47 protein-coding genes and 2 pseudogenes (1 of these 49 only partly in view) are annotated in these 57105 nt (G+C 72.5%); 16 read left to right on the forward strand and 33 right to left on the reverse strand.

Annotated features, from left to right (window positions below):
* Positions 1-1495 (reverse strand): PAS domain S-box protein (locus tag V3T34_RS13490; RefSeq protein WP_305076965.1); only part of this gene is annotated, 1495 nt, incomplete at its 3' end.
* 209 nt (positions 1496-1704) lie between these two features.
* Here V3T34_RS13490 and V3T34_RS13495 point away from each other — a divergent pair.
* Positions 1705-2184, forward strand: coding sequence for a MarR family winged helix-turn-helix transcriptional regulator (locus V3T34_RS13495; protein WP_244533516.1), 480 nt, complete (start codon positions 1705-1707; stop codon positions 2182-2184).
* Between the two features lie 57 nt (positions 2185-2241).
* Here the strand turns inward: V3T34_RS13495 and V3T34_RS13500 are convergent, their stop codons facing one another.
* Positions 2242-3978, reverse strand: coding sequence for a methyl-accepting chemotaxis protein (locus V3T34_RS13500; RefSeq protein ID WP_305076964.1), 1737 nt, complete (start codon positions 3976-3978; stop codon positions 2242-2244).
* 206 nt (positions 3979-4184) lie between these two features.
* Positions 4185-5126, reverse strand: coding sequence for a LysR family transcriptional regulator (locus V3T34_RS13505; RefSeq protein WP_091881719.1), 942 nt, complete (start codon positions 5124-5126; stop codon positions 4185-4187).
* Positions 5127-5189: 63 nt separating this feature from the next.
* On the opposite strand from V3T34_RS13505, the gene V3T34_RS13510 reads away from it, so the two are divergent.
* The 3 genes from V3T34_RS13510 (at position 5190) to V3T34_RS13520 (ending at position 9120) form a co-directional block, all read left to right on the forward strand.
* Positions 5190-6146, forward strand: a complete 957-nt coding sequence (locus V3T34_RS13510; RefSeq protein WP_331369192.1) for an NAD(P)-dependent oxidoreductase — start codon at positions 5190-5192, stop codon at positions 6144-6146.
* 15 nt (positions 6147-6161) lie between these two features.
* Positions 6162-7691: an aldehyde dehydrogenase family protein gene (locus V3T34_RS13515; protein WP_091881713.1), complete on the forward strand. Its 1530-nt coding sequence runs from the start codon at positions 6162-6164 to the stop codon at positions 7689-7691.
* Positions 7692-7752: 61 nt separating this feature from the next.
* Positions 7753-9120 carry a DUF3100 domain-containing protein gene (locus tag V3T34_RS13520; RefSeq protein ID WP_305076962.1) on the forward strand — a complete coding sequence of 456 codons (1368 nt, stop codon included), beginning with the start codon at positions 7753-7755 and terminating at the stop codon, positions 9118-9120.
* A gap of 341 nt (positions 9121-9461) precedes the next feature.
* Here the strand turns inward: V3T34_RS13520 and V3T34_RS13525 are convergent, their stop codons facing one another.
* The 4 genes and pseudogenes from V3T34_RS13525 to V3T34_RS13540 all read right to left on the reverse strand — a co-directional run bounded on the left by V3T34_RS13525 (position 9462) and on the right by V3T34_RS13540 (position 15449).
* On the reverse strand, positions 9462-10106 hold the full coding sequence (locus tag V3T34_RS13525; protein WP_288586873.1) for a L,D-transpeptidase: 645 nt from the start codon (positions 10104-10106) through the stop codon (positions 9462-9464).
* Between the two features lie 126 nt (positions 10107-10232).
* Positions 10233-12671, reverse strand: coding sequence for a putative bifunctional diguanylate cyclase/phosphodiesterase (locus V3T34_RS13530; protein WP_305076961.1), 2439 nt, complete (start codon positions 12669-12671; stop codon positions 10233-10235).
* 124 nt (positions 12672-12795) lie between these two features.
* Positions 12796-14346: an acetolactate synthase large subunit gene (locus V3T34_RS13535; RefSeq protein WP_305076960.1), complete on the reverse strand. Its 1551-nt coding sequence runs from the start codon at positions 14344-14346 to the stop codon at positions 12796-12798.
* A 168-nt stretch (positions 14347-14514) separates the two neighbouring features.
* A pseudogene (locus V3T34_RS13540) lies at positions 14515-15449 on the reverse strand (glycine reductase).
* A 126-nt stretch (positions 15450-15575) separates the two neighbouring features.
* On the opposite strand from V3T34_RS13540, the gene V3T34_RS13545 reads away from it, so the two are divergent.
* The 3 genes from V3T34_RS13545 (at position 15576) to V3T34_RS13555 (ending at position 19261) form a co-directional block, all read left to right on the forward strand.
* Positions 15576-16637: a zinc-binding metallopeptidase family protein gene (locus V3T34_RS13545; RefSeq protein ID WP_060847028.1), complete on the forward strand. Its 1062-nt coding sequence runs from the start codon at positions 15576-15578 to the stop codon at positions 16635-16637.
* Between the two features lie 144 nt (positions 16638-16781).
* A complete protein-coding gene (locus V3T34_RS13550; protein WP_091881702.1) occupies positions 16782-17780 on the forward strand; it encodes a fumarylacetoacetate hydrolase family protein in 999 nt (332 codons plus the stop codon).
* A 224-nt stretch (positions 17781-18004) separates the two neighbouring features.
* Entirely contained in the window at positions 18005-19261 is a 1257-nt protein-coding gene (locus V3T34_RS13555; protein ID WP_060847026.1) for a pilus assembly protein TadG-related protein, read from the forward strand.
* Between the two features lie 21 nt (positions 19262-19282).
* Here V3T34_RS13555 and V3T34_RS13560 read toward each other — a convergent pair whose 3' ends face one another.
* Positions 19283-20617, reverse strand: a complete 1335-nt coding sequence (locus V3T34_RS13560) for an aminotransferase-like domain-containing protein (RefSeq protein ID WP_305076959.1) — start codon at positions 20615-20617, stop codon at positions 19283-19285.
* A 105-nt stretch (positions 20618-20722) separates the two neighbouring features.
* Between V3T34_RS13560 and V3T34_RS13565 the strand changes: the two genes are divergently transcribed.
* From V3T34_RS13565 to V3T34_RS13575, 3 genes are all read left to right on the forward strand, one after another.
* Positions 20723-20920, forward strand: coding sequence for a DUF1127 domain-containing protein (locus V3T34_RS13565; protein WP_060847025.1), 198 nt, complete (start codon positions 20723-20725; stop codon positions 20918-20920).
* A gap of 117 nt (positions 20921-21037) precedes the next feature.
* Complete coding sequence (locus V3T34_RS13570) at positions 21038-21481, forward strand: VOC family protein (RefSeq protein ID WP_305076958.1); 444 nt, start codon at positions 21038-21040, stop codon at positions 21479-21481.
* A gap of 163 nt (positions 21482-21644) precedes the next feature.
* On the forward strand, positions 21645-22967 hold the full coding sequence (locus V3T34_RS13575; protein ID WP_060847023.1) for a pilus assembly protein: 1323 nt from the start codon (positions 21645-21647) through the stop codon (positions 22965-22967).
* A gap of 10 nt (positions 22968-22977) precedes the next feature.
* On the opposite strand, the gene V3T34_RS13580 is transcribed toward V3T34_RS13575, so the two are convergent.
* The 4 genes from V3T34_RS13580 to V3T34_RS13595 form a co-directional block, all read right to left on the reverse strand.
* Entirely contained in the window at positions 22978-23739 is a 762-nt protein-coding gene (locus tag V3T34_RS13580; RefSeq protein WP_305076957.1) for an SDR family NAD(P)-dependent oxidoreductase, read from the reverse strand.
* A gap of 193 nt (positions 23740-23932) precedes the next feature.
* On the reverse strand, positions 23933-24379 hold the full coding sequence (locus V3T34_RS13585) for a Crp/Fnr family transcriptional regulator (protein WP_091746525.1): 447 nt from the start codon (positions 24377-24379) through the stop codon (positions 23933-23935).
* On the reverse strand, positions 24376-27561 hold the full coding sequence (locus V3T34_RS13590; protein WP_305076956.1) for an ABC transporter transmembrane domain-containing protein: 3186 nt from the start codon (positions 27559-27561) through the stop codon (positions 24376-24378). The genes V3T34_RS13585 and V3T34_RS13590 overlap by 4 nt, the downstream gene beginning before the upstream one ends.
* 132 nt (positions 27562-27693) lie before the next feature.
* Complete coding sequence (locus V3T34_RS13595; protein WP_060847020.1) at positions 27694-27912, reverse strand: hypothetical protein; 219 nt, start codon at positions 27910-27912, stop codon at positions 27694-27696.
* Between the two features lie 302 nt (positions 27913-28214).
* Between V3T34_RS13595 and V3T34_RS13600 the strand changes: the two genes are divergently transcribed.
* The gene (locus tag V3T34_RS13600) at positions 28215-28409 is read left to right on the forward strand and encodes a con-10 family general stress protein (RefSeq protein WP_048429096.1); all 195 of its coding nucleotides are present in this window, start codon (positions 28215-28217) and stop codon (positions 28407-28409) included.
* A gap of 214 nt (positions 28410-28623) precedes the next feature.
* Here V3T34_RS13600 and V3T34_RS13605 read toward each other — a convergent pair whose 3' ends face one another.
* The 3 genes from V3T34_RS13605 to V3T34_RS13615 all read right to left on the reverse strand — a co-directional run bounded on the left by V3T34_RS13605 (position 28624) and on the right by V3T34_RS13615 (position 30939).
* On the reverse strand, positions 28624-28830 hold the full coding sequence (locus tag V3T34_RS13605; RefSeq protein ID WP_060847019.1) for a hypothetical protein: 207 nt from the start codon (positions 28828-28830) through the stop codon (positions 28624-28626).
* Between the two features lie 30 nt (positions 28831-28860).
* A complete protein-coding gene (locus tag V3T34_RS13610) occupies positions 28861-29364 on the reverse strand; it encodes a hypothetical protein (RefSeq protein ID WP_288587576.1) in 504 nt (167 codons plus the stop codon).
* A 771-nt stretch (positions 29365-30135) separates the two neighbouring features.
* The gene (locus tag V3T34_RS13615; protein WP_060847017.1) at positions 30136-30939 is read right to left on the reverse strand and encodes a response regulator; all 804 of its coding nucleotides are present in this window, start codon (positions 30937-30939) and stop codon (positions 30136-30138) included.
* A 210-nt stretch (positions 30940-31149) separates the two neighbouring features.
* On the opposite strand from V3T34_RS13615, the gene V3T34_RS13620 reads away from it, so the two are divergent.
* The gene (locus V3T34_RS13620; protein ID WP_060847016.1) at positions 31150-31413 is read left to right on the forward strand and encodes a NepR family anti-sigma factor; all 264 of its coding nucleotides are present in this window, start codon (positions 31150-31152) and stop codon (positions 31411-31413) included.
* A gap of 149 nt (positions 31414-31562) precedes the next feature.
* Here V3T34_RS13620 and V3T34_RS13625 read toward each other — a convergent pair whose 3' ends face one another.
* Entirely contained in the window at positions 31563-31739 is a 177-nt protein-coding gene (locus V3T34_RS13625; protein WP_048429091.1) for a DUF1328 domain-containing protein, read from the reverse strand.
* A 199-nt stretch (positions 31740-31938) separates the two neighbouring features.
* On the opposite strand from V3T34_RS13625, the gene V3T34_RS13630 reads away from it, so the two are divergent.
* On the forward strand, positions 31939-32136 hold the full coding sequence (locus V3T34_RS13630; protein ID WP_060847015.1) for a hypothetical protein: 198 nt from the start codon (positions 31939-31941) through the stop codon (positions 32134-32136).
* 137 nt (positions 32137-32273) lie between these two features.
* Here the strand turns inward: V3T34_RS13630 and V3T34_RS13635 are convergent, their stop codons facing one another.
* The 15 genes and pseudogenes from V3T34_RS13635 to V3T34_RS13700 all read right to left on the reverse strand — a co-directional run bounded on the left by V3T34_RS13635 (position 32274) and on the right by V3T34_RS13700 (position 48553).
* Entirely contained in the window at positions 32274-32477 is a 204-nt protein-coding gene (locus V3T34_RS13635; protein ID WP_060847014.1) for a hypothetical protein, read from the reverse strand.
* Positions 32478-32682: 205 nt separating this feature from the next.
* A complete protein-coding gene (gene recN / locus V3T34_RS13640) occupies positions 32683-34356 on the reverse strand; it encodes a DNA repair protein RecN (RefSeq protein WP_060847013.1) in 1674 nt (557 codons plus the stop codon).
* 123 nt (positions 34357-34479) lie between these two features.
* Positions 34480-35382, reverse strand: coding sequence for an outer membrane protein assembly factor BamD (locus tag V3T34_RS13645; RefSeq protein WP_060847012.1), 903 nt, complete (start codon positions 35380-35382; stop codon positions 34480-34482).
* Positions 35383-35628: 246 nt separating this feature from the next.
* Positions 35629-36576 carry a UDP-3-O-acyl-N-acetylglucosamine deacetylase gene (gene lpxC / locus V3T34_RS13650; RefSeq protein ID WP_060847011.1) on the reverse strand — a complete coding sequence of 316 codons (948 nt, stop codon included), beginning with the start codon at positions 36574-36576 and terminating at the stop codon, positions 35629-35631.
* A 418-nt stretch (positions 36577-36994) separates the two neighbouring features.
* Positions 36995-38827, reverse strand: a complete 1833-nt coding sequence (ftsZ, locus tag V3T34_RS13655; RefSeq protein ID WP_060847010.1) for a cell division protein FtsZ — start codon at positions 38825-38827, stop codon at positions 36995-36997.
* 115 nt (positions 38828-38942) lie between these two features.
* Positions 38943-40268: a cell division protein FtsA gene (ftsA, locus tag V3T34_RS13660; RefSeq protein WP_060847009.1), complete on the reverse strand. Its 1326-nt coding sequence runs from the start codon at positions 40266-40268 to the stop codon at positions 38943-38945.
* An 85-nt stretch (positions 40269-40353) separates the two neighbouring features.
* Positions 40354-41346, reverse strand: a complete 993-nt coding sequence (locus V3T34_RS13665) for a cell division protein FtsQ/DivIB (protein ID WP_060847008.1) — start codon at positions 41344-41346, stop codon at positions 40354-40356.
* Positions 41316-41603, reverse strand: a pseudogene (locus V3T34_RS28570) (D-alanine--D-alanine ligase); the annotation flags it as partial. The pseudogene V3T34_RS28570 and the gene V3T34_RS13665, both read right to left, overlap by 31 nt.
* Positions 41604-41911: 308 nt before the next feature.
* Positions 41912-42832: a UDP-N-acetylmuramate dehydrogenase gene (murB, locus tag V3T34_RS13670; RefSeq protein ID WP_091881686.1), complete on the reverse strand. Its 921-nt coding sequence runs from the start codon at positions 42830-42832 to the stop codon at positions 41912-41914.
* Positions 42829-43512: an endonuclease domain-containing protein gene (locus V3T34_RS13675; protein WP_331369193.1), complete on the reverse strand. Its 684-nt coding sequence runs from the start codon at positions 43510-43512 to the stop codon at positions 42829-42831. The genes murB and V3T34_RS13675 overlap by 4 nt, the downstream gene beginning before the upstream one ends.
* Before the next feature lie 15 nt (positions 43513-43527).
* The gene (gene murC / locus V3T34_RS13680) at positions 43528-44943 is read right to left on the reverse strand and encodes a UDP-N-acetylmuramate--L-alanine ligase (RefSeq protein WP_060847006.1); all 1416 of its coding nucleotides are present in this window, start codon (positions 44941-44943) and stop codon (positions 43528-43530) included.
* Positions 44944-44985: 42 nt separating this feature from the next.
* A complete protein-coding gene (locus V3T34_RS13685; protein WP_060847005.1) occupies positions 44986-46101 on the reverse strand; it encodes a UDP-N-acetylglucosamine--N-acetylmuramyl-(pentapeptide) pyrophosphoryl-undecaprenol N-acetylglucosamine transferase in 1116 nt (371 codons plus the stop codon).
* Between the two features lie 139 nt (positions 46102-46240).
* On the reverse strand, positions 46241-47380 hold the full coding sequence (locus V3T34_RS13690) for an FtsW/RodA/SpoVE family cell cycle protein (RefSeq protein WP_048429079.1): 1140 nt from the start codon (positions 47378-47380) through the stop codon (positions 46241-46243).
* Positions 47381-47501: 121 nt separating this feature from the next.
* Positions 47502-47744, reverse strand: a complete 243-nt coding sequence (locus V3T34_RS13695; protein ID WP_060847004.1) for a hypothetical protein — start codon at positions 47742-47744, stop codon at positions 47502-47504.
* Positions 47745-47935: 191 nt separating this feature from the next.
* Positions 47936-48553: a ParB-like protein gene (locus V3T34_RS13700; protein ID WP_060849342.1), complete on the reverse strand. Its 618-nt coding sequence runs from the start codon at positions 48551-48553 to the stop codon at positions 47936-47938.
* Between the two features lie 522 nt (positions 48554-49075).
* Here V3T34_RS13700 and V3T34_RS13705 point away from each other — a divergent pair.
* From V3T34_RS13705 to V3T34_RS13715, 3 genes are read left to right on the forward strand one after another with little or no spacing between them, the layout of a single operon-like run.
* Positions 49076-50368 (forward strand): efflux RND transporter periplasmic adaptor subunit, encoded by a 1293-nt coding sequence (locus tag V3T34_RS13705; RefSeq protein ID WP_060847003.1) that lies wholly within the window; start codon positions 49076-49078, stop codon positions 50366-50368.
* Between the two features lie 13 nt (positions 50369-50381).
* Positions 50382-53519, forward strand: coding sequence for an efflux RND transporter permease subunit (locus V3T34_RS13710; RefSeq protein WP_060847002.1), 3138 nt, complete (start codon positions 50382-50384; stop codon positions 53517-53519).
* A 5-nt stretch (positions 53520-53524) separates the two neighbouring features.
* A complete protein-coding gene (locus tag V3T34_RS13715; protein ID WP_244537477.1) occupies positions 53525-55252 on the forward strand; it encodes an efflux transporter outer membrane subunit in 1728 nt (575 codons plus the stop codon).
* A 122-nt stretch (positions 55253-55374) separates the two neighbouring features.
* On the opposite strand, the gene V3T34_RS13720 is transcribed toward V3T34_RS13715, so the two are convergent.
* Complete coding sequence (locus tag V3T34_RS13720) at positions 55375-55689, reverse strand: hypothetical protein (protein WP_305076954.1); 315 nt, start codon at positions 55687-55689, stop codon at positions 55375-55377.
* 65 nt (positions 55690-55754) lie between these two features.
* Positions 55755-57105: the 3' portion of a methyl-accepting chemotaxis protein gene (locus tag V3T34_RS13725; protein ID WP_060847000.1), read on the reverse strand. It continues 131 nt past the right edge of the window; only the last 1351 of its 1482 coding nucleotides appear in the window; its start codon lies off the right edge, out of view; it ends in the stop codon at positions 55755-55757.

Consider the following 57105-nt stretch of genomic DNA (forward strand, 5'->3'; position numbering starts at 1 on the left):
CCCGGTCCACCGTGTCGGACACCGCGTCGAGGTAGCGGCGTTTCCGCGCCTCCGGCAGCTCGGGCCGGCGCAGGAAATCCACCGACGAGCGGATGATCGTGAGCAGGTTGTTGAAGTCGTGGGCGACGCCCCCGGTGAGCTGGCCCACCGCCTCCATCTTCTGCGACTGGCGCAGGGCCTCCTCGGCCTGGACGAGGCGCTGGGCCCGCTCGCGCTGGTCGGTGACGTCGCGGGCGACGCAGTACAGGCTGCCCTCGAACGGCACCGCCCGCCACGACAGGGTGCGGTAGCTCCCGTCCCGGGTGCGGAACCGGTTCTCGAACGACAGGGTCGGCTCGCCGGCGGCCAGGCGCCTGATCTCGTCGCGGGTCCGGTCCTGGTCGTCCGGGTGCTCGAGCCAGGCGGAGCTGCGGCCCACCACCTCCTCGGGCTGCCAGCCCAGGGTCGCGGTCCAGGCCGGGTTGACGCTGAGCCAGACACCCGCGGCGTCGGCGACGCCGAGCATGTCGCGGCTGACCTGCCAGATCCGGTCGCGCTCGGCGGTGCGCACGGCGACCTGGCGCTCCAGGGTCTCGTTGAGGCTGCGAAGCGCCTCCTCGAGCCGGCGCTGGGCGGTGACATCGTTGAACAGGATCGCGACGTGGTGGGCCTCCGGCGGATCGACCCGGAAGGCGTGGACCTCGTACCAGCGGTCGCCGAGCGCCTGGGCCGGCTGCATGAAGCGCACCGACTCGCCGGTCCGCGCCACCCGGCCGTACAGGTCGAACCAGTGCTGCTCGTGGTTGGGGGCGAGCTCGCGCATCCGCCGCCCGGCCGCCCCGTCGAGGCCGGTATGGCGAGCGAAGGCGGGGTTGACCTCGAGGAAGCGGTAATCCTCGGCCCTGCCGTCGGCCCCGAACTGCAGCGCGATGACGCAGAAGCCGGCGTCGATCGCCTCGAACAGCGTGCGGTAGCGCGCCTCGCTGCGCCGCAGCGCCTCCTCGGTCCGACGCCGGTCGGTGATGTCGATGATGAACTCGAAGCCGTTGCCGTCGTCGAGCCGGGTCGCCGCGCACAGGCCCCAGAACCGCGAGCCGTCCCGGCGCAGGTACTCGCGCTCGGTCGAGTCCGAGCGGCCCCGCGCCTGGAGTTCGGCGATGACCCGCCGGGACACCGCCTGCCATTCCGGCGGCACCAGGGTGGCGCCGGTGAGACGGCCTTGGGCGAGATCGTCGCGGTCGTAGCCGCTCATCGCCAGGAAGGTGTCGTTGGCCTCCAGCACCCGGCCCGCCATGTCGAACACGATCACCCCGACGGTGGCGATGCCGAGCGCCGCCCGCAGGCGCGGGTCGCCGAGGAACCCACCCGGGCGGGCGGTCCCGGCCGGAACGCCGCGTGCCGGAGAGGTCACGGCCGACCGCGCCTCCGCCCGGGCCGCGTCCCGCTCGCGCTCGGCCGTCGCCAGCGCGGCGCGCAGGCGCTCGTTCTCCGCTTCGAGGTCCGGGCCCTGCGTCATCCGTCTCCCATCCGTCCGGGCGCCTCCGCGGTCATGCCCCGGGCGGGGCCCGACCGCGTCGGCCGCTGCATATAGCGGAGCCCGTCACCCCGTCTTCCCCCGAACTCCCGCGACGTTCGGCGCGGGTGCATTGCGGCGGCGTGCGCCAGGCTGCATACCCGAGGATGCTCCCGAGCGGCAGCAGGGCACCGGGATGCGGAGGCCCGCCCGTGACGATCAAGCCGACCCGCTGCAGCAACGCGGCCCTGCGCCGGGCGACGCGCAGCGTCGGGCAGCTCTACGACGAGGCGCTGGCGCCCTGCGGGCTGCGCGCGACGCAGTTCGGCCTCCTGGCGACGATCCGCGGACTCGGCACCCCGACCATGGGGACGCTCGCCGAGGCGATGGTGATGGACCTCTCCGGGCTCGCCCACACCCTCAAGCCGCTGACCCGGGACGGCTATGTCAGCGTCGTGCCGGACCCGCACGACCGCCGGGCCCGCCGCGTGGCGCTGACCGAGGCCGGCACCGCCAAGCTCGCCGAGGCGACCCCGCTGTGGCACGAGGTCCAGGGCCGCTTCGACGCCGCCTTCGGCCCCGAGCGGGCGGGCCTGCTGCGCGACCTCCTGCACGTCCTCGCCCTGCCGGACTTCCGCGCGGCCCTCGGACGGGCGGCCGAGGAACCGGGCCCGACCTGCCCGCCCGCCTGAGAACTCACCGGGCGGCACGCGGGGCCCCCGTCGGGCGTTCGGATCCTCGCAGAACCGTCAGGCCGCCCGCACGGTGGCGAGGAAGCGCGTCACCTCGGCGGAGAGATGCTCCGACTGGTGCGACAGCGCGGAGGCCGAGGTCAGGACCCGGCCGGCGGCCGCGCCCGTCTCCTCCGCCGCGCCCGCGACCCCGGCGATGGTGCCGGTGACCTCGCCGGTGCCGGTCGCAGCCTGGGAGACGTTGCGGACGATCTCGCGGGTCGCCGCGCCCTGCTCCTCCACGGCGGCCGCGATCGCCGCCGACACGCCGCTGATCTCGTCGATCCGCCCGCCGATGCCCGCCATCGCGGTGGTCGCCCGGCCGGTCGCGGCCTGGATGGCGGCGATCTGGCCGGTGATCTCGTCCGTGGCCTTGGCGGTCTGGCCGGCGAGCTCCTTCACCTCCGCCGCCACCACGGCAAAGCCGCGACCGGCCGCCCCCGCGCGCGCCGCCTCGATGGTGGCGTTGAGCGCCAGGAGGTTGGTCTGGGCGGCGATCGACGAGATCAGCCCGACCACGTCGCCGATGCGGTTCACCGCCAGGCTGAGGTCGCGCACCACCCCGGCGGTCGCGCCGGCCTCCGCGGCGGCGGTGCGGGCGAGGCCGGCCGAGCCGTCGACCTGGCGGCCGATCTCGGCCACCGAGGCGCCGAGCTCCTCGGCCGCCACCGCCACCGTGCCGACATTGGACGAGGCCTCCTCGGCGGCGGCGGCCACAGCGGTCGATTGCGCGGCGGTCCGGGTCGCGGTCGCGGACATCGCCCGGGCGGTGACCTGCAGCTCGGTCGCCGAGGCCGCGACCTGGCCGACGATGCCGCCGACCGCGTGCTCGAAGGCGTCCGCCATCTGGCGCATGCCGGCGCGGCGCTGCTCCTCGGCGGAAGCGCGGGCGAGCCTCGTCTCCTCCTCCAGCGCCCGGGCCCGGATCAGGCCGTCCTTGAACACCTGGACGGCATCGGCCATGCCGCCGATCTCGTCGCGCCGGCCGGCGCCGGGGATCTCCACGGCGAGGTCGTGGCCGGCGAGCCGGCCCATCGCCGCGGTCATGCCGCGGATCGGCCGGATCACGCCGCGATGCAGGAGCAGCAGCGACAGCGCCGCCGCCGCGACCATCACGGCGAAGCCGACGAGGCTGGCGAGGCGCGATTGCCGCACGGCGTCCGCGGAGGCCGCCCGGCGCTCGTCCAGGAGCGCCTGCTCGACCGCCGCGAGCGCGGCGGCCTTGGCGCGGATCGCGTCCATCACCGCCTTGCCGGCGCCCGAGGCCTCGATCCGCCGCGCCGCCTCCCGCGTCGCCGGATCCTCCATCAGACGGATCGCCCGCGCGGCCACCTCGTCGGTCCATTGCTGCTCGAGCCGCCCGAGGGCGTCGAGATGGGCACGCTGCTCCGGGTTGTCGGCCACCAGGGTCCGGGCCCGCCCGAGGGCGGCGGCGAAGTCCGCCTCGCCGGCGCGGTAGGGCGCCAGGAACGACGCCTCGCCCGACAGGAGGAAGCCGCGCAGCCCCGATTCGCGGTTGACCATGGCGAGGACCGTGCGGTCGACGTTCTGCATCACCTCGCGGGTATGCGCGGACCAGGCGGTCGTCTCCTCGACGGTCTCGAGGTTGCGCCACGACACGACCGCGACGGCGAGGCTGAGGCACAGGAGCAGGACGGGGGCCGCCGCGATCTTGGCGGCGAGCGGCAGGTTCACCAGGCGAAGCGACGAGGCGCGAGACGGCGCGGCCCGGGATGATATTGGGCGGGACGACATGGATGGACACTCCCGGAGGTCCCGGGACGGGCCGTTCCGGCCACCATCGGGACAGCATATGGTTGGCCGACGCTGCGGTAGAGATCCTAATGCAGCGTGAATATCGCCACCCCTACACTGCCGGGAACCGCCGAAAATCCGCTTTCGACGACAAGCGGGAAGGTTCCACTGATCCCGTGATTTTTTCCTGCTGCGCCGGCTCCGCATCACCTTGAGGAAGACGGCCTGCGGATCCCGCTCCTCGCCTCCCCGGCCATGCCGCGGGCGAGGTGCTGGAGCAGCGTGCCGGCGGCCGGCGAGAGCTGGCGGCCGAGGCGGGTGACGATCTGGGCCTCGACGCCGTCGAGGCCGGGATCGGCGAGAGGGAGCGCCACCAGGCTGCCCGCCGAGATCTCCTGGGCGGCGCAGAAGGCCGGCAGCAGGGTCACGCCGATGCCGGAGGCGACGAACTGCTTGAGCACGCCGATCGAGCCGGTGATCAGGACGGGATCGAGCCGCACGCCCTCGGCCCGCTCGGCCGCCGCGATGATCTGCCGGATGCCGTAGGCCGGATGCATCGTGCCGAGGCGGTGGCCGGCGAGGTCGGCCAGCCGCACCGGGCCCGGATGGGCGGCGAGCGGATGGTCGGCCCGCACCAGGAGCCGGATCGGGTGGGGCATCGCCAGGTGGGTGCGCAGCCGCGGCTCGGGCGGCGGGTTGTAGACGAGGCCGAGATGCGCCTCGTCCTCGACGACCCGGCGCACCACGTCGTTGGTCGCGGCAAGGTCGAGGGTCATGGTCAGGTCGGGGTGGCGGGCCCAGAACCCCTGGAGCAGGCCCGACATCAGGTCGCCGACGAAGCCCTCGCCGAGCACCACGTCGATATGGCCGCGGCGCAGGCCCTTGAGTTCGGTGAGCTTGGCCAGGATGTCCTCCCGGTCGGAGGCCTGGCGGCGGTAATAGTCGAGGAGGAGCGAGCCGGCCGGCGTCGCCCGCACGCCGCGGCGGTGACGCTCGATCAGCGGCGTGGCGAGCTGCCCCTCCATCTGGACGATCTGGCGGCTCACCGCCGAGGCGTTGACGTTGAGCTTGTCGGCCGCGGCGCGGACCGAGCCGCAGCCGACCGCCTCCGCAAGGTAGCGCAGGCAGCGTTCGTCGAGGCTCTGCATCGGACGTCTTCCCTCCCCACCCACCGGGTGCGTTGCCGGCAAGTCAACGCAAAATACCTGCCAGTGCCGTTCTGCTCAACGCCGGCCTGCCTCACTCTCCGGTTCCCAGGAGGCGCCGCGGCCAACGATCCCGGCGCCCACGGGAGACATCAGGACATGCGCACGATCGGCGTCGTCGGGCTCGGCAACATGGGCCGGGGCATGGCCCTCTCGCTGCGGCGGGGCGGTTTCGAGGTCATCGGCTACGACCCCGCCCCCGCCGCCCGCGCGGCCCTGGAGGCGGACGGGATCACGGTCGCCGGCACACCCGCGGCCCTTTGGCGGGAGTGCGACGCGGTCGTGCTGTCGCTGCCGACCCCCGAGGTGGTGGAGGCGGTGCTGCTCGGTGCCGACGGGCCGCTCCACGGAGCGAAGACCGACCTCCAGATCGTCGACACCTCGACCTCGCACCCGGACGTCACCCGGCGGATCGCGGCGGCGCTCGAGCCCGCCGGCCTCGACCTGATCGACGCCCCGGTGAGCGGCGGCCCGAAGGGCGCGCACGCCGCGACGCTGACGATGGTGCTCGGCGGCAGCGACGCGGCGGTGGCCCGGGCCGAGCCGGTGCTCGCCGCGATGAGCGCGACGCGGGTGCATGTCGGCGGCGTCGGCGCCGGCCACGTCACCAAGCTCGCCAACAACCTGCTCTGCGCCGCCCACCTGATCACCGCCGCGGAAGCCGTGCGGATGGCGCGGGATGCCGGCGTCGAGCCGGCGCGCCTGCTGGCCGGCATCAATGCCGGGTCGGGCCGCAGCGGCGTCACGCAGGTCAACTTCCCGACCTGGGTGCTCAACGGCGCCTTCGATTCCGGCTTCACCATGAAGCTGATGCGCAAGGACGTGCGGCTCGCCGGCGAGCTGATCGCCGCCCTCGACCTCGACCTGCCGCTGTCGGCGCAGGCCGCCCGGCTGTGGCGCGACAGCGCCGAGATCGCGGACGACGCCGACTTCAACGCCATCGTCAAGCTCCAGCTCGCCTGACCGGAAGGACCCGTCATGACCGAGACCCGCCCCCAGACCCTGGCCGCCCTGATGCGGCCGTTCTTCCCCGAGACCTCCGTCATCGGCTCCTGGGTGAACGGCCGCATGGTGCCGGGCACCGGCGAGACCGTCCGCCTCGTCGATCCCTCCACCGGCCTGACGCTGGCCGAATACCCGGATGCCGGCGCCCCGGTCGCCGCCGAGGCCGCGCGGGCGGCGGTCGCCGGCCAGGCCCGCTGGGCCGCGCTCACCGGCGCCGCCCGCGGCCGGGTGATGCAGGAGATCGCCCGGACGATCCGGGGCGAGATCGAGCCCCTCGCCCGCCTCGAGGCCCTGAACGCCGGCAAGCCGATCCGCGACTGCCGCGTCGAGGCGACCAAGGTCGCCGAGATGTTCGAGTATTATGCCGGCTGGGCCGACAAGCTGCACGGCGAGGTGATCCCGGTCCCGACCAGCCACCTCAACTACACCCGCCGCGAGCCCCTCGGCGTGGTGCTGCAGATCACGCCCTGGAACGCCCCGGTCTTCACCTGCGGCTGGCAGCTCGCCCCGGCGCTCGCCGCCGGCAACGCGGTGGTGCTCAAGCCCTCCGAGCTGACCCCCCTCACCTCGCTCGCCGTGGCGGCGCTCGCCGAGCGGGCCGGGCTGCCGGCGGGGGTCGTCAACGTGCTGTCGGGCTACGGCCACACCACCGGGCAGGCGGCGCTCGCCGAGCCGGCGGTGGTCAAGGTGGTCTTCGTTGGCTCGCCGGCCACCGGCGCGAAGATCGCGGAAGCCGCGGCGCGCCACCTCAAGCCCTGCGTGCTCGAGCTCGGCGGCAAGTCGGCCAACATCGTGTTCGCCGATGCCGACCTCGAGCGGGCCTGCCTGGGCGCGCAAGCGGCGATCTTCGCGGGCGCCGGCCAGTCCTGCGTCGCCGGCTCGCGGCTCCTCGTCGAGCGCCCGGTCCACGACCGCTTCGTCGCGATGCTGGCGGAGGGCGCCAACCGCATCCGCGTCGGCGATCCGCTCGATCCGCAGACCGAGGTCGGGCCGATCAGCAACGCCGCCCAGTACCGCCACGTGCTGGCGATGATCCGCGGCGGCCTCGACCAGGGCGCCCGGCTCGCCGCCGGCAGCGACGGCCACCCGGCGGAGGGCGGCTTCTACGTCCGCCCGACGGTCCTGTCGGGCGCCGACAACGCCATGGATTGCGCCCGCACCGAGATCTTCGGGCCGGTGGTGACGGTGATCCCGTTCGACACGGAAGAGGAGGCGGTCGCCATCGCCAACGATTCCGCGTTCGGGCTCGCCGGCGCGGTCTGGACCCGCGACGTCGGCCGCGCCCACCGGGTGGCGGCCCTGGTCCGGGCCGGGACCTTCTGGATCAACGCCTACAAGACGATCCACGTCTCCTCGCCCTTCGGAGGCTCGGGGATGAGCGGCTACGGCCGCTCCAGCGGCCTCGAGGCCCTGCACGAATACACCCAGGTCAAGAGCGTCTGGGTCGAGACCGCCGCCGCTCCCGCCGCCTCCTTCGGCTACGCCCCTGGCGTCGGCGCCTGACACCCCACCCGGTCCGGGGGGCGGCCCCCGGACCGCCCCCTCGCACCGGAGACGTCACCCCATGACAAGCGGTACCCTCGCGAGCGGCGGCCCGGCCGTCGCGCCCACGACCCATGCCGGGCGCACCGGCATCCTGACGCTCTTCCTCCTCGCCCTCGTGGTGGTGACGCTGGCCGAGCTGATCGGCAACGTCTCGATCCCGCTCGGCCACGGCAAGATCATCCTGCTGCCGCTGCTCTGGGCGCTGCTGATGGGCGGGGGCCTCGGCCTCGCCGCGCCGCGCCTGCCGCCGGCCCTGCGGCTGCCGGTGTCGCTCCAGCACGCGGCGGGCGCGATCCTGCAGCCGGCCCTGCTGCTCTTCGTCGCCAAGCTCGGACTCCTCGTCGGCGGGTCGCTGCCGAAAATCCTCGGCGCCGGCTGGGCCCTGGTGTTCCAGGAATTCGGCCACTTCTTCGGCACGATGGTGTTCGGCCTGCCGGTGGCGCTCCTGCTCGGCCTCAAGCGCGAGGCGATCGGGGCCACCTTCTCGGTCGGGCGCGAGCCGAGCCTCGCGATCATCGGCGAGCGCTACGGCATGGATTCGCCGGAAGGCCGCGGCGTGCTCGCCGAGTACCTCACCGGCACGGTGTTCGGGGCGGTGTTCATCGCGGTGCTGGCCGGGCTGATCGCGAGCCTCGGGATCTTCAACCCGCTGGCGCTCGCCATGGGCGCGGGCGTCGGCTCGGGCAGCATGATGGCGGCCGCCGCCGGCGCCATCGCGGCGCAGCAGGCCCCCGAGATGGCGAAGGAAGTCGCCACCTTCGCGGCGGCGAGCAACCTCATCACCACCACCATCGGCACCTACTTCACCCTGTTCCTGTCCCTGCCCTTCACGATCTGGGCCTACGGCGTGCTGGAGCCGATCCTCGGCCGGGGTCGCGGCCGGATCGAGGCCGCACCCGCGCCCGCGCCGTCCGGGACGGTCGTGGCCCATGCCTCCCCGGCCTTCGGCCTGCCGGCCCTGGTGCTGATCTGGATCGCCACGGCGGCGCTCGGCCTCATCGGCAACTGGCTCACCTACGGCACGAAACCCGACGGGCAGGTGCTCGCCGGCGGCGCCATCATCGTCGCCGTGGTGATCGTCGGCGAGGTGCTCTATCGCCTCGCCGGGCGCCGGCTGCCGGCGGTGGTGTGGGCGTCGCTGATCGGCATGACGCTGACCTATCCGGGCACGCCGTTCTCGGCGGAGATCGCCGCGGCCACGGGCCGGATCAACTTCCTGGCGCTCGCCACCCCGATCCTCGCCTTCGCGGGCCTGTCGCTCGCCAAGGACTTTCCGGCCTTCCGGCGCCTCGGCTGGCGCATCGTGGTGGTGTCGTTCATGGCGAATGCCGGCACCTTCCTCGGCGCGGCGCTGATCGCCCAGTTCTGGATGCACCCGCCGGTGTGAGGGGGCGCAACCGCCAAAACCCTCCCCCTCTGCACAGGGCTGTCCGAGGAAAAGGATGGCGCAGGACTTCACCTCTCCCCGCGGGCGGGGAGAGGGACGTGTCACCGTCCAGGTGACGCGGCAAGCGGAGGCGAAAGCCGGAGCGAGGGTGAGGGGGTGTCGACGCGTGAGGCTCCTCCGGCAACACCCCCTCACCCCCGGCTGACGCCTTGCTGTATTCCCTGGACGAGAACACAGCCCTCTCCCCGCCCGCGGGGAGAGGGGAAACCCGCGCCTCCTCTTTTCCCGAACAGCATTGCGAAGAGGGGGGAGGGTTCACGAGCCCCCGACGACGCTTTTCCTTAAACCCGATACTTCCCGTTCCGCTTCACCATCACGGTCGTGCCGACCGGCACGCGCTCGTAGAGATCGACCACGTCCTCGTTGAGCATGCGCACGCAGCCCGAGGACATCTGCTCGCCGATGCTCCAGGGCTCGTTGGTGCCGTGGATACGGAACAGGATGTCGCGGCCGCCCTGGTAGAGGTAGAGGGCGCGGGCGCCAAGGGGATTGTCGACGCCGCCTTTGCGGTTACGCGGCAGGTCGGGGTTGAGGCTGACCATCTTGGCGGTCGGGCCCCAATCGGGCCAGACGCCCTTGCGGCCGACCGTGGCGGTGCCCTTCCAGGAGAAGCCGAGCTTGCCGACGCCGACGCCGTAGCGGCGCGCCTGGCCGCCATCCTGGACGAGGTAAAGGAAGCGCTCGTCGATATCGACCACGACGGTGCCGGGCTTCTCCAGCCCGGTATAGGCGACGGTCTGGGGCCGGTATTTCGGATCCATCCGGCTGCGATCGACCAGCGGCACGTCGTAGGGCTGGTCGGGCATGGTGCCGATGTACCAGGCCGCATCCGGATCGACCGCCGCGACCTGGGCGGGCCCGCGGGCGTTGCAGGCCGCGAGCGGCAGCCCGGCGAGGAGGGCGAGGACGAGGCGGCGCGGGGGCATCGGGCGGCGACCTTTCGGCGGGACGGGCCGGTCGGCAGCCCGTCGGGAAGGTCCATGCCTAGCCGCTCCCGCCGCCACAGGTTGTGTCCCGCCGGACTCAGGGTCGGGGAAAGTCGGTCTGAGAGGTCAGGCTGCCGCCAGCCAGGGCACCGCGGGGGCGGCGACGAGGGCGCGCAGGTCGGCCGCCGGGACCGGACGGCTGAACAGGAAGCCCTGCACCTCGTCGCAGCCGCTGCGCCGCAGGACGGCGAGTTGCGCCTCGGTCTCCACCCCCTCCGCCACCGTGGTGGTGCCGAGGCTGGCGCCGAGCCCGATCACCGCCTGCACCACCGCCAGGGCGGCGGCCTCCTGGCCGAGCGCCGCGGTGAACGAGCGGTCGATCTTGATCTTGTCGAACGGGAAGGCGCGCAGGTAGCTCAGCGAGGCGTAGCCGGTGCCGAAATCGTCGATCGCGATGCGCACCCCGAGGCCGCGCAGCCGGTGCAGCACCGCGATGTTGGCGGCGCTCTCCTCCAGCATCACCTGCTCGGTGATCTCGAGCTCGAGGCGTGCCGGGTCGAGGCCCGATTCCGTCAGCGCCCGGGCCACGGTGCCGACGAGGTCGGGGGCGCGGAACTGGACCGGCGACAGGTTGACGGCGACCCGCACCGGGCGCGGCCAGCCGGCCGCCTCGCGGCAGGCCCGGGCCAGCACCCACTCGCCCAGGGATGCGATCAGCCCGGTCTCCTCGGCGACCGGGATGAAGTCGGCCGGCGAGACGAAGCCGCGCTCGGGGTGGCGCCAGCGCAGCAGCGCCTCGCAGCCGGTCACCGCGAGGGTCCTGGCGTCGACGAGGGGCTGGTAGTGGACCTCGAGCGCCTCGGCGGCGATCGCCGCCCGCAGGTCGCGCTCGAGGGCGCGGCGGGCCTGGAGCGCCGCGTCCATGGCGGGCTCGAACAGGCGCCGGGTGCGCCGCCCGTCGGCCTTGGCGGCGTAGAGGGCGGTGTCGGCCTTGCGCAGGAGCCCGTCCGGGTCGTCGCCGTGCTCGGGCGCGAGGGCGATGCCGATGCTGACCCCGACGGTGACGTCCTGGCCGTCGAGCGCGAAGGGCCGGCAGAGCGCGGCGATGATCCGGTCGGCGAGCGCGACGAGCGCCGGCCGCTCGGCGCGGTGGAGGACCGCGAACTCGTCGCCGCCGAGGCGCGCCACCAGCCCGTGCCCGCCCAGGCAGGCGCGCAGGCGCTCGGCGACCTGGCGCAGCAGCGCGTCGCCCGCCGGATGGCCGAGCGTGTCGTTGACGAGCTTGAAGTGGTCGAGGTCGAGGCAGAGCAGACCCGCCGGCGCCCGCTCCGCCACCAGGGCGGCCAAGCGCTCGTGGAACAGCACGCGGTTCGGCAGGCCCGTGAGGGCGTCGTGATGGGCCATGTGGGCGATGCGCCGCTCGGCCCGGCGCTGCTCCGTCACGTCGACGCACGCCGTCAGGGTGGCGCTCAGGCCCTCGAACGGGATCGGACCGGAGAACACCTCGACGTCGATGACGCCGCCGTCCCGCCGGCGGTGGCGCTGGGCCGGCCCCGCGGCGCCCGGCATCACGAGGTCGCCGGCGGACAGGCGCAGGAAATCCTCGCGCGGGAAGCCGTAATGGCCGGTGGCGGCGTCGTTGACCGCCAGCACGGCCCCGCCCTCGCCCGAGAGCCACATCGGCACCGGGTTGTGCTCGAACAGGAGGCGCGCCGAGGCCTCGCGGGCCTTCAGGTCGCCGATATCCGTGAGGGTCACGCCGAGGAGGTCGCCGATCGCGGCGATCTCGACGCGGACGTGCAGCGGGCTCCCGTCGGGCCGGGTGTAGGAGGTCTCGTAGTGGCGCCGGTCGCCGGACAAGGCGGCGTTCAGGCGCGCCAGCATCGGCCCGACGGTGGCGGCGGGGAGAAGCGTCGACAGGCGCCGCCACTGGGCCCGCTCGATGGTGGTGCGCATCATCGCCGCGGCGGCGTCGTTGAGGGACAGGATGCGGAAATCCGTCACCGTCCCGGCGCCGTCGCGCAGCGCCGTGACCGCCGCCATGCCCTGCCGGGTGGAGCGAAACAGGGTCTTGAGCAGATCCGTCCGCACGGTCCGGCCGGCCAGGCACAGCAGCACCAGGCGCCCGGACCGGCCCGCGAGCGGCAGGCCGGCCACCTCGGTGGTGTAGGCGACGCCGCCCGCAACCCGGGCGCAAGGCGAGCTGACCGGCGCGCCGCCGGCGAGCGCGTCGGCGACGATCTCCTGCAGCGGGTGGGAGAGCCCGCCCGGCACGGCCTCGAGGAGGCGGCCGGCCCAAGAACCGGAGAATGCATCGGAGAATGCCTCGGCCGCCGCCGCGCGCGGCGCCCGGCCCGGGCCGAGCCAGTCCTCGAACGCCTCGCCGACCCAGAGCAGGCGGGGACGGCCCGGCGAGGCGTCCACCAGGGCGGCCCGGCTCGCCATGCGGCCGAGATTGCCCAGGACCATGTCCTCGTAGGCCGGCAGCCCGCGGGCGGCGGCGCGCGCGGCGTGCCAGCGGTGCAGCAGCCCCTCGGAGCCGTCTCGCGTCGCGTTCCCGCTCATCCCGTCCGATCCGCAGCCGCAGCGCCCGAGCCGTATCGGGCGCGCGACTTCCAGACCGTTAAATCGAGCCGGCTCGCTATCGCGATTCGCGCCGGCCGGAACGGAGGATCCGCGCGGCCCGGCCTCAGGCCAGCGCCACCTCGATCAGGAACGGGCCGCGGCGGGCGAGCGCGCCCTTCAGGGCGTCGACGAACGCCGCCAGGGTCTCGACCCGACGCGCCTCGACGCCGTAGCCCTTCGACAGGCTGACCCAGTCGATCGGCGGATCGTCGAGGGTCAGCATGTCGATCGCCTTGCGGCCCGGATTGGCGCCGACATTGGTCAGCTCGTGGCGCAGGATCGCGTAGGAGCGGTTCGACCAGATCAGCGTCACCACGTCGAGGCGCTCGCGCGCCTGGGTCCACAGCGCCTGGGCGGTGTAGAGGCCGCTGCCGTCGGCCTGGAGCGAGATCACCTTGCGGTCCGGGCAGGCCACCGCCGCGCCGGTCGCCATCGGGATGCCGAGGCCGATCGAGCCGCCGGTGAGCTGGAGCCAGGTATGGGGCGCCGCCGCATGCGTGGCGGGGAAGAAGTTGCGCCCGGTCGTGACCGACTCGTCGCAGACGATCGCGCCCTCGGGCATCAGCGCGCCGAGCACCCGGGCGATCGAATCCTGGTCGAGGCGCCCCTCCCCCGGCAGCTCCGGGCGGGGGCCGGTGGGCACCGGCACCTCGGCCGGCGCGCCGACCGCTTCGGCGAGGCGCGCGAGGGCGTCGATCTGGTCCTGCTCCGGGGTGGCCAGCGCGAAGACGTCGCAGGTCGGCGGGGCGAGCGCGCTCGGCTTGCCCGGATAGGCGAAGAACGCCACCGGCAGGGTCGCGCCGACGAGGATGACGTGCTTGTAGGGCGCCAGCACCTCGCGGGCCGGATCGACCGGATAGGGCAGGCGCTCGATCGGCACCGTGCCCGCACCCCGGTCGATGCGGGCGTTCGACGTCATGGCGAGCAGCTTCGCCCCGGTCTCCCTCGCGATCCGGTCGGCGATCCGCCGTCCCTCGTCGCGCACCGCCCGGTCGCCGAGATGGAGCAGCACCGGCTCGCCGCTGCGGAGCGCCGCGACCGCGTGCGCGATCGCCTCGTCGCTCGCCCGCGGGCGCTCGGGAATCGCCGGCAGGGGGGCGATGCCGCTCCCCTCCTCCCAGGCGGTGTCGGCGGGCAGGATCAGGGTGGCGACGCCGCCGGGTGCCGTACGGGCGGCGACGATGGCGTCGGCCCCGTCCGCCGCCACCGCCTTGGCGCTCATCCCCGTGCGGAGCCAGGCCGAGACGGGGCCGGCCAGCCCCTCGATGTCGGAGGTCAGCGGCGCGTCGAAGGCGCGGTGGTAGGTGGCGTGCTCGCCCACGATGTTGACCAGCGGCGAGCGGGCGCGGCGCGCGTTGTGCAGGTTCGCGATGCCGTTGCCGAGGCCGGGCCCGAGATGGAGCAGCGTCGAGGCCGGCTTGTCGGCCATGCGGGCATAGCCGTCGGCCGCGCCCGTGGCGCCGCCCTCGAACAGGCACAGGACCGCCCTCATCCCCTCGACCCGGTCGAGGGCGGCGACGAAGTGCATCTCCGAGGTGCCCGGATTGGTGAAGCACACCTCGACGCCCCCCGCCACCAGGGTGCGCACCAGGCTCTCGGCCCCGTTCATCGCCATCGGCATCTCCTCGTCGCGCGGGCGTCTGACGGCCCGGTTCGTGTTCGCGGTACGGTGATAGGGGATTTCGCGAAGGGGTGTGAGGGCCTCGAAGGCATGGGGGGTGGGCGCTGCCGCACCGGACCGGACCGGACAGGGACGACGGTCCCGTCGGGATGGAGCCGATCGTCAGGAGGCTGCCGGTCCGGACGCGCCGCGCCCGGGCCGCGCCCGGTGCTTCTCGCCCTCGAACTCCGTGCGGCGGCGCGCGATCTCCTCGGGCGAGAGCCGAGCGAGGCTCGCGTAATCCGCCTTCCAGGACGGATCGGGGCGCCAGAGCTGGGCGACTGCACCGTCGTGCGCGCCGCCACGGCCGATTCGAGGAGCGCGAGGGCGAGGTGCAGCGTCGCCTCCTGCGAGGCGGGGTCGTGCGGCCGGCCGGCGGCGTTGCCGAGGGGAAAGTCGCTGAACAGGAAGCGCGGCACGCCGCAATGCTCGACGACGTCCTTGGCGCAGCCCATCAGCACCGTGGCGATGCCGGCGGCTTCGAGCGCCCGGGCGGCGAGCGCGAGCGACTGGTGGCAGACCGGGCAGTTCGCCACCAGAATCGCCGCATCCGCCCCGTCGGCGCGGATCCGGGCGAGGAGCTCCGGCGCGTCGACCGCGATCGTCGTGCGCTGGCTGCGGTTCGTCGGCAGGCCGTGGAAGCGGGCCGCGACGCGCCCGATCCGTCCCGCCGCGGCGGCCGCCTTCAGGGCCGCGAGCGGGAAGTAGCTGCCGGGATCGTCCGCGCGGGTGTGGTCGCGGTCGTAGGCGATGTGGGCGATGCGCAGGTCCGGGCTCCCGTCCGCCGAGGCCGAGTACACCGAGAAGAACTTGGCCGCGCCGTTGTAGGGCGCGCCCGGCCCCTGGTCTCCCTTGTCCGGCCGGTAGGGCGCCGCCGTCGTGACGAGGGCGATGCAGCTCTCGCCGAGGGCTTTGCCGAGAGAGGCGAAGGGCACGTCGCCGGAATGCGCCCAACGGTAGGGCGGGTAGCCCAGCGCCCCGTAATAGGCCCGCGTGCGCGCCATGTAGGGGATCGGCTCGTCCAGCTCGGCGCTCGCATCCATCACGGTCGTCCTCATGGCACCGGTCTCACGACCGAAGGCAGCCCCCCGGCCCGCGCAAGGCAGCGGGCCCGCCGCAACCCCCGCCCCCCTAGCACGTTCGTTGCACCGTGCGGCGGGCGGTCGCGCCCGGTGGAGAGCCCGATGAAACTGTTCCAGTGCCAGTCCTGCGGCAACATCCTGTATTTCGAGAACCGGACCTGCCAGCGCTGCGGCCACACCCTGGCCTACCTGCCCGAGACCCGCACGCTCTCGGCCCTCGCGCCGGCCGGCGGCGAGGACTGGAGCCCGCTCGCGGTGCCGGAGCGGCCGAGCCGGTTCTGCGCCAACGCGGTGCACGATGCCTGCAACTGGCTGGTGCCGCCGGGATCCGGGGACGCCTTCTGCCTCGCCTGCCGGCACAACGGCACGATTCCCGACGTCTCGAACCCGGAATACCTCGCCAAGTGGCGCGAGCTGGAATTCGCCAAGCACCGGCTGTTCTACACCCTGCTGCGCTGGAACCTGCCGCTGAAGACCCGGGCCGAGGACCCGGAGCACGGGCTGATCTTCCACTTCCTCGCCGATCCGCCGGAGAACCAGGGCCCGAAGGTGATGACCGGGCACGACAACGGCGTCATCACGATCGCGCTGGCCGAGGCTGACGACGCCGAGCGCGAGAAGCGGCGGCGCGAGATGGGCGAGCCCTACCGCACGCTGCTCGGGCATTTCCGCCACGAGGTCGGGCACCATTACTGGGACATCCTGGTGCGCGACGCCGGGCGGCTCGACGCCTGCCGGGCGGTGTTCGGCGACGATACGCAGGACTACAACGCGGCGCTCCAGCGCCATTACGAGCAGGGCACCCCGGCCAACTGGCAGGAGACCCACGTCTCGGCCTACGCCACCACCCATCCGTGGGAGGACTTCGCCGAGACCTGGGCGCATTACCTGCACATCGTCGACACGCTGGAGATGGCGAGCGCCTTCGGCATGCAGGTCCACCCGCTGCTCGACGCCAACGGCGAGCTCGCGGCGCGGATCGACTTCGATCCCTACGAGGCGCAGAGCATCGAGCAGATCGTGGCGGCCTGGCTGCCCTTCGTGTTCGCGCTGAACAGCGTCAACCGGGCGATGGGACAGGGCGACCTCTACCCCTTCGTGCTGGCGCCGCCGGTCATCGCCAAGCTCGGCTTCATCCACGGCCTCGTCCACGGCACGATCTGACATAAGGGAAGCTTGAACCCCGGCCGTAGCCTCCGCGGCCGGGGCGGTCCATGATGGACCGACGTGCCCGACGAACCGGGCCGCAGGCCTGCCGTCTCGGCAGGCTCGAACGCCCGCAACAGCGGGCGACAGGAGGGACGCCGAATGAAGCTCGCCAGCCTCAAGCACGGCCGCGACGGCCGCCTCGTCGTGGTTTCGCGCGACCTGACCCGCGCCACCGACGCCTTCATCGTGGTGCCGACGCTCCAGCAGGCCCTCGACGACTGGGAGCGCTACGCCCCGGCCCTCGCCGCCCTCGCCGAGCAGCTCGAGCACGGCTCGGTGCCGTCGTTCCGCTTCCACGAGCACGATTGCGTCGCCCCCCTGCCCCGCGCCTATGCCCGCCGGCACGCCGCCGCCTGGCCGGGCTACCCGGCCCTGCTGCGCCAGGCCGCCGGCGCCGAGGCGACGGGGAGCGAGGCGGGCCGCCTGCGCCACGCCCCCTCGGACGGATTCCTCGCCCCCCGCGAGACCCTGGTCGCCGACGATCCGGCGGCCTCCCTCGACCTCTCGGCGGGCCTCGCGGTGATCACCGGCGACCTGCTCCGGGGCGCCGGGGCGGCGGAGGCCGAAGCCGCGATCCGGCTGGTGACGCTGGTTGCGGAGGTGATCCGCCACGACCGGCTGAGGCCCGACGGGCTCGACCTCGACGGCGCCGAGGCGCCGGCGCTCGCCGCGAGCCTCGCCCCGGTGGCGGTGACGCCCGACGAGCTCGGGACCGTCTGGCGCGACGGCGCGCTCCACCGACCGCTCCTGGTGAGCCGCAACGGCAAGGCGCTCGGCTGCCCGGAGGCGGGCGCCGACCTGGCGCAGGGCCTCGTCGCCCTGGTGGCGGAGGCGGCGCGCGACCGGCCGATCGGCGCCGGGACCCTGGTCAGCGCCGGCCCGGTCTCGAACCGCGGCATCGACGGCGGGCCGGGTCGGGCCGCCGCCGAGGGTGGGGCCGGCTATGCCTGCCTCGCCGAGGCGCGGGCCGCGGAGGCTCTCACCGGCGGCTGGGCGCGCACGCCCTACCTCGCGGCGGGCGACCGCCTGCGGGTCGAGATGAAGGACGCCGGCGGGCACTCGATCTTCGGGGCGATCGAGCACGACGTCGCCGGCTGACCCAGAGATAACCCGGCGCGGCGAACCTGTGCCGCGCCGGACCCGGGAACCCGGACACAAGTCCGAGCTGCAACTAACCCCGTAATCTTACAACCGAACAACGGCATTAGGCTTTTGTTCGGATTCCGGCGGCAGAGATGGGGCGTGCCGACGTTGTGAGACCCGAAAACAACTGTCGATAGCAGTTTTTTGGGCTACAACCTGAATGGCAGCCCGCCGCGCCGATGAAAGCCTGCCCGAACCTCGCCCCGCTCCTCCTCGACCGCTTCCGGCGCTGCCGGCGCGGCTCGGTGATCGTCGTGCTGAGCCTGCTGCTGCCGCTGCTGGCGACGGCGGCGGTGGGCGTCGCCGAGGTCTCCGAGGTGATGCTGGCGAAGTCGAAGCTCCAGAGCTACGTCGACGCCGCGGCGATCCAGGGCGCGGGCGAGTTCGGCGTCGACCAGTCCGCCGCCACGACGGAGCGCGCCCGCCTCGCCGCCGACGGGATGGCCGCCGCCCTGCGCCGGCGCTGGACGATCACGTCGAGCGCCACGATCGACGCCGCGGCGCGCACGGTCACGGTGCGCCAGACCGGGCACCGGGCCTCGTTCTTCCGCAACATGCTGCCGCCGGGCGGCTGGACCATCGAGGCCAGCGCGACGGCGATCCGCACCGCGCGGAAGCCGCTCTGCGTGCTGGGCTCCCAAGACTCCATCGGCCTCGGCGCGCCGGTCGCCGTCGGCCTGAACGGCAACTCGGCGATCACCGCCAACGACTGCCTCGTGCAGAGCAACGCCAACCTGTCGGCGGGGATGGGCACGGCCCTGTGGGCGGGCGAGGTGCGGGCGGCGGGCAGCGCGACCGGCCCGGTCCGCCCGGTCCCGGTCACCGACGCCCCGACGATGGCGGACCCGTTCGCCAAGATGCGCATCGACGTGCCGCTCCTGTGCGACGACCTGCTCACGATCAACATCGGCAGCGGCACCACCTACCTCAATCCCGGCGTCCATTGCGGCGAGCTGACCCTGCTGGGGATGACGAACATCGTGCTCCAGCCCGGCGAGCATTATTTCGTCGGCCCGATCCTCAACCTGCTCGGGCAATCCACCATCACCGGCACCGACGTGGTGCTGATCTTCAAGGGCCTGCTGTCGGCCCAGGTGATCGGCATGGCCAAGCTCGAGATCGAGGGCCGCAAGAGCGGGCCCTATGCGGGCTTCGCCCTGATCACCGACCGCAGCTATTACGGCGATTTCGGCATCTCGACCAACAACGCCCGCAAGATCGTCGGCACGATCTACCTGCCGAATGCAAGCCTCACGGTGAGCGGATACGGCAACAAGATCGCCGACCAGTCGCCCTGGACGGTCGTGGTCGCCAAGTCGATCCGCACGTCCGGCAGCGCCAACCTGATGATCAACGCCAACTACAATTCCTCGGCCGTGCCGGTGCCCTCGGGCGTCGGCCCGGCGAAGGACCAGCCGGTGCGTCTGGCGCAGTGAGAGGCCGCCGGGAGGCGCCGCCTACTCGACCACCTGATCGTCCCCCGCGAGGGCGAGGCGGCGCAGCGCGTCGAGCGCCCGCGCCAGGTCGTCCCGCGCCGGCGCCGCGAGGGCGAGCCGGACGGCGTTCGGGGCGTGGCCCGGGCTGACCGCGAAGGAGGAGGCCGGGATGAGGGCGATGCCCCGCCGCAGGGCCGCCGCGGCGTAGGCCTCGGCCCGCCACGTCTCTGGCAGGGTGAGCCAGAGGTGATAGGCCGCCGCGTCGCCCGTCACTGGCAGGCCGGCGAGGCGGTCCCGGGCGATCGCCTGCCGCTCGGCCGCGTCGGCCCGCTTGGCGCGGGCGAGCCGGGCGGCGGAGCCGTCCTCCATCCAGCGCGTGCCGGCGGCGAGCGCGACCCCCGGGGCGCTCCACCCGCCCTGGCGCACCGAGGCCGCGAGGCGGTCCGTCATCTCGGGCGGGCTCACGATCATCCCGACGGTCAGGCCCGGCATCACGCGCTTCGACAGGCTGTCGACCAGGATCGTGCGCTCGGGCGCCAGGGCGGCGATGGCCGTGGTGTCGCGCAGGAAGCCGTAGACCGCATCCTCCACGAGCGTGAGCCCCGTCCGCGCCAGGACCGCGGCGATCTCCGCCCGGCGCCCCGGCCCCATCGTCGCCCCAAGCGGGTTCTGCAGCGTCGGCTGGAGGTAGAGCCCGCTCAGCGGCGCGGCGCGGTGGGCCTGGAGGATGGCGTCTGGCCGCACGCCCTCCCCGTCGAGCGGCAGCGGCACGAGGGCGATGCCGAGCCGCGCCGCGATGCCCTTGACCACCGGATAGGTCAGCGGCTCGCAGCCGATGCGCTCCCCCGGCGGGGCCAGCATCGCCAGGGCGGCGGCGAGCCCCTGGCGCCCGTTGCCGGTGAACAGGATCCCGTGCGGATCGGGGGCGAAGCCGTCCTGCGCCAGGAAGCGCGCGGCGACGCCGCGCGCCTGCGGCGTGCCGGCCGGGCCGTACTGGGTCAGCGCCGCCTCGACCGCCCCGCGTCCCAGCCCCGCCAGGGTCTCGACGAGCAGGGCCTCCTGCTCGGGCAGGCGGGACATCGTGCGCTGGAGATCGAGGGCGGCCGGCGGCGGCTCCGGGCGGATCGGCTCGGAGGCGCCGAGATCGGAGCGGATGTAGGTGCCGCGCCCGACCTCGCCGAGGACGAGGCCGCGCCGCGCCAGCTCGGCATAGACCCGGCTCGCCGTGGAGACCGCGATGCCGCGGGCATAGGCGAAGTCGCGCTGGGGCGGCAGCCTCTCGCCCGGACGCAGCCGCCCGTCGGCGATCTCCGCCGCCACCGTGTCGGCGAGCCCGCGATAGTCGAGTGCGGCCATCATTGCTCCGAGAACAATGTTTCGATTGCACCGACATTCGTATCGATACAATCCTGGCGGCGCAATCCCGGCCGGACTGCCCTCTCCCCGTTCGGATCGACCCCCATGCCCGCCTTCTCCCTGCCGCTCGCCGATTCCGTCTCCGCCCCTCGGCCGCCCCGCCCGACCCTCCTCGGCCTCTGGTGGCGGCGCGCCCGGGACCGCCGGGTCCTCGCCGCGCTGACGCCCGCGCAGATGCGCGATACCGGCCTCGACCCCGACACGGTGCGGCAGGAGAGCCTCAAGCCGTTCTGGCGCGCCTGACCGGCGCGTCGCGATGGCGCGACATTTCCCGCCGGCCCGCTGTTCACCGGCGCCGGCGCCGCGTTACCTTCAGCCGCGTGCAAGACCTTGAGCCGCGTGCAAGCCCGGAGGCCCGCGATGCCGGATACCGAGATCCTTTCCGACCTCGCGCCCGCCGCGTCGGTGACCGGCGTCGCCCCGGCGATCCACCTCGACCATTGCGTCATCCACGTCTCGGACTGGGAGCGCTCGACCGCCTTCTACCGCGACGTGGTCGGGGCCGAGGTGATCCCGGTCGGGCGGGGCTACGCCTACCGCTTCGGCGGCGTGCAGCTGAACTGCCACGGACCGGGCCAGATCGGCGAGCCCCGGGCCCGGCTGCCGGTGGCGCCCGGCAACAGCGACCTGTGCTTCCGCTGGCCCGGCCCGATCGAGGAGGCGGCGGCCCATCTCGAACGCCACGGCGTGCCGGTCGAGCTCGGCCCGGTGCCGCGCCGCGGGGCCGTCGGCGAGGGAATCAGCGTCTATTTCCGCGACCCCGATGGGTCGCTTTTGGAGTTCATCACCTATCCGACGGCGTGACCCCGGCCGACGGCCGACGCGAAGGATAGCGGCCCACTATACTGACCCAGGGTCAATATGATTCTGTCGCCGGGACCGTACGGCCGTGGGTTTCGACGATCGCGTTCACGGCGGGGAAACGCCCGCCGGGGCAGGATGGCGGACGCCTCCCGGTCGGTTCATCATGCCCCTGCCTCCCCTCCTGCTCACCCTGACGGCGCGGCTCCGGGCCTTCCGGCACGACCGACGCGGCAGCGTCGCGATGCTGGTCGGCCTGACCTTCCTGGTGCTGCTGATCCTGGCCGGCGCCGGATTCGACTTCGCCCGCTCGCGCCAGGACCGCTCGCGCCTCGACGCCGCCCTCGACGCCGCGGTGCTGGCCGGCGCTCAGGCGGTGCGGGCGGCGGATGCCAAGGGCCAGTCGGACGCCGCGATCCGCCAGGCCGGCATGGACACCGCCACGCAGGTCTTCGCCACGGTGGCCCCGAAGGTGGTCGCCGCCACGGCGGCGCAGGCACGCTTCACCGTCGCGCTGGCGGGCCGCAGCGTCACCGTCTCGGGGACCTACACCGCCTCGACCAAGACGACCCTGATGGGGGTCATCGGCACCGCGGCGATGCCCTATGACGGCGCGTCGCAGGCCAGCGCCGACCTGTCGCCCCTGATCGACGTCTACCTGCTGATCGACGTGTCGGGCTCGATGGCGCTGGGGGCGACGAACGCCGATATCGCGGCGCTCCAGGCCAACCTGAACGGGTGCGCCTTCGCCTGCCACGACGGCCAGCCGGTGAAGAATACCAGCCTGGACAGCTATCAGTGGGCGAAGGCCAACGGCATCACCCTGCGCCTCGACGAGATGAACCAGGGCATCCTGGATTTCGTCGCCTCGCTGCGCCGGCAGGAGGCGGCGAGCAAGCGGGTGCGGGTCGCGATCTACGCGTTCAGCACCCAGCTCACCAAGGTGCTCGACCCGACGAGCGACCTGTCCAAGGTGGCCCGCAACCTGCCCAAGACGCCGAGCGCCTCGGGCGAGAGCGACGGGGCGACGCTGTTTTCGGGCATCATGCCGGCCTTCACCCAGGCGGTGGGCCCGAGCGGCGACGGCATCACCACCCCGAAGAAGCTCGTGATCCTGGCGACCGACGGCGTCGCCGATCCGGGCCGGTCCTGGACCTGGGACGTGCCGAAGCGCGCCCTCGTCGCGCCGTTCGATCCGGCGCAATGCGCCGCCCTCAAGGCGCCCGGCGGCAGCGCCAAGCTGCCGGTCTGGGTCGGGGTGATCTACACGCCCTACCTGCCGATGACCTGGGACTGGGGCTACAACGCCACCCTCGGCCAGCCGAGCCAGATCCGCGGCCGGGGCACGCGCCTCGACGACATCCCGTCCCAGCTCGCCGCCTGCGCGACCAGCGGCGACTTCTACATGGAGGCGGGCAAGACCGGCGCGATCGGCGATGCGATGACGAAGCTGTTCAACACCTTCGCGCAGGTCCGGCTGACGAACTGAGGCGAGCGGATCAAAGCCCCGAGACGAGGTGGCCGCCGTCGACCGGCAGGGTCGCGCCGGTCATCCAGCCCGAGGCGTCGCCGGCGAGCAGCAGGAAGGCGCCGTCGAGGTCCTCCGGGCGGCCCAGCCGCCGCATCGGGATGCGCTTGAGCATCGCCTGACCGGGGGGCGCCTCGAAGAACTCGCGGTTGATGTCGGTGCCGATGTAGCCCGGCGCCAGCGCGTTGACCCGGATGCCGTAGCGCGCCCATTCGAGGCCGAGGGCCTGGGTCATCTGCACCACGCCGGCCTTCGACACGGTGTAGGGCCCGACCCCGCCGGCGACCCTGAGGCCGAGGATCGACGCGACGTTGACGATCACGCCGCCGCGGCCGGCGTCGCGCCAAGCCCGGGCCGCGGTGACGGACATCGCCCAGACGCCGCGCAGGTTGGTGTCGATCACCCGGTCGAAGGTCGCGATGTCGACGTCGATCGCCGCCCCGCCCTCGGCGATGCCGGCATTGTTGACCACCACGTCCGGCAGGGCGTGCAGCGCCGCGAAGGCGGCCGTCACCGAATCCGGATCGGCGACGTCGAGGGCGACCGCCCGGGCCTCCGGCGCACCGGCGGCGAGGAGATCGCGCACCAGGGCGTCGAGCTTCTCCTTGCGCCGCGCCGCCACCGTGACGGCGGCGCCGCACGACGCGCAGAGCCGGGCGAAATGGTCGCCGAGGCCGCCCGAGGCCCCGGTCACGAGGACGTGGCGGCCCTTCAGGCCGGCTGCGAGATCCATGGTCTCCCCCGAATCGCTGTCCGGGCCGGCCTCGTTCGCGGGCCGGCCTCGTCGGTCGTGTCATACGGCTCCCCACTGATCGCTCGGCGATTGCGGCGCAATCGCTTCGCGACGCGGAAACCGGCTTCGCTCGAGCGCGTGGACCTTGCGGCTCCACCCGCGCGGGCTGGTGATACGCTTTCCGGAAGGCGCGTCAGCCGGTCCGCGTCTGAGCGAGCTGCTGGTTGGTCATCTCGAGGCGGTGGGCGAGCTCGCGCATCACCGCGATGGCGATCTGCGGGAACTGGCTCAGGAGCTCGAGGAAGACCCGGCGGTCGATGCGAAGCGCCGTCGTCGCTACCACCGCGGTCACGGTGGCGGAGCGCGGCTGGTCGGCCAGGATGCCCATCTCGCCGACGAGGGCATTGGCGCCGAGCAGCGCCAGGCGGATCGGACCCTGCGGCCCGTCCAGGGTGACGGCCGCCTCGCCCTCCAGGATCAGGTAGGCCGCGTCCGCCGCGTCGCCCCGGTCGAAGAAACGCTGGCCGTCGGCGAAATGCACCCGCTCGCTGGTGAAGGCGAGGAGCTTCAGGCGGGCCGGGTCCACCTCGCGGAACATCGGCACTTGGCGCAGCGACTGCACCTCGGTCTCAAGCGTCATGCCTTCACATCCTGCTCGACGCGCGCCGGTTCCGGCCCCGTCTCGTTGTCGGCGCGCCGGGAGACTGCCGCAGCCGGCGCTGCAACGCCAGCCCCCGCCGGCACCACTCCGCCGGAAGCGCTGCTTCCGGTGCCGGAAGCGCTGCTTCCGGTGCCGGAAATGCCGCCTCCCGCGCCGGGCGCATCGGCCGCGGCGAAGGCGTCCCGTTCGGCCCGGCGCGCCTCCTCCGGGTCGGGATCGGTGCCGGGCTCCGGGCCGTCCGCCAGGGCTCCGCCGGCGGCGGGCGCCTCCTCCCGCACCGCCGCGTCTTGCCGCGCCGCAGCGTCTTGCCCCGCCGCCGCGTCTTGCCGCGGCACGTCGTCCTGCCGCGCCGGCGGCGCCTCCGGCCCGTGGATCTGCGTGCCGACGGCCCGCAGCACCAGGGCGAAGCGGTCGGCCACCCGGTCGTTGGGGAGCACCGCCACGAGGCTGTTCTCGCGGCCGAACCGTTCCAGCAGGAGCTCGAGGACCGTGCGGGCCCGGTTCTCGCCCATCGGCGAGAGGGCGCCGTCGAGGACGAGGAGGTCGGGCCGGCGCACGAGGGCGCGGACCAGGCTCACCACCGCGCGCTGGCTGCCCGACAGGAAGCGCCCCTCGGGACCGACCTGATGGTCGAGGCCGACCCGGGTGATGTCGGGAGCGAGCCGCATCTCCTGGACGAGGGCGGTACCGGTCGCCGTCACGGTCTCGACCGCGTCGGCGACCGACTGGTTGATGCGCCCGAACAGCAGATTGTCGCGCAAGGGGGCCGCCGCGCAGACCCGGTCGGGGTCGTAGAAGTCGACGCCGCCGAGGCCGGCCTCGTCGAGGGTGGTGCGCAGCTCCCCCCGCGCCTCGACCAGCCGCTCGCGGAACGCGTCGTCGATGAGGCCGAGGCGGTGGCGCGGCTCGATATAGGCGAGCGGCAGGGCGATGAGCCGGGTCGCGTCGGCCGAGCCGTAGCGGCCCAGCCCGATCCAGCGCCGACGGAGCCGCTCGAAGGCCGAGGTGCCGTGGCGCTCGGCCGACGCCTCGGTGGCGGTGCGGCGGGCGAGGATCGCCTCGTATTCCGGCAGCTCGTCGGCGGAGAGGAACGAGAACTGCTCGAACAGCGGATGCCCGCTCGGCAGGCCGCGGAAGATCTCCAGCATGGTGGCGGCGATCCGCTCGCCCATGGTGACGAGGTCGTCGGCGAGCCCGGTCCGGTCGAGGACGAGGCGGACCACCGGGTGCTCGGCCAGCGCCCGGCCGGTGAGCGCCGTGGTGGTGGGGACACCGAACAGCAGGTTCTCCGCCACCGTCGCCTGCCGGTTGTAGCGGGCGGGATCGAACGGCTCGACGAGGTGGGCGTGCCCCTCCGCCGCCAGGCGCTCGCGGAAGGCGATCCGCGCCTCGATCAGCCGGGCGGCGAGGTCGGGATGGCGCTCGGGATCGACCTGGCCGAGGAGGCCGAAGCGATAAACCTCCTCGCCCATGCCGATGCGGGTAAGCCAGTCGAGGATCAGGGCGTCGAGCTCGCCCGCATCGGCGACGCCGGCCTGGGCGTAGTCGATCCAGTCGGCCGGGAACGGTGCGACCGGGTTTCCGGTGCGGTGCGCCTCGGCGAGCGCCTTGGCGTCGGTCACGGCGGAATCCGGCGGGCGGCGGTTGAGGCCGTACACGATGTTCTCGCGCAAGGACCCCGGGAACAGGATCGGGTCGACGCCCGCGAAGGCGATGCGCCGGGTGAGCGCGGCGCCCGCCCATTCGGAAAGGTCGTGGCCCTCGAGGGTGACCCGGCCGGAGGTCGGCACCGTCCGGCGCGCCAGCACCCGCGCGAAGGTCGAGGCGGCGGGACCGCCGTCGCTGACGATGCCGACGATCGCCGGCAGCGGCAGGGCGAGGGAGACGTTGGCGAGCACCGGCCCGTGCGGTTCCTGCACGCCGACGCCCTCGGCGGCCAGCCGCCCGCACAGGGACTCGTCGCGGCCCGGCGCATCGAGCCCGAGCAGGCGCTCGGGCAGGAATTGCTGCAGCACCTGCTCGTACTTCACCTGCACGTCGAGGCGCTGCTGGTCCCAGTCGATCAGCTCCTTGAGGGGCGGCGGCAGGTCGCGATAGGCCGCGATCACCGCGACGAGCTGGCCGATGCTGAGCTGGCCCTTCAGGGCGAAGTAGCCGCCGATGCAGTAGAACAGGAACGGCGTCATCTGCGCGAGCAGGTTGTTCAGGAACTTGACCATGAACTTGCGCCGGTAGATGCGCAGGCGCAGGTCGAACAGCCCGCCGAGGCGGTGGCCGATCTCGGCCCGCTCCCAGGCCTCGGCCCCGTTGGAATGCACCGCCGCGATGCCGTCCACCACCTCGCCGACCCGGCCGGCGAGGCGGCGCGAGGCGAGCTGACGCTGGCGTCCGAGGCGCAGGAGCTCGCGCCGCAGGCGCGGGATGACCACGAACTGCACCCCCACCACCCCGGCGGCGAGCAGCCCGAGCCAGACGTTCTGGAGCAGGATGAACGTCATCGCGGTGGCGGCCTGGGTGCCGAGGAAGGCCGGCAGGATGTAGGCGTCGCCGATGAAGCCGCCGATCGGCTCGACCTCGTCGCGGATGATGGTGGCGACCTCGGAGGCCTTGGTGTGGCGCAGCGCGTCCGGCGAGAAGCGCATGATCAGCGAGAACAGCTGGAAGCGCAGGCGCCGCAGCATGCGCTCGCCGAGCGCCCCCTTGGCCACGTTGATCCAGTACTTGAAGGCGCCGTTGATCAGCACCAGCAGCAGGAACATCGACGAGAGGCCGAACAGGAGCTCGAACCGATCGACGTCGAAGCCGTCGAACAGCGAGAGATCGTGGCCGAACCAGTCCGGCATCTGCAGGCGCAGCACCAGGAACTTGGCGGTCTCGTTGCCCTTCTCGAAGGCGTGGCCCTGGATCGCCTCGTTGACGATGCGGCGCGGCAGGTCGAGGGAGGCGAAGTAGAGCGGCAGCGAGGCGAGCACGACGGCGCAGATCAGGATCTGGTCGCGCTTCGAGTGCCGCCAGATGTAGCGGAATAGGCTGCGGTCGAGGCCGCCGGAGGCGTCGCCCGCCTCCGGGTCGTTCCCGGCCCTGGCGGGGATCGCCTCGCGGCGCGCCGCCCGATCCCCGTCCCGGCCGCCGGCCGAGCGGTCGTCCGCATCCCGGGCCATCCCGTCGGCCGTGCCCTCCGCTGCTCGCGCCCCGCCGCTCATCGTCCGCCGCCCCATCCCGCCTGCCTGTGTAGAGGGACGGAGCGGGGCTGGGAACCGCTGCCGTGCCGGCCCCACCGGCCGGATCACGCTCTAATCCTTGCGCGGCCGCTCTTTTCGCGTGGTCAGGCCGCCGACCGGCTCGTCGCCGAACTGGCGGTTGGGCTGGGGCGAGTCGCCCGGCTCCTCGGTCGTGGTCGGGTGCGGGCTGCCCTCCTCGGCCGGCATCGCCGGTGCGGCGTCCCGATTGGGGGCCGGGGCGGTCTCGGGGTGCGCGGCGGCCTCTCGGGTCACCATGGTCCTGTTGGTCATCGGGATCTCCGGACTGGACGGGCCTTCGACGGCGAAGGGCGGCGGTGGAGCCGCCTGCCGCGGGGTCCCGGGCGAACGCCGGCCCGCCGGACGGGTTCCCGGCCCGGGCCGTCGCTACGGCCAAGCTTTCCACGCAGCTGCGGCGCGTTGACTCAAGTGGCCGGAGGACGCCGGCCTCTCGTGGCGATGCCTGTACTGGCCCGTTTCGGGACCATCACGACGGCTTGCCTCGCATGCGTGGCAGGAACCATCATTTCCGCTGAAGGTTGTTCGGTCTGAGAACACCGGCCAAGGAGGCACTCATGGCTACCGGAAATTCGACTTCGAAGCGCGGCTTCGCATCCATGGATCTGGAGCGGCAGCGCGAGATTGCCAGCAAGGGCGGTCGCAGCGTGCCGGCCGAGAAGCGCTCCTTCTCGCAGGACCGCGAACTGGCCTCGTCGGCCGGCCGCAAGGGCGGGCAGGCCTCGGGCAGCGGGCGCGCCACCGACGAGTGAGGCGCCGGTCCGATCCGGGCGTCCGCGACCGCCTTCATCTGGACAGGGCCCTATCAGTACGATTGACGGTTCGAGACCTATCCTCATGCGCCGGAGAGAGATTTCCCCTCTCCGGCGCATCAGCGTGGGCCGCTTTCGACATCCGCACGCACAACGACGGACCCCGGGGCGTACGCCCCGGGGTCCGTCGTTGTGCGATGATCGGGAACCCGGCTCAGGCGGCGAGGGGCCGAGCCGTGACCACGAGGTTGCGTCTTGCCAGGGCGGCGCAGATCACGTCGTCGACGGGCCGGACTGCCGTGAGGCCGGCCAGCAGGCTGGCGAGTCGGTCGATGTCCGGCTCGACCTGCCCGTCGCGATGGACGCGCTCCAGGGGCAGCGGCTCGGGCGAAGGGCACTCGTATTCGCGCGGATCGGTCATGGTGAACGGCCCCGTTGTCGAGGGATGGCGTCAGAGGGCCGCGACGCGGAAGGGCAGCGCGTCGCCGGCATCGGCGAGGCAGCGGCTCGGCAGCAGGCGACGGGCCTCGTGGCCGGCCAGGCCGCTGATCGCCCCCTCGCAGCCCTCCGGCATCCGGCGCACCGCCTGGCCGGCCTGGCCGACGTCGCGCTGCGCCACCGAGGCGCCGGCGCGTTCGCGCACGGTGACCTGCGGGATGCTGGTGTCGCGGGCGACCAGCGTCGTGTTGCGATGCGCGTCGGCCTGGTAGACCACGTCGCCCGCCTCGTTGCGCAGGGTGACCTTGGCGGCGCCGAGCCCGGTGATCTCGACCGCCACCGGCACCTGCACCTTCGCGGCCGGGCGGACCGGCCCGAGGCGGTCGCCCTTGATCGCCGCCTGCTCGACGGCCGGGCGGGCGAAGGCCTCGACGGAGTGCTGGACCAGCGGCTGACCGACCAGCGCGACGAACGCGGCGGGAACCGTAATTCCGAAGAAGAAGTGGGGGCGGAGCATACGCGTGGCCCTCGCGGCGAAGCTTGATAATGCTTTCTTAACGCGCGCCCGGCGCCAGTAGTTCCCGCCGACGTGCCTGTCCGGGACAGTTCATGCCGACAAGGCGATGGAGCGCGGCAATTTCTCGTTAACCGGCCGATGGCGGCTGCCGCCCGCTCCAAGTCGCGTCATTTTCGCCACATGCAACGACAAACGAACGATCTTGCATCGCGCCGGAACCTTTCCGGTGGGATTCCCGTTGATATGGCAACCCGGCCACCTGGTCCTCCCCGCATTCCCCTTGTGCATTGGCCGGAAACTCTTCCAACGGGCCGGATCCTGATCCGGCCCGTTCTTTTGTATTGGGACGGCCTCATCGGACACCCTCAAGTCTAGCCGAAACGCGACATCGTGATGAGGGCTCGGCCCGGCGCCGTGTCCGCGCGCCCGCGCAGGTGTTAGCTGGCCGTTACGTGGCATGGGGCGACCGCCGACGGCCGGGTCTCGGCCAGGATCGCCGACCTTCCGCTACCAGCAGACTTCTCTTGGCCTTGCGGGCAATGTCGACGCGGGCGAATGCGCGAGAATCAGCCTGGAAGCGAGGGAAGCCGAAGCGGGCAAATCGGAGCGGCTGGGAGGCGACTCCGTCAGCGATCGACCCGATCGTTCCGTCGCCCGCACGAGCAATCCTTGCGCGCCCCCCCAAGAACGACGAAGTCCCGGCACCCGCCTCGCGGCGGGCCCGGGACTGCAACTCGGAAGGCCGCGCCGCCCGGGGGCGGCGCTATGGCATCATGCGCTCGCGCGGGCCTCGCGGCGGCGGGCGCTCTGCTGGAAGAACAGCGCCTGGCTGATCACCGCCGAGACGTTCGCGGGTTGGAACGGCTTGGCGATGAGGAAGGCCGGCTCCGGCCGCTCGCCGGTGAGGAAACGCTCGGGATACGCGGTGATGAAGATCACCGGCACCTCGAACGACTTCAGGAGATCGTTCACCGCGTCGAGGCCCGAGGAGCCGTCGGCGAGCTGGATGTCGGCGAGGATCAGGCCGGGGCGCTTGGTCGAGGCGAGCTTGACCGCCTCGGTGCGGGTGCGGGCGACGCCGGTGACGTTGTGGCCGAGACCCTCCACCAGGGCCTCGAGGTCCATGGCGATCAGCGGCTCGTCCTCGATGATGAGGATCTCGGTCGCCATGTCGGCGGCGAGCTCGCGGCCGGCCTCGTCCACGAGGTCGCGGACCTCCGACACGTCGACGCCCAGGATGGTCGCGGCATCCTCCTCGGAGAAGCCTTCGAGGCAGGAGAGCAGGAAGGCCTGGCGCGGCAGCGGGGTGATCTGGCCCAGCCGCACCTCGGCCGGGAGGTCGTGCTGCGTCTGGTCGGTCTGGCCGTTGACCGAAAGCGAGTTCCAGATCCGGGTGAAGACGCGGAACAGGTCGGCCTTGACGTTGGTGCTGCGCCCGAGGGTCTCGGGCTCGTTCACGAGCGTCTCGAGCGTCGCCGCCACGTAGGCATCGCCGGCCACCTGGCTGCCCGTGAGGGCGCGCGCGTAGCGACGCAGGTAAGGCAGGTGCTGCACCACGAGTTGTGCTGTCGACATTCAGATCCCCTTGGTCTTATCGTTCCGCTCGGGTCTTATCGTTTCGCTCGTCGGACCTCGTGCCTTCAACGCCGCGTCGCCGCATTCGTTCCGAACCGGCGCGGAACTGATTCCCCCGACCCGCGTTGTCGCCGCAAGCGCGCGACCCGGCATACCGGGCGCCATGGCATCGCCCTGTCCGCATGTCCAGGACGGGCGAAGGGGAATGGTATGAACGATGGCAAGGGGATGCAGGACCCGGGCGCGCCCGGTCCGCAGTCGTCCCATCAGTCCCCGGAAGACGGGGACGGCCCCGCCGCCGGGTCCGGCGAGCCCACGCTCGACCGCGGCGTTCAGGGACGCATCGGGTCGCACCTGCGCGCCATGTACGACGAGATGATGCAGCAACCGATCCCCGACCGGTTCCTCGATCTCCTCGCCAGCCTCGAACGCAGCGACGCCAAGGCACCGGACGGATCGCCGACCGAGGAGTGATCCGCGAATCGGCGCCCCGCTCCGAAGCGCCCCTTCGAAGCGACTCGTGGTCTTCGGCCGGCATGCCCGACAGTGAAACGCCGCCCCTCGCGGGGAGGGACGGCGCTCGGCGTTGGCTAAAGGCTTATGGCGTGTTCAGGGCCTGGCCGTCACAGCGTCGGCGAACGGCCCCGCATCAGGCCGACCACGGCCGAGATGGCGAACAGCACCACGGCAACGAAGAAGATGAGCTTGGCGGCCTCGACGGCCGTCCCGGCGATGCCGCCGAAGCCGAACAGCGCGGCGACCAGCGCCACGACGAGGAAAGTGACAGCCCAACCCAGCATGGCGTAACCCCTCTTGTCAGATCTCTCGGCCCGCGGCCGATCATGGCAAGATAACGGCAAGCCTGACCGTAGGTTCCAACGTGTCGCAGGTAGCGCGAACGCCTCGGACACCCCACGTTCGGATGGCACGGCCGGCGAGGCCGGCGCGGAACTCGGGTTTCGCGCCACACGTTCTCACCGGCGTCTGGATGGAGGCTTGATGATGATCCGTTCCAATGCCCTGCGTGCCGGCCTCGTGCTGCTCGCCCTGCTGGCGGGTCTTCTGACGGCCTCGCCGATGGTGATCACCGGCATCCTCACGGCTCTCGGCCTCGCCGGCGCCCTCGCGGTAGCCGGCGCCCGGGCCCAGGCCCCGGCTCTCGTCCCGGTACGGGTGCGCGATCGTCGGCGCCGCTGAGGCGCCCTCCCCTCTTCATCGGGTGATCGTCCCCTCCTCGTCGAGGGGATCTCGATGACGGCGAGCATCTGCATCGCCGTCGCTCCGCCACCCGGCGGAGCACCCATTTATCTGGCGCCCCTCCTCGACCGGACCGCTCAGCGGTGGCGCAGCAACTCGCGCTCGCGATGGCGCAACCGCAGCAGCAGGTCGACTTGGTCGAGAGGGATCGGCTGCCGGTCCACCGTGCGCTCGTAGAGCGACCGCAGCGTCCGTCCGAGACGCCGTTGCGCCTCCGCGCCGAGCGCAGGCAGGCCCGTCTCCTCGACGCGATCCCGGGACGCACTCACTTCCTGTTTCATCGGACCACAGGCCCCGTGCCGGTTGCGCGGATCCGAGGGAAGGCTGATCCGCGCCGAGACGAAGCACTCTCGGTCGACATGGTAAAGATTTCGTTAAAATTTTTCTTTCGTTCACCATGTCGACGACGGCAGCGCTGCCGGGGCGAATCGCGCCGCGAGCTTGACCATACAGCAGGATATGCTGGCCGGCCACGCTCGTGTGCGGTCAAGCCTCGGCGGCCTGCAGCAGGCGGGCGGCGGCGGCTCGCGCCTCCTCGGTCACCGTCGCGCCGGCGAGCATCCGGGCGATCTCTTCCTGGCGCGGCATCGCGGCGAGCGGCTTCACCCGGGTGGCGACCCGGTCCGAGCCCTTCACCGCCTCCTTGGCGATCAGGAAATGCGTCGAGGCGCGGGCGGCGACCTGCGGCGCATGGGTGACCGCCACGGTCTGGACCCGGGCCGAGAGCCGGGCGAGGCGGGCACCGATCGCGTCCGCGACTGCGCCGCCGACGCCGGTGTCGATCTCGTCGAAGATCAGGGTCGGGGCCGAGCCCTTGTCGGCCAGCACCACCTTGAGGGCGAGCATGAACCGCGACAGCTCGCCGCCCGACGCCACCTTCATCATCGGGCCGGGGCGGGTGCCCGGATTGGTCTGGGCCCAGAACTCGACCCGGTCGAGGCCGGCGGGATCGCGGGCCTCGGGATCGGTGGCGATCTCGGTGATGAAGCGGGCACGCTCCAGCTTCAGGGGCGGCAACTCGGCCTGCACCGCCTTGTCGAGGGCGGAGGCCGCCTTGCGCCGGCCCTTGCTCAGCGCCTCGGCCTTCTCGAGATAGGCCGCGTCCGCGGCGGCGAGCGTCGCCTCGAGCCGGCCGAGGGCCTCCTCGCCGGCATCGATCACCGCGACGTCGCCCTCGTAGCGCCCGCGCAGGGCCGCGAGGTCGTCGACGGCGACGTTGTACTTGCGGGCGGCGGCGCGCAGGCCGAACAGCCGCTCCTCGACCCGCTCCAGTTCGCGCGGGTCGAACTCCGCCGCCTGGAGCGCGTCCTCCAGGCAGGTCCGGGCCTCGTCGAGGGCGACGAGGGCGTTGTCGAGGGCGTTGATGCTCGGCTCGACCAGGGCCGGCGCCTGTGCGGCGCGGCGCTCGAGCTTGCGCAGCGCTGCTGAGAGGTGGGCGGTGGGCGAGCCCTGGCCGCCGACGGCATCGAGGGCCTCGTTGAGCTCGCGGGCGACCTTCTCGCCCTGCTGCATCAGGGTGCGGCGCTCGGCGAGCTCGGTCTCCTCGCCGGGCTTCGGGTCGAGGGCGGCGAGCTCCTCGACGGCGTGACGCAGGAAGTCGACCTCCTTGCGGGCGGCCTCGACCCGGGCGCGGTGCTCGGACAGGGCGGTACGGGCCTGGCGCACCCGGCGCGCGGCGTCCGCCACCGCGGTCTGCCGGGTACCGAGGCCCCCGAAGGCGTCGAGAATCGCCCGGTGGGTGGTGGAATCCGACAGGGCCCGGTCGTCGTGCTGTCCGTGGATCTCGACGAGCGCCGCCCCGATGGCGCGGAGCACCTGCACGCCGACCGGCTGGTCGTTGACGAAGGCGCGGGTGCGCCCGTCCGCGACCTGGATGCGGCGCAGGATCAGGTCGCCCTCGGTGTCGATGTCGGAGGCGGCCGCGATGGTCCGGGCCGGATGGTCGGGGGCGACGTCGAACACCGCCGTGACCTGCCCCTGCGCCTCGCCCTGGCGCACCAGGCGCCCGTCGCCGCGGCCGCCGAGCGCCAGCGTGAAGGCATCGAGGAGGATCGACTTGCCGGCGCCGGTCTCCCCGGTCAGGACGCTCAGGCCTTCGCGAAAGTTCAGCTCGAGCTTATCGATCAGGACGATGTCGCGGATCGCGAGCTGAACCAGCATGCCACCCTTGCCGGGACGAGGAGGAGGACGGGACGAGGAGGAACGGGCGGGTATCTACGGCCGAACGGGCCGCGGCGCGAGTGCGCGCCACGGCCGCATGTCCGGTGGGACGCCGCGAGGGCCTTACTGCGCCTCGGCGGTGCGGGTGTCCATCCCGATCACGCCGCGGAACGCCTTGCTGATCCAGGACGCCTTCTCCTCGCGCGGCTGCAGGCCGCCGCTCTGGAGCAGGTTGAACGCGTCCTTGTACCAGGGCGAATCGGGGAAGTTGTGGCCGAGCACGGCGGCGGCGGTCTGGGCCTCGCCGGTGATGCCGAGTGCCATGTAGGCCTCGGCCAGGCGCTCCAGCGCCTCCTCGACGTGGCGGGTCGTCTGGTACTTGCTCACCACGTCGCGGAAGCGGTTGATCGCCGCCGGGAAGTTGCGCCGCTCGAGGTAGTAGCGGCCGATCTCCATCTCCTTGCCGGCGAGCTGGTCGCGGGTGATCTGGATCTTGGCCTTGGCGTCGGCGGCGTATTCCGAGGTCGGGTACTTCTGCACCAGCTCGGTGAGCGCCACGAGGGCCTTCTCGGAGCGGTCCTGGTCGCGGGTCACGTCCGGGATCTGCTTGTAGTGCGACATCGCCAGCAGGTACTGGGCGTAGGCCGCGTCCTTCGAGCCGGGATGGCGCTGCAGGTAGCGCTTCGAGGCGGTGATCGCGTCCTCGTAGCGGCCGCCCTCGTAGTTCGAGTAAGCGGTCATCAGCACCGCCTTCCGCGACCAGTCGGAATAAGCGTACTGCTTGTCGAGGTCCTCGAACCGCTTCGTCGCGCCCTCGTAGTCGCGATCCTCGAGCTTGCCGAGACCCTGGCTGTAGAGCTTGTCGGCCGGAACGTCGGGGACGATCTCGGTCTTGTACTTCTCGTTGGCGAATGGATTGATGGAATCGATCGCGTCGCAGCCGGCCAGTCCCAGGCCGCATGCCGCGAGCAGCGCGGTCCGCAGGACGGTCACCTTCGCGGCGCGAAGCGGGTGGGCGAACGGCATTCGGGTTCTTCCCCAAGCAGGCGGCCTGTCGTGCCGCTGATCCACGAGCCCCTTAGCCCAGGCCGGCGCGGCGCGCCAAGCCCGTGACGGCCACAGCGCGGGAGCAAGCGGCCGTTGATCGGGGACTTCCTTAACCCTGTGGGGCGAATAGGGCGCCAAGACGGCGCGGAGAGGCGCGAAACCTGGATCAAGTCCGCATCCGGCGCCGAAAGCCGCCGGCTGTGGCCCGGCCGCAACGGTCGGGGCTCAGAGCTCCGGCGCGTAGACCGCGGCGCCCAGGCCGACGCCGAACTCGGCGAAGGCCGGCTCGCGGCGGGCGGCGGCGCCCTCGACGATGGCGTAGTTCGAGCGATCGGCGAAGAGGGCGGTCAGCACCGCGACGTTGAGGCCGTGGCCGCCGCAGAAGGACTGGTAGGCGCCGAGGATCGGCAGGCCGGCCAGCGCCAGGTCGCCGACGGCATCGAGGATCTTGTGGCGGACGAACTCGTCCGGATAGCGCAGGCCCTCGGGGTTCACCACGCCGCCGTCGCCGACCGCGACGGTGTTCTCCAGCGAGGCGCCGAGCGCGAAGCCGGCCTTCCAGTAGCGCTCGACGTCGCGCATCATCCCGAAGGTGCGGGCGCGGGCGATCTCGCGGCGGTAGGCGGCGGGGGTGAGGGTCAGCGCCTTGCGGCTGCGGCCGATCACCGGGCTCTCGAAGTCGATCTCGACGTCGAGGTGGAAGCCGCGCTCGAACGGGCGCAGCTCGGAATAGGCGCGGCCCTTCTCGGTGCGGACGGTCTTGAGCACCTTGATGAAGCGGCGGGGCGTGCCGCAGGAGGCGGTTCCGACCGCCTCGATCGCCGCCACGAAGGGGGCGGCGCTGCCGTCGAGGATCGGCATCTCGGGCCCGTCGATCTCGACGAGGCAGTTGTCGATGCCGAGCCCGTAGAGGGCGGACATCAGGTGCTCGATGGTGGCGACGGCGCCGGTCTCGCGGCTGCCGATGACGGTGCAGAGCTCGGTGGCGCTGACCTGGGCGTGGTGGGCCTGGATCAGGCGGTCGCGGTCGTCGGCAAGGCCGGTGCGCAGGAAGGCGATGCCGTGATGCGCCTCCGCGGGATGGAGCGTGATCGAGACGGGGTTACCGGAGTGGACGCCGATGCCGGAGAGGCTCGCGGCGGAGCGTAGGGTCGTCTGTTGACTTGTTTTCATTACCTCAGCCCTCGGCCGCGACTCACCATCATGTCCCGTTGTCCAGGCCACGTTTCGAGGCGATCCGTCCGTTGCTTGAAGCCCCTGTGGGTGTCAGTGCCGGCAGTCGCTCGGCCTTCGCCCTTGTGCGTAGATCACCTATAGTCGCGCTCGGAAGCACGGCCAAATCACGGATTCTTACGCTCTGTAACAACTCCGGGGACCGGCACCGGACTCGAAAAGCCTTTACCCTTCAATAGTTTATAAAACACGACGACCCCGAGGCCGGGGGGCCTCGGGGTGTGTCATTTGGGCGGCACTGCGGGGCTCGCGCGGCCCGGTCGAGGCGGTGTCCGGACCCCGCGGGGGCACCGCCTGCCGGCGACGCCCCCCGGGGCGGGTGCCCCGCGACCCGATCGCGGCGATCAGTTCGCCGCTATCAGTTCGCTTGGCGGCGCAGGAAGGCCGGGATCTCGAGCTGGTCGTCGTCCATCATGCGGGTGCCGGCCGGCACCGCGCGGCCCTGCGCGTCGAGGTTGCCCTGCGCCGGGCGGTAGCCCTGGGGCTGGGCCGGGTAGCCGGCCTGCGGGGCGTATTGCGGCGCGGGCTGGCGCGGGGCGGCCGGGGCGTGCTGGACCGGCGCCTGGTGGACCGGAGCCTGCGGCATCGGCCGGGGCGCCGGCTGCGGCGCGGCATGCGCCATCGGGGCCGCCGGAGCCTGGACCGGCTGGCCGGCCTCGTCCTCGCGCCGGCCGCCGAAGCCGACGGTGGCGAGGCGGCGCAGCAGCGAGGTGCGCTTGGCATCCGGCGTCACCTGCTGGACCGGCTCCTCGCCGCGGCTGGCGCGGATCTGGTTCTGGGCCGGCATCGGCAGGTCCTGGACCCGCGGCATGCGCGGCGCGCGCACCACCGCCGGGGACGGCGGGATGAACGGGCCGGAGGCCATCGGCATCTGCGGCTCGGGCGCCGAGACCGGGGCCGGGGCCGGCTCGTAGACCGGGGTGCGCGGCTGGGCCGGGGTGATCTGCACCTCGTCGCGCATCAGGCTGGCGGCCTGGTGGGCCGTCGGCATCTCCATGCGCAGGGCCTCGGGGGCGGAGATCGGGGCGTGCATGGGGGCGTGCGCCACCGGCTCCGCCACCGGGGCCCGCGCTACCGGGGCCTCGGCGGGACGAAAGGAGGGGGCGGGCGCCGCCGGGGCGGCGGCCCGGGCCCGCGCCTCGGCCCGCAGGCGCTCGGCGACCTCGGCGATGCGCTGCTCGGTCTGGGCGATCTCCGGCGAGCCGATGGCGTTGGCGTTGATCAGCGCCGGCTCGATGCCGGTGGCGACGACCGAGACCCGGATGATGCCGTCGAGGCTCTCGTCGAAGGTGGCGCCCAGGATGATGTTGGCGTCGGAATCGACCTCCTCGCGGATGCGGGTGGCGGCCTCGTCGAGCTCGTAGAGGGTGAGGTCGTTGCCGCCGGTGATCGAGATCAGCAGGCCGCGGGCGCCCTTCATCGAGACGTCGTCGAGGAGCGGGTTGGCGATCGCGGCTTCCGCGGCGCGGTTGGCGCGCTTCTCGCCGGACGCCTCGCCGGTGCCCATCATCGCCTTGCCCATGCCGCGCATGATCGCCCGCACGTCGGCGAAGTCGAGGTTGATGAGACCCTCCTTCACCATCAGGTCGGTGATGCAGGCGACGCCCGAGTAGAGCACCTGGTCGGCCATCGCGAAGGCGTCCGCGAAGGTGGTCTTCTCGTTGGCGACCCGGAACAGGTTCTGGTTCGGGATCACGATCAGGGTGTCGACGGCCTGCTGCAGCTCGTTGATGCCCGACTCGGCGGTGCGCATCCGGCGCACGCCCTCGAACTGGAACGGCTTGGTCACCACGCCGACCGTCAGGATGCCCATGTCGCGGGCGGTACGGGCGATGACCGGGGCCGCGCCGGTGCCGGTGCCGCCGCCCATGCCGGCGGTGATGAAGCACATGTGGGCGCCCGAGAGCTGGTCGCGGATCTCGTCGATCACCTCCTCGGCGGCGGCGCGGCCGACCTCGGGCTGCGAGCCGGCGCCGAGCCCTTGCGTCACCCCGATGCCCATCTGGATCACGCGCTCGGCCTTCGAGGAGGTCAGCGCCTGGGCGTCGGTGTTGGCGACCACGAACTCGCAGCCGAGCAGGCCCGACTCGATCATGTTGTTGACGGCGTTGCCGCCGGCGCCGCCGACGCCGAACACGGTGATGCGGGGCTTCAGTTCGCGGATGTCCGGAGCTTGCAGGGAGATGGCCATGATGCGCGAGCCTCTGGTGATCGTTTCGTTTCTGGTGGCGCGGTAGCGGCGCCGTTTGCCGTCCCGCCTCTCCGGCGCGGCCCGTTTCCGGGGCCCGCGCCGGGAGGCGATCTCGTTAGAAGCTCTCCCGGATCCAGCGTCCGACCTTGGAGAGGTACGTGTCCGAACCGAGGCCCGCATGGCCGGTCTGGCCGCGCGGCTCGAAATGCTCGACGTGCGAGACCTGGGGGTAGACCAGGAGCCCGACGGCGGCCGAGAAGGCCGGGCCCTTGGCGGCCTCGGGCAATCCCTTGATGCCGAGCGGCCGGCCGATCCGGACCTGGCCCTGCAGGATCCGGCGGGCGACCTCCGGCAGGCCGACGAGCTGGCTGGCGCCGCCCGTCAGCACCACCCGGCGCCCGGCCTGGGCGGCGAAGCCCGCGTTGCGCAGGCGGTCGCGCACCAGCTCCAGCACCTCCTCGACCCGCGGGCGGATGATCCGCACGAGGTGCGACTTCGGAATGTGGTGGGGCAGGTCGCGCTCGTCCTCGTCGACGCCGTGGACCGCGATCATGTCGCGCTCGTCCGACGCCGTCGCCATCGCGGCGCCGTACAGGGTCTTGAGCCGCTCGGCCGCCGCCACCCGGGTCGAGAGGCCACGGGCGATGTCCATGGTGACGTGGTGGCCGCCGACCGCCAGCGCGTCGCAATGGACGAGGTGGCCGCCCGAGAACACGCCGACGCTGGTGGTGCCGCCGCCCATGTCGACGACGGCGACGCCCATCTCGGCCTCGTCGTCGACCAGCGCCGAGAGGCCCGAGGCGTACGGCGTCGCGATCACCGCCTCGACGCGCAGGTGGGTATTTTCCACCGCCAGCATCAGGTTGCGGGCCGCCGCGATCTCCGCGGTGACGACGTGGAGGTCGACGCCGAGCCGCTCGCCGAGCATGCCGGACGGATCGACCACCGCGCTCTGCTGGTCGAGGGAGTAGCCGGTCGGCAGGGCGTGCAGCACGGCGCGGCCCGGGCTGATGCTGTGGGTGCTCGCCGCCTCCAGCACCCGCTGCACGTCCGAGCCGGTGACGGCGCCGGTGCGCACCGGGACCTTGGCGTCGAAGTGCTGCGAGCCGAGCCGGCCGCCCGACAGGCTGACGATGACCGACTGGACCTCGACCCGGGCCATGCGCTCGGCGGCGTGGACCGCCTGGCGGATCGAGGTCTCGGCCGCCTCGAGGTCGACCACGGCGCCGCCCTTGAGGCCGAGCGAGCGCTGGTGGCCGATGCCGATGATCCGGGCGAGGTGGGTGCGGCCGCGCAGGGTCGCCAGCGTCTCGACCGGCTGCAGCTCGGCGACGAGGCAGACGATCTTGCTGGTGCCGATGTCGAGCACCGACAGGGTCGCGCTCCGGCGCGCCGAGAGCGGCTTTAAGCGCGGCGTGAGACCGTGCTGGAGGAGACTCATGACGCGACGCTCACCGGGGATGAAAGGGGGATCTGGGGGCTGCGGAAACCGGGGAGACCGGCGGGCGTCACGTCTCGCGCGCGGGTCATGTCTCGGTCCCCTTGGGCTTCTTCTGCTGCTTCTTCTGGGCCTCCAGGCGCGCCGCCGCGCCCTCCTCGGTCAGCCGCACCACCACCCGGTCGGGCAGCCGCAGGTCGACCGCGATGATGTCCTTCTCGAGCAGGCTCGACTCGGCCTCGAGCTTGACGAGGCGGGCCACCGCCTCGCGGGCACCGGTCTCGGGCAGGCGCACGTCGATGCCGTCGAGCTTGAGGGTCCAGCGGCGGCCCGAGACCAGGGTGCCGGCGCGGATCCGGTCCTTGAGCGGGCCCGCGGCCTCGAGGAGCGCGAGGTATTCCTTGGTGCGCAGGTTGGCCTCGTCGCCCACCACCAGGGGCAGGTCGGAGAAGCGGCCGTCGCGCATCTGGTCGATCACCGTGCCGTCGGCGGCGATCACGGCGATCTCGCCGTTGCGCTGCCACAGGGCGCTCGGCTCGCGCTCGGTGAGCGTGATCAGGAGCTCGCGCGGGTAGATCTTGCGCACCGAGACCGCGCCGATCAGCGGCACGGTGGACAGGCGGTCGCGCACATCGACCACGCTGAGGAAGGGCAGCGAGTTGCGCTGGTCGATGCCGGCGGCCTGCAGGATCTCGGCCGAGCGCAGCTGCACCAGGCCCGAGATCGTCACCTTGTCGAGGCCGAAGCCGAGCGCCCGGGCCGCCATGTCGAGGGGCGTGCCGGAGCGCGCCGCCATCTCGGCGTAGCCGCCGCCGGACACGAAGCCGGCCCCCGCGACGAGGCCGAAGAACCCGAAGGCCAGGCCCATCCCGAGATGGCGCGGCATCCGCCGCTCGATCGGCACCGCCACCGACGAGCGGCGCGGGCGCAGGAACCGCGGCAGGTAGCGGGCCAGGCGCGATTCGCGCGCAGGGCCGCCCCAGGCCGGCGCCGTCCCCGGATGGGGAGCGGGCGTGCCGGCATCCCCGCCGGCGTAACCGGCGGCGATCGGCGGCTCAGGGAAGCGTCCTCCACCATCCATTGGACGAGTTCACCGAAACTGGACCCGGCACGGGCTGCGATCTCCGGCGCGAAGGAAGCGGCCTGGAGTCGTCCGGGGCCCGTCGGCGGCCCTCGCGGATCACGGGCTCACCGGGGCGGAGAACCCGGTGGTCGTCGTGGCGGAGGGTCGGTTCGGCTGGCGTCCCGGCGTCCAAGTGCTTGATGCGCCGTTAACGCCAACTCTCGAACTCGCTGGTAAATATCCGGTAAAATTTCCGCCGCCGGCACGCCGATCGCACGCACCGCCGCCCCGGATGCGGCGGTCCCGAGCGCGCCTTCGAAGGGCCGGGATCCGGCCGCCGCGGGAGCATCGGGCCGGCCGTGGCGAGGCCGCGTTCGCCTCTCGATCCCGTTGTTGTTTCAACTGCTTGGCGAGGGGTGGAGGAAGCACCGGGGAGGTGCCGGCCATTCCGCTCGTCGCCCCGGCGGGGCCGATGCCGGCACCGGCGAGCGTCACCTTTGCGCAACGGGTCCGGTCATCCGGTCGCGGGGCCGCGCGCACCGGGCACCCGCCGGCTTGGTTAACGCGCGGGCCGATTCGCGAATCAGCGGGCGGGCACGCCGATGCGCTTGATCTCCCAGTGCAGATCGACCCCGGAGGTCTCGCGGACGCGGGTGCGCACCTCCTCGCCCAGGCCCTCGATGTCGGCCGCGGTGGCGCCGCCCCGGTTGATCAGGAAGTTGCAGTGCATCTCCGAGACCTGGGCGCCGCCGCGGGTGAGCCCGCGGCAGCCAGCGGCGTCGACGAGCTGCCAGGCCTTGCCCCCGTCTGGGTTCTTGAAGGTCGAGCCGCCGGTGCGCTCGCGGATCGGCTGCGCCGCCTCCCGGGCCGCGGTGACCCGGTCCATCTCGGCCTCGATCGAGGCCCGGTCGCCGGGCTTTCCGCGATAGGTCGCCTGGGTGAAGATCAGGTCGGCCGGCGCCGCGCAGTGGCGGTAGGCAAAGCCCATCTCGGCGTGGGAGAGCACGTGCAGGGCGCCCTTGCGGTCGACGGCGCGGGCCTCGACCAGCACGTCGGTGGTCTCGCCGCCATGCGCCCCGGCATTCATCCTGAGCGCGCCCCCGACCGAGCCCGGGATGCCGCGGTAGAAGGCGAGGCCGTCGAGCCCGGCCTCCGCCGCGGCCCGGGCGAGCTTCATATCGGGCACGGCCGTGCCGGCCCGGATCGTCTCGCCCTCGACGTGAATCGATCCGAAGGCCTTGCCGCCGAGGCGGATGACGAGGCCCGGCACCCCGCCGTCGCGCACGATCAGGTTCGAGCCGAGCCCGATCACCGTCACGGGCACCTCCGCCGGCAGGGCGGCGAGCGCCGCGGCGAGGTCCTCCTCGTCGGCGGGGGTGAACAGCACGTCGGCCGGCCCCCCGACCCGGAACCAGGTCAGGTCGGCGAGGGGATGGTCGGGCAGGAGGCGGCCGCGCAGGGCGGCGGGGGCCAGGGCGGCGAGGATGGCGGCGGAGGTCGTCATGGATCCGTTCGGAATGATGCAGGATGCCCCTCCCCGCTCGCGGCGAGGCTGTCCGGGACCAGGAAAACGCGCGGGTCCTCTCCTCTCCCCGCGGGCGGGGAGAGGGCTGCGCCCCCGTTCAGGGGGTGCAGCGAGCCCGCAGGGCGGGGGTGAGGGGGGGTCTCCGGAGGAGCCTCACGCGTCGAGACCCCCTCACCCCCGCTCCGGCTGCGCCTGCGCTTGCCGTGTCCCCTGGACGGGGACACGGCCCTCTCCCCGCCCGCGGGGAGAGGAGAAACCCGCGCTTCATCCGTCCCGAAACAGCCCTGCCCCGAACGGGGAGAGGCGGCGGAGCGGCGCTCCAGGATGGAGGCCGAGATCGTCTTGAGGACGCCTTGCAGATTGCGTGCGACCTCGCCGTTCCAGAACCGGAGCACGTGCCAGCCCTGCGAGGTCAGCCAGGCGTCGCGCTCACGATCATAGGTGCTCTCGGCGTGCTGGCTGCCGTCGAGCTCGACGATCAACTTCGCCTCGCGGCAGGCGAAATCCGCGAAGTAGCGGCCGGCGGGTAGCTGGCGCACGAACTTGGCCTCCGACAGGCGCCGGTCGCGCAGCCGCGACCACAAAGCCCGCTCGGCATCGGTCTGGGCCCGCCTCAGGGTGCGGGCCCGCGCCGTACCGGGATCGTCGGTGCCGCGCACCGGGGCGTCAGCGGCTCACGCCGCCTTCTCGCCGCTCGCGGCGAGCTCGCCCGGCAGCGCGTAGGCCCATTGCGTGATGTTGCCGGCGCCCAGGCACACCACGTAGTCGCCCGGGCGCGCGAGACCGCCGACGATGCCGGCGAGGTCCTCGGTGCGCTCGAGCGCGATGGCGTTGCGGTGGCCGCGGGAGGTGAGGCCCGCCACCAGGGTGTCGCGGTCGATGCCCTCGATCGGCGCCTCGCCGGCGGCGTAGACCGGGGCGACGATCACCGTGTCGGCGTCGTTGAAGCAGGTGCAGAAATCGTCGAACAGCGAGGCCAGGCGCGAGTAGCGGTGCGGCTGCACCACCGCGATCACGCCGCCGTCGGTGGAGGCGCGGGCGGCCTTGAGCACCGCACGGATCTCGACCGGGTGATGGCCGTAATCGTCGAAGATCTGGACGCCGTTCCACTCGCCGGTGCGGGTGAAGCGCCGCTTGACGCCGCCGAAATTGGCCAACGCCTTGCGGATCGCCTCGGGCGACACGCCGAGCTCGTGGGCCACCGCGAGCGCCGCGGTGGCGTTGAGCGCGTTGTGCTTGCCCGGCATCGGCAGGACGAGCTCCTCCATCTCCATCCGGAAGCCGGGGCGGCGGTCGCGGATCATCACCCGGAACCGGCTCTGGCCGCCCTTCAGGTCGACGTCGAGCAGGCGCACGTCGGCCTGGGGGTTCTCGCCGTAGGTGACGATGCGCCGGTCCTCGATGCGCCCGACGAGGTCCTGCACCGTCGGGTGGTCGATGCACATCACCGCGAAGCCGTAGAACGGGATGTTGTCGATGAAGGCCCGGAAGGCGTCCTTGATCGCGTCGAACGAGCCGAAATGGTCGAGGTGCTCGGGATCGATGTTGGTGACGATGGCGATGTCGGCCGGCAGCTTCAGGAAGGTGCCGTCGGATTCGTCGGCCTCCACCACCATCCAGTCGCCCTCGCCCATGCGGGCGTTGGTGCCGTAGGCGTTGATGATGCCGCCGTTGATCACCGTCGGGTCGAGCTCGCCAGCGTCGAGCAGGGTGGCGACGAGCGAGGTGGTGGTGGTCTTGCCGTGGGTGCCGGCCACCGCGACGCAGGACTTGAAGCGCATCAGCTCGGCCAGCATCTCGGCCCGGCGCACCACCGGCAGGCGGCGCTCGCGGGCGGAGACCAGCTCCGGGTTGTCGCGGCGGATCGCAGTCGAGACCACGACGAGGGCGGCGTCGGCCAGGTTCTCGGCCCGGTGGCCCACGAAGGTGCGGATGCCCTTCTCGTTCAGGCGGCGCACGTTGGCGTTGTCGGAGGCGTCCGAGCCCTGCACCGTGTAGCCGAGATTGTGCATCACCTCGGCGATGCCGGACATGCCGATGCCGCCGATGCCGATGAAGTGGATGGGTCCGAGCTTGTTCGGCAGCTTCATGGAAGTCGGGGTCCTTCGCGTGTCTTCTTGTTCGAACGGCCGTCAGCGGGCCGAGAGGGCGGTCTCAACCACTAGGGCAGCGAGGCGCTCGGCGGCGTCGGGCAGGCCGGCGCCCTTGGCCGCCGCCGCCGCCGCGGCGAGCCGGTCCGGATCGCCGAGCAGCGCACCGAGGTCGGCGGCGAGGCGCTCAGGGGTGAAGTCCGTTTGTGGTGTGGGGAAGGCGGCGCCGATCCGCCCCAGCACCGCGGCGTTGGCCGCCTGGTCCTGGTCGAGGGCGCCGGGCAGCGGCACCAGGATCGACGGGCGGCCGATCACCGCGAGCTCCGCCACCGTCGAGGCGCCCGAGCGCGCGACCACGAGGTGGGAGGTCGCCATCTTGGCCGGCAGGTCCTTGAAGAACGGCGCCACCGTGAAGGCGGAAAGACCCGCGCCCTCGTAGAGCGCCTGGACCCGGGCGAGATCCTCGGCGCGGGCCTGCTGGATCACGGTGAGGCGGGCGCGCAGGGGGGCCGGCAGCCGCACCACGGCGTCCGGCACCACGTCGCTCATCACCCGGGCGCCCTGGCTGCCGCCGAAGGCGAGGAGCTGGAGCGGGGCGTCGGCGCCGAGCGCCGGGTAGGGCATCGCGCCGGCCGCCAGCACCGCCGGGCGCACCGGGTTGCCGGTATGGACGCGCCGGGCGGTGGCCTTGGCGGGCACGCCCCGCACCTCGGGGAAGCCGGTGGCGATGATCGTGGCGGCGCGGGCGAGGAAGCCGTTGGCCCGGCCCATCACGGCGTTCTGCTCGTGCAGCAGCGTCGGCACCCGCAGCATCTGGGCGGCCAGCAGCGGCGGCACGGTCGGGTAGCCGCCGAAGCCGACGACGACCGCGGGGTTGAGGCGGCGGATCTCGCGGAGCGCCGCCGCGAAGCCGCGCCCGAGGGTCGCGAAGGCCGTGAGCCGGCGCAGGGGCGAGCGCCCGCTCGACGGGGTGGCGGAGGGCACCGCCACGATCTCCGAGGCCGGAAACTCGCCCGACAGGGCCGCCACCCGGCTGTCGGTGGCGAGCGCGACCCGGATGCCGCGCTCGCGCAGGCGAAGCGCCAGGGCCTCGGCCGGAAACAGGTGGCCGCCGGTGCCGCCCGCCGCGAGCAGGACGAGGGGTTGGGCGACCGTCATCGGGCGGACGGGGCGAGGCGGAGGAGGGACATGCGGTCTCCGGTCGGATCGGGTGGCCCCCCGTGTGTCACGGCGGGGCGGCGAGGTCACCCCTCGGGGCGTCCCCGTGGGAAACGGCGCGAACGGCGCGGGGCGACGATCAGTGCGCCTGGCCCTCGTCGCGGTTGAGGAGCGTCGTGCGCGGCCGGCGCCGGGTGAGGGCGACGAGGAAGCCCATGCCGAGGGCGAGCGAGATCAGCGACGAGCCGCCGTAGGAGATGAACGGCAGGGTCATGCCCTTGGCGGGCATCAGACGGGTGTTCACCGCCATGTTGATGCAGGCCTGGAGGCCGAACAGTGCGGTGAGACCGGTGATGGCGAGCCGGCAGAAGATGTCGTCGCTGCGCCGCGCCAGCACCAGGCCGCGCATCACGATGAAGGCGAACAGCAGCACGATGGCGATGCAGATGATGACGCCGAACTCCTCGCCCGCCACCGAGAAGATGAAGTCGGTATGGGCGTCGGGCAGGTGGCGCTTGGCCACGCCCTCGCCCGGGCCGGTGCCGAACCAGCCGCCCGAGTTGAAGGATTCCTGCGACCAGAAGGTCTGGAAGTTGTCGCCCGAATCCTTGTCCATGAAGCGCTGGATGCGGGCGCGCACGTGGGGCAGGAACTCGTAGGCCGCCGCCACGCCGAGGAGGCCGGCGCCGCCGAGGCCCGCGACCCAGAACCAGTGCAGCCCGGCGACGAACACCATCGAGCACCACACCATCGTGACCAGCATGGTCTGGCCGAAATCCGGCTGCAGGATCAGCGGCACGATGGTCATCGGCAGGAGCAGCACGGCGAGCGTGCCGCCCGGCATGTCGCGCCGGCGCGCGCCCTCGGCGAAGGCCCAGGCGGCCAGGATCACGAAGGCGGGCTTCACGAACTCGGAGGGCTGGACGCCGATCGAGCCGAACTGGATCCAGCGATGCGCGCCCTTGATCTCCGGCCCGTACTTGGTGGCCGCGATGCACAGCACGATGCCGAGCCCGTAGGTGACGAGCGCCATGCGCCGGATGTGGCGCAGGGACAGGAACGACACCGCCAGGATCAGGGCGATGGTCGGCAGCAGGTACATCACCTGCCGGTTGAGGAAGTGGAAGGTCGGCAGGCCCAGGCGCTCGGCCACGGGCGGACCGCCGGCCATCAGGAAGACCAGCCCGGCGGTCATCAGAACGCCGAGGCCGGCGAGCAGCGCCCGGTCGACCGTCCACCACCAGTCGCCCAGATGCGAGCGTTCCGCGCGGGACATCATGGCTTGCAAGGACCCTCGTTCACCAGCCGCGACCATCGGACGGAATGGTAAACCGAGTGTTGCCGCCTCGCCGCAGCGGCCGGGACAGCCGGGACATCCCTCGGATGTCGGCCGGCGCCCGTCAGCCCTGGAACATGCCGTGCGGGGCCGGCGCGAAGTGCCGGGCGTACTCCTCCTCCAGGGTCTCCCACGGCATCAGCATCACCCCGTGCAGCGGGGCCGCCCCGGCGCTGAGCGCCCCGAAGCGCCGCAGGATCAGGGCGAGCTCGTAGGCGGTGATGTCGGGCTTGGGCTCGAAGCGGTAGAAGTGGGTCTCGTTGTCGACCGGCTCGGCGCCGATGCTCTTCAGGAGCGAATCGAACATCGCGAACGTCCCCCCGTCTGCGGCGCGTCGCGCGCCGTCGGAGAGGTTAGGCCGGATGGGGGAGTGCGGCAAATGAACTTGATGGGAGGTGGGCGCCTTTGCGTCACCGCCCCCGGGGAGGCCCGCCCCGAGGACCGCGGCTGCCGCCGCGCCCTCGGCGCGCCGGACGCTTGGGCGCCTGTGGGCGCCTCCTATCCCTCGTGCGGCCCGCTCCAGCCCGGCAGGTACGCGGCGTCCTTCGAGCGGGCGAGCTCCATCGCCTCGTTGAGGGCGTCGGAGAAATCGTCCTTCACGTCCTTGCGCTTGATGTTGCGGCGCAGGAAGTCGGCCCACAGGAACTCGCTGAACGGCGTCGTGTCCTTGGCGAAGCCCCCGGCCCGGCGCAGCTCGCCGGCGAGGCTGCGGAACGGGTCGTCGGCGAGGTCCTCGATGCGCTTGGGCATGTCGCCGACGTCGCGGCGCAGGCCGTGGGCGTCGTAGGGATGGACCCAGGCGCGGTGGTCGGCCACGACCCAGAACGCGTCCTTCTCGAGGTGGTGCAGGTCGGCCACCACGGTGGTGAACACGCTCTCGACCCCCTCCTCCTGCAGCGCGCGGGTGAGGTGGTGATGGTCGATGACGTAGCGCTTCTTCTTCGGCCCGAGCAGGACCGGGATCATGTGCGAGCCGAGGAAGGCCTCCCGGTCCTTGTCCGCGACCTCGCGCCAGCGCTTGCGCTTGGCCGCCACCTCCCGGTAGCCGACGGTCATCTGCGTCGGCCGCAGCTCGGCGATCGGCACGCTGTGGAGGATCGGGTCGCGGACGGACATCGTGGCCTTGGTCCCTGCTGGCACGCGGAGCATCCGCGCTTGGGCGATGGAAATTGGTCACACCCTCCCTTGCGTCAAGCGGACGGGGCGATGCCGCATGGTCGAGAGAGCCGGCTCGACCGGATCTAACGACTTAATCCATCCCGATCGAAAATTTTTTCACTTCGGCTCAAGTCTTTGAAGTATTGCAAATATTCCCGCTTTTCGGCCGTCGCGGCAGCCCCCTGCCCGGCCCTCGCGGCATCGGCGCGGCCCCGCCCGGACGTCCTTGACTCGGCTTCGGTTTGCTCGCCAAGAGACGACCACCGGACGTCGCCCGCGAGGCGGCGCATCGGCCCGGATCCTGCACCGTCATCGCCTTGACGCAACGGAACGGCAGGACGCCGGCAGAATCCGGTAGTGAGGCACTGAAGGGAACAGGGGCCGGCCGACCCGGGATCGATCCGGACGCCTCCCGCCGTCGCGGGCGGCGGCGGGGATCCGGGGCCGGGCCGCTCTCCCCGGGCGGATGGTCGGCGCGCGATGGACACCCAAACCCCTCAGAGCCCGCCGGTGCGGCGGCGCGGCCGGCTCGCGGTCCGACTCCTGGCGATCCTCGTCCTCGCGGGCGCCGGCCTCGCGATCTGGCGCGTGCCCGCCCTCGAGCCCGTGCGCGAGCGCATCGCCGGGCTGCTGGCGCAGCGCGAGGGCGTCGAGGGCCAGGCGCCGGAGCCCGGCGAGACCGCGGTCCCGGCCTTCCGGCCGAGCAAGCAGCAGCGGGCGAGCTTCGGCATCGAGACCGTGCAGGCCCGGGACTTCCGGCCCGAGGGCTTCGCGGAGGGGCGGATCGGGGTCAACGAGGACGACAACGTCCCGGTCTACACCCCCTATGCGGGCCGGGTGACCAAGGTGATGGTCCGGGCCGGCGACCGGGTGAAGGCCAACCAGGTGCTGTTCACCCTGGAGGCCGCCGACATGGTCTCGGCCCTCAACGACTTCCAGGCGGCGACGAACGCGCTCGCCAAGAACCAGGCCCTGCTCAAGCTCAACCAGACCGTGGCGGCCCGGCTCCAGGAGCTGTTCCAGGCCAAGGCGGTGGCGCTGAAGGACTGGCAGCAGGCCCAGAACGACGTCATCGCGGCGCAAAGCGACCAGCGCTCGGCCGAGGCCGCGCTCCAGGCGGTGCGCAACCGCCTGCGCATCCTCGGCAAGTCGGACGCGGAGATCGACGCCTTCGGGAAGAGCGGGGCGATGAGCCCCGAGACCGAGATCCGCGCGCCGATCGGCGGCACGATCGTGCAGCGCAAGGTCGGGCTCGGCCAGTACCTCGCGGCGGGCAGCGACCCGGCCTTCGTCATCGGCGACCTCTCGACGGTGTGGCTCGTCGCCAACGTGCGCGAGAGCGAGGTGCCGCGGATCAAGCTCGGCCAGGAGCTGGAGGCGAGCGTGATCGGCTTCCCCGACCGGGTGTTCAAGGCGAAGATCGGCTACATGGCCGCCGCCCTCGACCCGGCGACCCGGCGCCTGCCGGTGCGGGCCGAGATCGACAACGCCGAGGGCCTGCTGCGGCCCGAGATGTTCGCGACCTTCACGATCCTCACCGGGCGCGACGAGCGCGCCCCGGCGATCCCCGCGAGCGCGATCGTCTACGAGGGCGCCCGCGCGCGGATCTGGGTCGAGCAGCCGGACGGCACCATCGTGTCGCGCAACGTCACCCTGGGGCTGTCCGGGGGCGGCCTCGTCCAGGTCGTGAACGGGCTCAGCCTCGGCGAGCGCGTCGTGACCCGCGGCAGCCTGTTCATCGACCGGGCCGCCTCCGGCGACAAGGCCTCGTAGGGACCGCGCCCGCATGAACCGCCTGATCGACTTCGCCCTGCGCCAGCGGGTGCTTGTGCTGCTCCTGTTCCTGGCGATGCTCGGGATCGGCTACGCCAGCTTCCAGCAGCTCAACATCGAGGCCTATCCGGACCCGGTGCCGCCGCTCGTCGACGTCATCACCCAGAATCCGGGCCAGTCGGCCGAGGAGATCGAGCGCTACATCACCATCCCGCTCGAGGTGCAGCTCGCCGGCATCCCGAACGCCAAGGTGACGCGGACGATCTCGGTCTTCGGCCTGTCGGACGTGAAGATCCAGTTCACCTACGACTTCACCTACCAGGAGGCGCTGCAGCGGGTGCTCAACCGGCTGTCGCAGCTCTCGCCGCTGCCCAACAACGCCCAGCCGCAGATCTCGCCGACGAGCCCGATCGGCGAGATCATGCGCTACCAGGTGGCGGGCCCGCCGGGCTTCTCCTCGACCGACCTCAAGACACTGCAGGACTGGGTGCTGCAGCGCCGCTTCAAGGCGATCCCCGGCGTCGTCGACGTCTCGGCCTTCGGCGGCAAGACCAAGGAGTTCGAGGTCGCGGTCGACCTGCACAAGCTCCAGGCCCAGGGGCTGACCCTGGTCCAGCTGGTCACAGCGCTCAACAACTCGAGCACCAATGTCGGCGGCCAGACCCTCAACGTCGGCGAGCAGTCGGCGGTGGTGCGCGGCATCGGGCTCATCCGCGACATGGACGACATCCGCAGCACGATGATCAGCCAGGTCGGCGGCGTGCCGGTGCTGGTGGGCGACGTGGCCGAGGTCCAGGTCAGCAACGCGCCGCGCCTCGGCATGGTCGGGCACGAGAACGACGGCGACATCGTCGAGGGCATCGTGCTCCTGAGCCGCGGCGGCCAGAGCCTGCCGACGATCCAGCGCGTCGAGGCCGAGATCGAGAAGATCAACGCCTCGGGCATCCTGCCGCCCGGCGTGCAGGTGGTGCCGCTCTACGACCGCAGCGCGCTCATCCACACCACCACCCACACGGTGATGCACAACCTCGTCTTCGGCGTGGTGCTGGTGTTCCTGGTGCAGTGGCTCTTCCTCGGCAGCCTGAAGAGCGCGATCATCGTCGCGGCCACGATTCCCTTCGCGCTCGGATTCGCCATCGCCATCATGGTGGCGCGGGGCGAATCGGCCAACCTCCTGTCGCTCGGCGCGATCGATTTCGGCCTCATCGTCGACGCGACGGTGATCATGGTGGAGAACATCTTCCGCCACCTCGCCGAGCACAAAGGGCCGGCGAAAGCCGGCAGCGGGCTCAAGCTCGGGCTGATCGCGTCGGCCGCCCGCGAGGTCAACCGGGCGATCTTCTTCTCCGCCTCGATCATCATCGTGGGCTTCCTGCCGCTCTTCACCCTGACCGGCGTCGAGGGCCACATCTTCGGGCCGATGGCGAAGACCTATGCCTACGCGCTCGTCGGCGGGCTCATCGCCACCTACACGGTGTCGCCGGCGCTCTCGGCCCTGATCCTGCCCAACCACGTCGAGGAGCGCGACACCATCGTGGTCAAGATCCTGCGGGCGCTGTTCCGGCCGCTCCAGGGCTTCACCCTCGACAACCGCATCCTGACCATCCTGGTGACGGTGGCGATGCTCGGCTGCACCGGGGTGGCGATGCGCACCCTCGGCCTCGAGTTCCTGCCGACGCTCGAGGAGGGCAACCTCTACATCCGCGGCACGATGCCGGCCTCGATCTCCCTGGAGGCGGGCAACCCCTACGTCGAGCGGATGCGCAAGCTGATCGGCTCCTACCCGGAGGTGACCACGGTCGTCTCGCACCAGGGCCGGCCCGACGACGGCACCGACGCCACCGGCTTCTTCAACGTCGAGATCTTCGCCCCCCTCAAGCCCGCCGACCAGTGGCGGCCGGGGCTGACCAAGGAGAAGCTGATCGAGGAGATCTCGGGGCGGCTGCGCGAGGAACTGCCCGGCATCGAGTTCAACTTCTCCCAGTACATCCAGGACAACGTCCAGGAGGCGGCCTCGGGCGTGAAGGGCGAGAACTCGGTCAAGATCTACGGCAGCGACCTGCAGGAGATCACCCGCACCGCCGAGGCGGTGAAGGCGGCGCTCGCCACGGTACCGGGGGTGACGGATCTGGCGGTGTTCACCTCGCTCGGCCAGCCGACGGTGCGCATCGACATCGACCGGGCGCGGGCCGCCCGCTACGGGCTGGCGCCCGGCGACATCGCCACCACGATCTCGGCGGCGATCGGCGGCCAGACCGCCGGCGACCTCTACGAGTACGGCAGCGACCGCCACTTCCCGATGCGGGTGCGGCTGGCGCCGGAATACCGCCGCTCGCTCGAGACCATCCGCAACATCACGGTCGGGGCGGCGTCGCCGAGCGGCGGCGTGGTCCAGGTGCCGCTCTCCGAGATCGCCCGGGTCCAGCTCGTCTCGGGCGCCGCCTTCATCTACCGCGAGAACCAGGAGCGCTACATCCCGGTCAAGTTCAGCGTGCGCGGGCGCGACCTCGGCGGCGCGGTGATCGAGGCGCAGCGGCGCGTCGCCGAGCAGGTCGAGCTGCCGGCCGGCTACCACCTCGAATGGGTCGGCGAGTTCAGCAACCTGCAGGGCGCCATCGCGCGGCTGAAGCTCGTGGTGCCGCTCACCATCGGGCTGATCGCGCTCCTGCTCTACGTCAACTTCGCCTCGCTCACCGACACGCTGCTGACGCTCAGCGTGATCCCGATGGCGCTGATCGGCGGCATCTTCGCCCTGGTGCTGACCGGCACGGCGTTCTCGGTCTCGGCGGCGATCGGCTTCATCGCGCTGTTCGGCATCTCGACCATGGAGGGCGTGATCCTGCTCTCCTACTGCAACCAGCTGATGGACGAGGGCTGGGCGCGGGCGCAGGCGATCCACCACGCCGCCGACGTGCGGATGCGGCCGGTGATGATGACCTGCGTGGCGGCCTGCGTCGGCCTCCTGCCGGCGGCGATCTCCACCGGCATCGGCTCGCAGGTGCAGAAGCCCCTGGCGCTGGTGGTGGTGGGCGGCATCCTGCTCGCCCCGATCCTGATCCTGGTCGTGCTGCCGGTGCTGATCGCGGCCTTCTCGCGCCATCGTCCACGCCTGCCTGTCGCCCCGGTGCGACAGCCCGAACCGGCGGAGTGAGCTAGATGCAGCCCGGTTCCGACACGCCCGCTCCTGCCGACGCCAGCATGCCCCACACCGTGCGCGCCCTCCTGCGCCTCGCGCCCATGCCCGCCGCCGCCGTCGCGGCTGCGCCCGCGGCCGCGCGCGACGACGCCCCGATCCGGGTGTCGGTCGCCGCGGACGACCGGGCCGCGGGCCCGGGGCCGGACGGGGCGCCCGACCCCGCCGTCCGCCCGGCCGCCCGCACCGCGGCGCGGATCCTGGCGGCGGCGCTGGCGGCCTCCGCCGCCTCGGCCTGCATGGTCGGCCCCGACTTCCAGGGCGCGACGCCGCCGCCGGTGACGGGCTACACCCGGGAATCCCTGCGCGACCCGGCGCTGGGCCGCGAGGACCGCCGCGGCGGCGCCATCGCCCAGAGCTTCGCGCAGGGGCGCGACGTGCCGGGCGAATGGTGGACGCTGTTCCGCTCCAAGGCGCTGAACGGCCTGGTGGCGGAGGCGCTCGCCCGCAACCCGACCCTCGACGCCGCCCAGGCCAGCTTGCGGGCGGCGCGGGCCACCACCGAGGCGCAGCGCGGCGCGCTCTTTCCGCAGGTCGGCTTCGGGGGGCAGGCCTCCTACAACAAGGCCGCCGGCGGCGACCTGCAATCGCCGCTCAACAACAACGCCCTCCTCTACAGCCTCGTCACCCCGCAGGTGACGGTGAGCTTTTCCCCCGACGTGTTCGGCGGCACCCGCCGGGCGCTCGAGGCGCAGGCGGCGCAGGAGGAGGGCCAGCTCTGGCAGCTCGAGGCGGCCTACCTGACGCTCACCGCGAACGTCGTCGCGGCGGCGATCCAGGAGGCCTCGCTCCGGGCCCAGATCGCCGCGACCGAGAAGGTGATCCAGGCCCAGACCGACCTCCTCAACCTGATCACCAAGCAGCAGAATGCCGGCCAGGTCGCGGGCGCCGACGTGGTGCAGCAGACCGCGCTGCTCGCCCAGTCGCAGCAATTGCTGCCGCCGCTGCAGCGGGCGCTGTCGCAGCAGCGCAACCTGCTCACGGCGCTCGCCGGCCGCTTCCCGAGCGAGGAGGTGAGCCAGACCTTCACGCTGGCTTCGCTCCACCTGCCCCGCACCCTGCCGGTGAGCCTGCCCTCGCGGCTGATCGAGCAGCGCCCGGACGTGAAGGCGGCGGAGGCCGCGGTCCACGCGGCGAGCGCCCAGGTCGGCGTCGCGGTGGCCAACCGCCTGCCGCAATTCACCATCTCGGGCGCGGTCGGCGCCAGCGCCACCAACTTCGCCGCCCTCCTCAACCCGGCCGCCAGCCTCTGGACCATCGCCGGCGCGGTCGCCCAGCCGCTATTCGACGGCGGCACCCTCTTCCGGCGCCAGCAGGCGGCGGAGGAGACCCTGGTCGCGGCCCAGGCCCAGTACCGCGCCACCGTCATCGGCGCCTACCAGAACGTGGCGGACGCGCTTCGCGCCCTCCAGGCCGACGGCCGCGCCGTGGCGGCGGCCAACGCCGCGGTCTCGGCGAGCCGCCAGAGCGTGGAACTGGTGCGCAAGCAGTTCGGCCTCGGCGCCGTCAGCAGCGCCTCGCTGCTGATCACGCAATCGGCCTATCTCCAGGCGCTGGTGACCCAGGCCCAGGCCCAGGCCAACCAGTACGCCGACACCGCAGCCCTGTTCCAGGCCCTCGGCGGCGGCTGGTGGAACCGCCGCGACGCGAAGCCGGCGCGCGACCCGAAGGACCCGGCGCCGTTCCTGTGAGCATACGGGGCTCAGCCGACTTCGCGACGCGGACCCGCGACGAGACGAGAAGCCGAGCAGGCGATGCCGCTGGCCTGCCTAGGGCATCCGATACGACAGGTCGCTCGAGGGAGCGCACCGGCTCAGCCCCCGGCCGAGAGCCGGTCGGCGGCGCCGAGCACCGCGCGGATGCACAGGACGAAGCGCTCGACGATCGCGATCAGCGCCCGGCGGTCCGGATCGTCGGCCGACAGGGTGTCGAGCACCGGGACGAAGGCCTCGACGAGGTCGCGCAAGCCCGTGCCGATCGCCTCGCGCAGAAGGTCGATCTGGTGGCCCCGCGGCCCGAGATCGGTGCCGGACGCGGCGGCCTCGATCAGGACGGCCGCAAGCCGCCGATAGGCCTCGGCGCCGCCCCGGACCGGCGAGGGGAGCGGAAAGGGGGCAATCTCGGTCATGATCGGTCTGCCCGCCCGAATGGGTCCGTTTGGGGGGACGCGGCTGCGGCGCGGCGGGCCTTCTGTCAGCGCGCCAGCACGCGGGCGGCGCCCTTGGTGGTCTCCACCGCCTGCGTGACGCTGCCGACCGCCGCCGAGATCGCGCCGATGTTCTGGGCGATCGCCCCCATCGCCCCGGAGGCGTCCTGCATGCCGGCCGACATCTCCTGCGTCACCGCGCTCTGCTGCTCCACCGCGGTGGCGGTGCGCACGACGTAGTCGCGCAGCGCGTCGACCGATTCCTGGATCGCCCGCAGCGACCCGACGACCTGGCCCGACACGGCCTGGATGCTGCCGATCTCGCCGCCGATCTGCTCGGTGGCCCGGGCGGCCTGGTTGGCGAGGTTCTTCACCTCGGCCGCCACCACCGCGAAGCCGCGGCCGGCCTCCCCGGCCCGGGCCGATTCGATCGTCGCGTTGAGGGCCAGGAGGTTGATCTGGCTGGCGATGGTCTGGATCAGGCCGACGATGCCGCTCATCGCCGCCGCCGTGGTGGTGAGCCGCTGCGTCAGCTCTCCCGCAGCGCTGGCCTGGGCGTGCGCCTCGTCGCTGATCGCCCGCGCCCGGCTCATGCTGGCGGCGATCTCGTTGACCGACTGGGCCAATTCCTCGGCGGCGGCGGCCACGGACTGCACGTTGGTGGAGGTCTTGCCGGCGGCGAGCCGCGCCTGCTCGGCCTCGTCGTTCGAGCGCGCGACCGCCTGGTCGACCTCGGCGAAGTTCTCGTCGATCAAGACCTTCAGCTCGGTGAGGCGCTTGACCTCCGCGGTGACGTCGCTGGCGAACTTGACGATCTTGGCGATGCGGCCGTACTGGTCGGGGACCGGGTTGTACGAGCCCTCGATCCAGACTGGCCGGCCGTCGCGGGTGATGCGCCGGAACTGCGCCGCCTGGTACTCGCCGCGGCGCAGCCGCTCCCAGAACTCGGCGTAGTCGCGGCTCGCCCGGGTCTCGGGATCGACGAAGATGGCGTGGTTCTTCCCCCGGATCTCGTCGAGGCCGTAGCCCATCAGGGTCAGGAAGTTCTGGTTGGCGGTAATGAGCGTGCCGTCGGGCAGGAACTCGACCGCGGCCTGGGACCGGCCGATGGCGGCGATCTGGCTCGAATAGTCGAGGTTGAGCAGGCGGGCGCCGGCATCGCTCCATTCCACGACGAAGCCGAGGCGGTCCTCCGGCGCGCCGAGCGGCGTCACCAGGAGATCGAACACCCGCTTGCCGACGCGGATCGTGGCCTCGTGCGGCCGGTCGAGGGCCGCCAGCATCCGGCGCTGGTGGATCGGGTTCTTGTGGAAGATGTCGATGTTGCTGCCGATGAGCTTGGCGGCGTCGAAGCGCGGCAGCTCGGCGCTGAGGTCGGCCTCGGCGTCCTGCATGAAC

The sequence above is a fragment of the Methylobacterium ajmalii genome (genome assembly GCF_036448855.1).
Taxonomy (GTDB): domain Bacteria; phylum Pseudomonadota; class Alphaproteobacteria; order Rhizobiales; family Beijerinckiaceae; genus Methylobacterium; species Methylobacterium ajmalii.

Coding starts and splice junctions, on each gene's coding strand:
- V3T34_RS13525 (WP_288586873.1), bottom strand. CDS start 10,106: ATGCCCCCGCGCCGCCTCGTCCTCGCCCTCCTCGCCGGGCTGCCGCTC.
- V3T34_RS13550 (WP_091881702.1), top strand. CDS start 16,782: ATGAAGCTCGCCAGCCTCAAGCACGGCCGCGACGGCCGCCTCGTCGTG.
- V3T34_RS13515 (WP_091881713.1), top strand. CDS start 6,162: ATGACCGAGACCCGCCCCCAGACCCTGGCCGCCCTGATGCGGCCGTTC.
- V3T34_RS13620 (WP_060847016.1), top strand. CDS start 31,150: ATGAACGATGGCAAGGGGATGCAGGACCCGGGCGCGCCCGGTCCGCAG.
- V3T34_RS13585 (WP_091746525.1), bottom strand. CDS start 24,379: ATGACGCTTGAGACCGAGGTGCAGTCGCTGCGCCAAGTGCCGATGTTC.
- V3T34_RS13545 (WP_060847028.1), top strand. CDS start 15,576: ATGAAACTGTTCCAGTGCCAGTCCTGCGGCAACATCCTGTATTTCGAG.
- V3T34_RS13685 (WP_060847005.1), bottom strand. CDS start 46,101: ATGACGGTCGCCCAACCCCTCGTCCTGCTCGCGGCGGGCGGCACCGGC.
- ftsZ (WP_060847010.1), bottom strand. CDS start 38,827: ATGGCCATCTCCCTGCAAGCTCCGGACATCCGCGAACTGAAGCCCCGC.
- V3T34_RS13605 (WP_060847019.1), bottom strand. CDS start 28,830: ATGACCGATCCGCGCGAATACGAGTGCCCTTCGCCCGAGCCGCTGCCC.
- V3T34_RS13595 (WP_060847020.1), bottom strand. CDS start 27,912: ATGACCAACAGGACCATGGTGACCCGAGAGGCCGCCGCGCACCCCGAG.
- V3T34_RS13500 (WP_305076964.1), bottom strand. CDS start 3,978: ATGTCGTCCCGCCCAATATCATCCCGGGCCGCGCCGTCTCGCGCCTCG.
- lpxC (WP_060847011.1), bottom strand. CDS start 36,576: ATGAAAACAAGTCAACAGACGACCCTACGCTCCGCCGCGAGCCTCTCC.
- V3T34_RS13710 (WP_060847002.1), top strand. CDS start 50,382: ATGAACCGCCTGATCGACTTCGCCCTGCGCCAGCGGGTGCTTGTGCTG.
- V3T34_RS13530 (WP_305076961.1), bottom strand. CDS start 12,671: ATGAGCGGGAACGCGACGCGAGACGGCTCCGAGGGGCTGCTGCACCGC.
- V3T34_RS13555 (WP_060847026.1), top strand. CDS start 18,005: ATGAAAGCCTGCCCGAACCTCGCCCCGCTCCTCCTCGACCGCTTCCGG.
- V3T34_RS13720 (WP_305076954.1), bottom strand. CDS start 55,689: ATGACCGAGATTGCCCCCTTTCCGCTCCCCTCGCCGGTCCGGGGCGGC.
- V3T34_RS13705 (WP_060847003.1), top strand. CDS start 49,076: ATGGACACCCAAACCCCTCAGAGCCCGCCGGTGCGGCGGCGCGGCCGG.
- V3T34_RS13700 (WP_060849342.1), bottom strand. CDS start 48,553: ATGTCCGTCCGCGACCCGATCCTCCACAGCGTGCCGATCGCCGAGCTG.
- V3T34_RS13535 (WP_305076960.1), bottom strand. CDS start 14,346: ATGGCGATGAACGGGGCCGAGAGCCTGGTGCGCACCCTGGTGGCGGGG.
- V3T34_RS13570 (WP_305076958.1), top strand. CDS start 21,038: ATGCCGGATACCGAGATCCTTTCCGACCTCGCGCCCGCCGCGTCGGTG.
- V3T34_RS13635 (WP_060847014.1), bottom strand. CDS start 32,477: ATGAAACAGGAAGTGAGTGCGTCCCGGGATCGCGTCGAGGAGACGGGC.
- murB (WP_091881686.1), bottom strand. CDS start 42,832: ATGACGACCTCCGCCGCCATCCTCGCCGCCCTGGCCCCCGCCGCCCTG.
- V3T34_RS13560 (WP_305076959.1), bottom strand. CDS start 20,617: ATGGCCGCACTCGACTATCGCGGGCTCGCCGACACGGTGGCGGCGGAG.
- V3T34_RS13625 (WP_048429091.1), bottom strand. CDS start 31,739: ATGCTGGGTTGGGCTGTCACTTTCCTCGTCGTGGCGCTGGTCGCCGCG.
- V3T34_RS13665 (WP_060847008.1), bottom strand. CDS start 41,346: ATGGATGGTGGAGGACGCTTCCCTGAGCCGCCGATCGCCGCCGGTTAC.
- murC (WP_060847006.1), bottom strand. CDS start 44,943: ATGAAGCTGCCGAACAAGCTCGGACCCATCCACTTCATCGGCATCGGC.
- V3T34_RS13715 (WP_244537477.1), top strand. CDS start 53,525: ATGCAGCCCGGTTCCGACACGCCCGCTCCTGCCGACGCCAGCATGCCC.
- V3T34_RS13565 (WP_060847025.1), top strand. CDS start 20,723: ATGCCCGCCTTCTCCCTGCCGCTCGCCGATTCCGTCTCCGCCCCTCGG.
- V3T34_RS13630 (WP_060847015.1), top strand. CDS start 31,939: ATGATGATCCGTTCCAATGCCCTGCGTGCCGGCCTCGTGCTGCTCGCC.
- V3T34_RS13600 (WP_048429096.1), top strand. CDS start 28,215: ATGGCTACCGGAAATTCGACTTCGAAGCGCGGCTTCGCATCCATGGAT.
- V3T34_RS13505 (WP_091881719.1), bottom strand. CDS start 5,126: ATGCAGAGCCTCGACGAACGCTGCCTGCGCTACCTTGCGGAGGCGGTC.
- V3T34_RS13575 (WP_060847023.1), top strand. CDS start 21,645: ATGCCCCTGCCTCCCCTCCTGCTCACCCTGACGGCGCGGCTCCGGGCC.
- V3T34_RS13580 (WP_305076957.1), bottom strand. CDS start 23,739: ATGGATCTCGCAGCCGGCCTGAAGGGCCGCCACGTCCTCGTGACCGGG.
- V3T34_RS13590 (WP_305076956.1), bottom strand. CDS start 27,561: ATGGCCCGGGATGCGGACGACCGCTCGGCCGGCGGCCGGGACGGGGAT.
- V3T34_RS13615 (WP_060847017.1), bottom strand. CDS start 30,939: ATGTCGACAGCACAACTCGTGGTGCAGCACCTGCCTTACCTGCGTCGC.
- V3T34_RS13520 (WP_305076962.1), top strand. CDS start 7,753: ATGACAAGCGGTACCCTCGCGAGCGGCGGCCCGGCCGTCGCGCCCACG.
- ftsA (WP_060847009.1), bottom strand. CDS start 40,268: ATGAGTCTCCTCCAGCACGGTCTCACGCCGCGCTTAAAGCCGCTCTCG.
- V3T34_RS13695 (WP_060847004.1), bottom strand. CDS start 47,744: ATGTTCGATTCGCTCCTGAAGAGCATCGGCGCCGAGCCGGTCGACAAC.
- recN (WP_060847013.1), bottom strand. CDS start 34,356: ATGCTGGTTCAGCTCGCGATCCGCGACATCGTCCTGATCGATAAGCTC.
- V3T34_RS13610 (WP_288587576.1), bottom strand. CDS start 29,364: ATGCTCCGCCCCCACTTCTTCTTCGGAATTACGGTTCCCGCCGCGTTC.
- V3T34_RS13645 (WP_060847012.1), bottom strand. CDS start 35,382: ATGCCGTTCGCCCACCCGCTTCGCGCCGCGAAGGTGACCGTCCTGCGG.
- V3T34_RS13690 (WP_048429079.1), bottom strand. CDS start 47,380: ATGATGTCCCGCGCGGAACGCTCGCATCTGGGCGACTGGTGGTGGACG.